This is a genomic window from Paraburkholderia adhaesiva, from assembly GCF_021390575.1.
In the GTDB taxonomy this organism is placed as follows: Bacteria; Pseudomonadota; Gammaproteobacteria; order Burkholderiales; family Burkholderiaceae; genus Paraburkholderia; species Paraburkholderia adhaesiva.
In genome coordinates, this window is sequence record NZ_JAJEJQ010000002.1 from 973168 (window position 1) to 1029910 (window position 56743).

Genomic DNA, 56743 nt, shown 5'->3' on the forward strand with positions numbered 1-56743 from the left:
ACAAATAGGCAGGATGGCGGGGTGAAAAAATGAGTCCGTGGCGAGACATAAGGCGGATTTCGCTTGAGCACGCGCGGCGGCAAAACATTGCCGTGCTGCACTTTGGCGCGTCCTATCCGGTCAGCGTCGGCAAGCAGATGTTCACGCTGCAATTCGAGCCGTGTCGTGCGAGCTATCCACTGCGGCTTCATGGACAAGCGGGGGGAGCGACGCTGACTCTCGACTGCGACGCACAGGCGCTTTTTCCCGAGCTGGCACGGCAATCACTGACTCAGGCCGGAGCCAGTGCTCATCTGTTGATCACGCAAGCCTTCGAGGACTGGCTCGACGCACTCGAAGGCGTGTTCGGATTCACGCTCGACGTGAGCGGCACTTCGTTCGATGTGGCGTCACAGCCCGGGGCATACGGTCTCGTCCTCACGCACGAGAGGAGCCATCGAGCAGCGCACTTCGCGCTGGACAGCGAAGCCATCGATCAATGGCTGGAACGCCAGCCTGCTCCCGTGGATGACATGGCCCGTCTATCGCACCGGCTGCGAGTGCCCGTGCCAGTGTGCAAGGCAGGCCCTGCGCTGACGTTGCCGCGTCTGCGCGCAATCAGGCGCGGTGATGCGCTGCTGCTCAACCGCGCGTCGTTGTATTTGCGCATGCCGCTCAGCCATGGGGCGCGCCGTATTTTGCTCAAACCTTCAGGGGAATACATGTTGATAGACGTTCCGATGATCGACGAAAACACCGAATCTGCCGAGATGACTAGCGAGCTGGTTCCCGCCAACGCCCTCACGTTCCCGTTTGATGCGGTGATTGGCACATTGTCGCTGACGTTCGATGAGCTGACTCGTCTGCGCACAGGTTCGATCGTGTCGTTGCAGTTGCCGGTGCACAGAAATTCGGTCTTGCTGCTATGCCAGGGCGTTCCGTTCGCCCGCGGCGAGCTGATCGACATCGATGACGCGCTGGGCGTACGCATTGTCGATCTGACGCACATGGCGGAGACACGAAGCTCATCATGAGAGATCAAGCCGTCAATCTTCAGCTCATCGTCCTGTTTTTCTTCCTTGGGCTGCTGCCGCTGATCGTCACGATGACCACATCGTTCACCAAGATCAGCATCGTGTTGACATTGCTGCGTTCAGCGGTCGGCGTGCAGCAGGCGCCGGGCAACATGGCGCTCTCGGCGCTGGCGCTCGCGGCGACGCTGGTTGTGATGGCGCCGACAATGGAGAAGATCGGCGCCGATCCGGCGCTCAACGAGAGCATCGAGCGCGGTGCGCTACCCCCAGTCGCGGACCTCTATCGGGCAGTAAGGGGACCGCTCGGCGATTTCATGCTCCAGCATTCACGACCCGCCGAGCGGGCGTTTATGGTGTCGGCCGTAAAGCGCCTGAATCCCGAACACGATGTACAGGAAACCGATTTTTCGGTTTTGATTCCGGCGTTTATGATCAGCGAGATTTCGAGCGGATTCGAAGCCGGCTTTCTGCTTTACATGGCGTTTCTGGTCATCGACCTCGCCGTGGCCAATATCTTGATGGCAATGGGCATGGTGATGCTGTCACCCACGACGGTATCGACACCGTTGAAGCTCTTCGTGCTCGTGTCCGTGTCAGGTATTTCAAAACTGATGCACGGTCTCATAGTCAGCTACGCACGATGAACTGGAGCCCGTCACTTAACTCACTGGCGAGCGATGCTTTGTTGCTCGTGTTCTGGCTTTCGTTGCCCACGCTCGTGGTTGCCACGGTGGTCGGTTTGCTGATTGGTCTTGTGCAATCCATCACGCAAATTCAGGATCAAGCTCTGCCGTATAGCGTAAAGATCATCGCTGTCGCGTTTGCGTTGATGATCGCCGTGCCGTGGGGCAGGAACGAGGTGTCCCATTTTCTCGATCAGGCGTTTTCATACATCGCAACGGGGCGCGTGAAATGATGGCCGACTACATCGGATATATCGAGGGATTGGCGTTCTGTAGCATCCGGCCGATGGTTGCACTTTCGCTGATTCCCTTTGCGGGCAATGATTCGCTCGGCATAGCTTTGCGGCTGCCGTTGACGTTGATGTTCGCCGTGTTGCCGAATCAGGTAGGCTGGCCGGACAATCCGGCTATTGCAGTCGGCGTTGAAGTGTTGATCGGCCTGACGCTTGGCTTCTTGCTGAGCGTGACATTCCACGCGGCGGCCGCTGCCGGTGCTTTGATCGACCAGCAGGGCGGTTACACGGTCGGCGCGTCCTACGATCCGAATTTTCGCACCGAAGCAGCGCATTTCGAGAGGCTCTTCGTCTGGCTCGCCACGTTGACGTTTTTTACCGGAACGGGCCTGAAGGCCGTCTACGGCTTCTTCGCCGATGCATGGGCGCTCTGGCCGCCCGGTGCGCCACGTCCCGATTACATGCGAGTGATGCAGGAACTGGCCGAGACCAGACTGGCGCTGTCGATCGTGGAGGGTATAAAACTGGCGATGCCGCTCATCGGCCTGCTGTTCCTCGTCGATATTTCGCTTGGGTTGATGTCCCGCTACGCGAAGCGGATCAATCCGTTCATGACCGCGCCTGCCGTCAAGGCGATCGTCTTGTCGTTCACGGTTATTTTCTGCGTGCCGATTCTGCTGGAACGACTCCACGCTATTTTTATTGCTGGCGCGATATTGAGATGAGCGACAAAACCGAAGCGCCAACTCCTCACCGGCTGCGACGCGCGCGCAAAGACGGCGATATTGCGAAGAGCGCGCATATGACTGTTGCGGCGAGTGGCATTTTCTGGTGGCTTTTTCTGGTGACCGAAGCGCCGCACATATTTCAGGTCTGCGCTCACGTGGTGGATTCCGCGACGCGAATCGATCAAGCGCTGCCGTTCGATGAGCGCTTCATGCAATTGGCGAGTGCGCTCACCGCGATGCTGCCGGTCGTGCTCGTAACGCTTGGTGTCAGCATGATCGCGATCATCGTGCCCGAAGTGGCGCAAACCCGAGGTCTGATCGCATTCAAGCGTGCGGCGCCAGACATTAAACGCTTGAACCCGATGTCCGGATTGAAGAACCTGTTCGGGATCAAGACGTTGGTGGAGACTGCAATCACGCTGGCGCAGTTTTCAGTGTTGCTATTCATATTCGGCTATGCGTTCGAGGTTTGGTGTGCGCAGCTGCTGCCTTCGTTTGCGCTTTCGTTCGGTGGGCAACTGAGCGTCACTTGCCAGTCGCTTGCGCGTTTGCTGGGCATGATGGGAATTTCGCAACTTGTGCCGGCAGTTGTTGATGTCAAGTTGCAGGATTTCCAGTGGCGCCGCCGTTTGAGAATGGACAAGAACGAAATCAAGCGCGAATACCGCGACGAAGAAGGCGATCCCTTTGTCAAAGGGCGTCGCCTGGCCATGCACAGGGAGCTGAGCCAATAAGATGTTCGACAAAAACCGATTGAACCGTATTGACTTACCTGGGCTGTTGACGCGTTACGCGGATCTTGGCGTGGGGGTGGGCCTGCTCTGCGTGCTGGTGCTGCTGATCGTACCTATACCGCCATTCATCCTCGATCTGTTCATCAGTGTGAGCTTCACGACTAGCTTCGTGATGCTCGCGGCAACAATATACGCGGCGAAGCCGGCGGAGTTGTCGAGTTTTCCGTCGCTGCTCCTCGTGACGACATTGCTGAGACTCTCCCTCGCAATTGCGTCGACGAAAATGATTCTGCTTGATGCGCACGCAGGACAGATCATCAGCGCGTTCGGTCAACTGGTGGTTGGGGGCAATGTCGCGGTTGGCATTGTGGTGTTTGTCGTATTGTCGGTGATCCAGTTCATCGTCGTGGCGAAAGGCGCTGACCGCGTCGCCGAGGTGTCGGCACGCTTTACACTCGACGGCATTCCCGGGCGCCAGATGAGCATCGACGCCGATCTGCGCAGCGGCCAGATTACGCCCACCGACGCCCGACGGTTGCGCGCCGAGCTGGAGCGCGAGACATACTTTTATGGATCGCTCGACGGCGCGATGAAATTCGTCAAGGGCGATAGCATTGCCGGACTCGTCGTCGCGCTTGTCAATATTGTTGGCGGTCTTACCATTGGCATTGGACAACGCGGTATGTCGTTCGGCGATGCGCTGAACACGTACACGATCCTGACGGTTGGCGATGGCCTCGTATCGCAGATTCCATCGCTGGTCGTATCGATATCCGCGGGTTTGCTGGTTACGCGCGTCTCGTCGAACAGTGGAAGCACGAATCTCGGCCGGGATATCTTTCAGCAGTTGTCGCTGCATCCGGCAGCACTGATGATGGCGGGTGTTGCTTGTCTTGCTCTCGCGGTCATTCCGGGTTTTCCTCACATCCAGTTCGTCCTTGCGGGGGGCGTGCAGATCGGCCTGGCAGTTGTGACGAGTCGCCAGCGCGCGGCGGCGACCAGGTTGGAGCGGCCACAAATGCCGGCGATGACGCGCGACGGCGGAACCTACGTACAACGCATTCTCGACGATGTCGAACTGGGCACGAGTTCGCCACTTCGTGCGCGTCTTGGCGTCAAAGCGTGTGATTCGCTGCATCCGGTCGAGCTTAACCGCCGCTTCGCGCTAATGCGCCGCGATTTGATGGTGCGGCTCGGTGTTCCGTTTCCGGGTGTCGGGCTCTTGCGCGATCCGAACCTCGACGAAGATCGCTATATCTTCGATATCGACGACGTGTCGTTCTACGGGGGAACGCTGATTGCCGGACACGTGCTGGTGAGCGGTGACGCATCGCTGGTGACGATGGACGGCGTGCCGGGTTATCACCCGCGGGCGGAGAAGTCGGTGTGGGTGACTGAGCAGGCTGCCACCGCAATCGACGACGCACGCATCATGAAATCGAGCACCGATGCAGCGCTCTGCGATCACCTGATAGACGTGTGTGAGCAGCATGCGTCGTCGTTCATCGGAACCCAGGAAACGCGCTTTCTCCTGGATCAGCTCAGCATCGAGTTCCGTGAACTCGTGAATCAGATTCAGCAGGTGATAACCACGGTGCAGCTTGGTTGCGTGCTGCGCAGTCTGCTCGACCAGCGAATTCCGATTCGGAATCTGCGAGGCATTCTCGAAGCAATCCTTCGCATACCGGACGGGGGACGGTCGCTCGACCGGATGGTGCGGGAGGCACGCATTGCCCTCGGGCAACAAGTGGTGCGCCCCCTTGCCGATCTGAACAACTGGGTAATCAATGCAGCCGTGCTCGACCCGGCGTGGGAAGCCGTACTCGAAGCGCAGATTGAAGTCGGCCCCGATGGCGAACCGCAATGCGTGCTCGACGCCGATCAACTGGAAATCCTGCACGAAGCTTTTGCGACGCAAGGCGACACGGCGCGGCTCGTAGTGACGACGGCTCTTCTGCGTCCTCATCTTGCGCGCATTCTCCGCACGCTCGGTATTCGTACCGATGTGCTCGCGATGGAGGAAATTCCGCTCGACACGTATCGCGTCCACGTGATCGCGACGCTCGAACCGGCTTAATCCGTGCTACCAACGAACAGCAAAAGGAAAACGCTTGTGCCGCAAACGCCGCTACTCTCGACGAAGCCAGTGCTCAACGCAAGGATCATAGAAGCGCGGGGGGTAATCGTGCGTGTGGTTGGCGCCTCGTTGCGCGTCGGCGAAATGGTGCGGCTTACCCGGCCCGATAGCCAGGAGGCGCAGATCGGCGAGGTGGTCGGCTTCGCGCACGACGGGGCACTTGTCGTACCGCTCGACGGGCTCAAGGGATTGTCGAATATTACCCAGGTGGAAGGCTGCGGTCTCAACTGGCGTCGCTTCGAGTCTTCTTCGCTGCTCGGACGAGTGGTGGACGGACTTGGGCGTCCGCTTGATGGCGGCGCCGCTCCGACCACGGCAAACGCGCGGCAGCAGACGGATGCGCTGCCACTTGTCAATCCGCTCGACCGACCGGTGATTTCGACGCCATTCGCGACCGGTGTACGGGCCATCGATGGGCTCTTGTCCTGCGGCGTCGGCCAGCGCGTCGGCATCTTCGCGCCGGCGGGCGGCGGCAAGAGCACGTTGATAGGTATGATTGCAAACGGTGCAGTGGTCGACGCGATTGTGATCGCGCTGATCGGTGAGCGTGGCCGCGAAGTGGCCGAGTTCATTCACGATCATCTTGGCCCGCGACGCTCATCATCGGTCGTGATCACGTCGACGGCCGAGCGGCCGGCGGCTGAGCGCATCAAGGCTGCCGAGCTGGCGTGCAGTGTCGCGAGCGAACTGCGCGCCGAGGGAAAGCAGGTCCTGCTACTGTTCGATTCTCTGACTCGCTACGCGCGCGCGCTGCGCGAGGTTGGTCTGGCGGTGGGCGAGCCTCCGGTGCGCCGCGGATATCCACCGCGAGTGTTCGCCGAGTTGCCGAGACTGACCGAAGCAGCGGGGCTGACGCGGCAGGGCTCGGTCACTGCGTTTTTTACGGTGCTGGCCGAAGACGAAGAAATGACGGACCCTATCGCGGAAGAGGCACGCTCGCTGCTCGACGGACATATTCAGCTTTCGGGACGGCTCGGTGCGGCGGGACACTATCCGGCCATTGATGTGCTGAAGAGCAAGAGTCGCGTGATGACACGCGTAACGTCTCAGCAACATCGTGACGATGCAAATCGCGTGCGTGGATGGATGAGCCGGTATCAGGAAGTCGAGCTGTTGCTGCAGATGGGCGAATATCGGCGTGGCAACGATTCCGAAAGCGATCTCGCGATCGATCATCATAAATTGATTGAACGCTTCCTGCGCCAGCCTCAAGACCAATACTGCGACTGGGACAACACGATTTTATCGTTGCACGCGCTTTGCCGTGGGGCCGAAAAATGAAAGAGGCGGAACAGACGCGCGCATGGACGCTGCTCGCACGTGTGCGGCAGCTAAGAGTCGAGCGAGCGCGCCGCCTGTTGAACGAGGCACGCATTGGCGTTCAGCAAGCGGCAGCGGATATTGTGTCGCAAAGGAATGCCGTCGCGGAGCACGAGGTAAAGCGCCGCGCAATCCTGGATGCATGTTCCTGTGCCGAGAGGGGCGCGGCGTTGTGGCGCCTGGCGTTGCATCGGCACGACGCAGGAAAGTCCGCGCTGGTATCGGCGCTTGCCGTTGCATGCCGTGCCGAGGAGAACGCACAGAAACGGGTCGTTTCGGCGCTGCGCGATCTGCAAAGGGAGATGCGTGGACTGGACTATGCGCGGGAGCAGGTGCGCGGTCTCGTCGCTGCGCAGCAGGAAGATAGCGATCCCGACGATTGATGATCTAACGTCGATCGAAATCCGGAATTTTCATCCGGGCGAGACTTCGGTTATTTTGAACGGCGCACTCCCAGGTCGCCGTATTAGGGCGACCTAGGCTGCTACGGTCAGGCCTTGCTGATGTCTGCCGCAGTCGGTGCTTTGCCCGTCAGCGGATCGATCCAGCCTGTGCCAGCGCTATTGGCGATGAGCGTATAGCCGTCTGCGGTCTGTTGATCGAGTTGGCGGCCGTTGCCGCTGCGTTCCACCGTAAGCGGATTGCCGTCCACCTGACTCAAACCATTAACCACATAGGCCTTGTTACCTTGAGTGATCGTCACCTGGTCAGCATAACTGACTGAGCCCTGCGGCTGCGTTCCGACGGTGACCTTCGTGTTATCGGGCAAATCGAACGTTAGCGAGCCGTTGAACATGGTTGATGTGCCATTGGTATCCAGATGCGGATCGCCCCAGACTTTGGTCGTATTGCCGGTCTGATTGTTCGTCAGAAGGAGCGACGAATCACTCTTCTGCAGAGCGATAGAGTAATCGCCGAGATTTATGCTCGATGCGTTGTTCTGGACTGCAGTATTGCTCCAACTACTATTTTGTCCAGTGCTGTTGCTTTTGTTGTTCAAGGACTGTGAATTGTTCCAGTTGCTTTGCTGACTGCTGGAGCAGCTCTTCTCGTTCTTGACCTGTGAATTGCTCCAGCTGCTTTGCTGACTGCTGGAGTAGCTCTTCTCGTTCTTGACCTGTGAATTGCTCCAGTTGCTTTGCTGACTGCTGGAGTAGCTCTTCTCGTTCTTGACCTGAGTATTGCTCCGGTTGCTTTGCTGGCCGTTGCAATAGCTCTTGTTGTCCTTGACCTGTGTATTGTTCCGGTTGCTTTGCTGGGCGCTGCAACGGCTCTTGTTGTCCTTGACCTGTGTGTTGCTCAGATTGCTTTGCTGACCGCTGCAACGGCTCTTGCTGTCCCTGGCCTGTGTATTGCTACAAACGCTATTTTGGCTGCTGAAATGACTCTTGTTGTTGGTGCCGGTATTGGCGCTGTTCTGTTGAAAGGTGGACGTCCACATCGACGCCGACGCCGACGTATTGTTTGGTGACCGCGAGTACTGCTGAGAATAGCTCGCTCCGGAGAACTGCTGATTCCCCGCGCCATTTCCGCGAAATCCCGTCGCCGACGAATTCGAACTGTATGATTGTGTCGCGCTTCGATACGATGCGCTACTCGTCGAAAATGAAGATTCAGTCTGGCTATACGATGCATAACTGCTGCGATCGATTGTGGCTTGCATTGAATGAGTCCTTGAATGGTTGACTTGTCGATCCTGTTGGTTGGCTCGATCTATCCGGCAAAGTCAGGGTTGCCCCCGTTTTCGCCGGCAGAAAAAGTGTAAGGAATGGGTACGTCTCGCATGCACTACAGGCGTATCGCAGCGATGACGGATATAAGAGTGGCTAAGCAAGTCATTAACGAAGCGTGGGCAGATATGACCTTTCCGCTCTGAGGTATCCCACTGTAGAGTTAGCGGCAAGGCGGCAGCAGAAACCCTGTCATGGAGAAATCAAGGTTCGGCGAATCGTCGTTTTGGATCTCGGCGGATAGATGACTAGAAAAATTGACCTGTAAATCCCGATCTCCGTTGAGATGAGAGATCAGTTTCGATGCGCGCGAACACGCCATGGTCATACACGCGCATGGACAACAAAAAAAAGCGCACCCGATGTACGCCATACGCCACTTCTGATGCAGCAGCAGGACATTCGCGTACAACGGCGTCGATCTGGATGTTCGTCGACATAGTGCGCGTTGCGATGCATGCGGCGCAACTCATTGCAGAACTGACCGTCGAGCATACTCTCGACGCGGTCAACGTTAGCGCATTTACGGTGGATGGTCCTGTACGCAGTTGCATATGGCCTGAGTGCGAGAAGGCGTCGTCAGCATGGCCAAAGCGGCGCGGTAAACCAAGGGGATGAAGAAACGAAGTCGCCTTACGATGGTCATCGCTTCCGGACGGCAATCATCAACTGGGCCGTTTACTGGTAATTTCGCTTCAACCTGAACCTGCACGATGTCGGAATCTGCTGCTTTAGAGCGCCATCGCGGCGACGCGCGAGACAATCCGTTGGTGAAGAACGTCGCAGCCGATATGCCATGGTTACGGCATACGTCCGCGTCCTTCATGGGAGTTTCGACTTCCTTCAGCACGAGGATAGTCTGCTCTTCAGGATGCAAACTTCCCGGCTACGTTCTTCCTTCCGTTCAAGATGGGGCGTTTTGATGAAATCGCCGTTGTTCAAAACAAGTCCGAGCTGAAAGAGCTGATTCAGGCCGCGAAGGACCGGGGTTACAACTTCCCGCTCAATCCGCTCAGGGACAGCGATGTAACGAGTGTGCGGCGGACGGACTTTACAGACGCCCAGAAGAAGGTGTCAGGCGGTGGTGACCAGAAGGCGGCAGGGCAGTGATGGTCGGTAAGCAGTGAAACGGTCAACGGCTGAGCCTCGTGCGGTATCGGGCTCAGCCTTTTGTTTTGCGCGGGCCTGGGCGATTGGCCGCCCGCAGTGTTGTCTAGTCAATGCGGGCGAGGCTTTGTCTGCCGGAAGTCCATCAATTGCGGTAGTTCCCGCGATTTCTCCAGGGTAACTCCCTACCCTGAAATCACCAAAACGAGTTGTATATACAACTTAGCGGCGTTAGACTTGGCGCACATTGCAGCTCGGTGCCGCCGTCCCTGAAGGGCGTGTGTTGGCGCTGACCCCGAACCCACACTTTCCCGACCAGCACGGACGCCATGAACCATCCGAACTTCACCGATCCCCGCCTCGATCCCACCCGCACGATTCGCGCGCCGCGCGGCAGCGAGAAGGTCTGCAAGACCTGGATTGCGGAAGCCGCCTACCGGATGATCCAGAACAATCTGGACCCGGAGGTCGCCGAGCATCCGCACGCGCTCGTCGTGTATGGCGGCATTGGCCGCGCCGCGCGTAACTGGGCGTGCTTCGACCAGATTCTCGCGTCGCTGAAGGACCTGAATGAAGATGAGACGCTGCTGATCCAGTCGGGCAAGCCGGTGGGCGTGTTCCGCACGCATGCCGACGCGCCGCGCGTGCTGCTCGCGAACTCGAACCTCGTGCCGCACTGGGCGACGTGGGACCACTTCCACGAACTCGATCGCAAAGGCCTCATGATGTACGGCCAGATGACGGCCGGCAGCTGGATCTACATCGGCTCGCAGGGCATCGTGCAGGGCACCTACGAAACGTTCTACGCGGTGGCAAACCAGCACTTCAACGGCGACCCCAAGGGCCGCTGGATTCTCACGGGCGGCCTCGGCGGCATGGGTGGCGCGCAGCCGCTCGCGGCGACGATGGCGGGTTTTTCGATGATCGCCGTGGAATGCGACGAGACGCGCATCGACTTTCGTCTGAAGACGCGCTACGTGGACCGCAAGGCGAAGACGATCGACGAGGCGCTGGCCATCGTCGAGGAAGCGAAGCTCACGGGCAAGCCGGTGTCGGTGGGGCTGCTGGGTAACGCTGCGGCTGTGTTCGCCGAACTCGTCCGCCGCGGTGTCACGCCGGACTGCGTGACTGACCAGACGAGCGCGCACGACCCGATCAACGGCTATTTGCCGCTCGGCTGGAGCGTCGAACAATGGCGCGAGGCGCAGAAGGTCGATCCGCAGAGCATCGTGCTGCCCGCGAAGCAGTCGATGGCCAATCAGGTGCGCGCGATGCTCACGCTGCAGGAGCGCGGTGCGGCCACGCTCGACTACGGCAACAACATTCGCCAGATGGCGCTGGAAATGGGCGTCGACAATGCGTTCGATTTCCCGGGTTTTGTGCCGGCCTATATCCGCCCGCTTTTCTGCGAGGGCAAGGGGCCGTTCCGTTGGGTCGCGCTCTCCGGCGATCCCGAGGATATCTACAAGACCGATGCGAAGGTGAAGGAGCTGATTCCGGATGATACGCACCTGCACAACTGGCTCGACATGGCGCGTGAGCGCATCGCGTTCCAGGGGCTGCCGGCGCGGATCTGCTGGGTGGGGGTGAAGGACCGCTATCGCCTCGGCCAGGCCTTCAACGAAATGGTGAAGAACGGCGAGCTGAAGGCGCCGATCGTGATCGGCCGCGATCACCTCGACACGGGTTCGGTTGCGAGCCCGAACCGCGAAACCGAATCGATGAAGGACGGCTCGGACGCCGTGAGCGACTGGCCGCTGCTCAACGCACTGCTCAATACGGCGGGCGGTGCGTCGTGGGTGTCGCTGCATCATGGCGGTGGCGTCGGCATGGGCTTTTCGCAGCATTCGGGCGTGGTGATCGTGGCGGACGGCACGGATGCGGCGCACGCGCGCCTCGGCCGCGTGCTGCACAACGACCCTGCGACGGGCGTGATGCGTCACGCGGACGCCGGCTACGAACTCGCCGAGCAGACGGCGCGCGAAGCGGGCCTGAAGCTGCCGATGCTCGGGCGATGAGCGGCACGCACGTCCCCCGCGTCGCGCTCCTGCGCGGCGCGGATCTGGTGGCGTCGCCTTGGAAGAACGGCGGCGGCGTCACGCGTGAGATCGCGGCGGCTTCTGTCGAAACCCAGGACGCCACGCTCGATTCATTCGCGTGGCGCGTGAGTGTGGCCGACGTCGCACAGCCGGGGCCGTTCTCGCGTTTCGAGGGCGTCGAGCGCACGCTGGTGTTGCTCGAAGGCGCGGGCATGCTGCTCGACGAGGCAGGGCCTGCCTCGACGACGCACGCCCTCGTGCAACCGCTCGACACCGCGCGCTTCGCGGGCGAAACAGCGATCGACGCGCGGCTCGTGGACGGGCCCACGCGCGACTTCAACCTGATGGTGCGTCGCGATGCGGCGCGCGGTACGCTCGACGTGTGGCGTGCGCCGATGGTGCGTGAAATCGCGGCGCAGACCGTGCTCCTCTATTGCGCGAAAGGCGCGTTCGATGTCCGCGTGGACCGTGGTGAGTCTGCGTTTTCGCTCGTCACCGGAGACACGCTGCGGATCGACGCGAGCGAGCCAGTAAACGTAGAGACGCAAGGCGAGGGCGCATTGCTGGCCGTCGCGCTCGATATGCTTCGCCTGAATCCGGACGGGCAATCCAATGGTGCGGCGTCGTTGAACGCCGCAAGGACGTCATGAAGCAAACTGTCTGGCACAACCTCAAACTGTGTGCACAGGGCGATCCCCGGCACACGGTCGATGATGCGGCGATTGCCGTCGAGGACGGCAAGCTCGCGTGGCTCGGCGCGGCCGCGGACCTGCCCGCGCAGTACGCGCCCTGGCCGCGTGAAGACCTTCGCGGCGCGTGGGTGACGCCTGGGCTCGTCGATTGCCACACGCACCTCGTGTACGCCGGTCAGCGCGCCGATGAATTCGCGCAGCGGCTTGCGGGCGTGAGCTATGAAGAGATCGCGCGCCAGGGTGGCGGCATCGTCTCGACGGTTCGCGCTACGCGCGCTGCCAGCGAGGACGCGCTGTTCACCCAATCGGCGGCGCGTCTCGAACCGCTTCTGGCCGAAGGCGTGACGGCCGTCGAGATCAAGTCGGGCTACGGCCTCGAACTCGCCGCAGAGCGCAAGATGTTGCGCGTCGCGCGACGGCTGGGCGAACGCTATCCGGTGACGGTACGCACGACGTTCCTCGGCGCGCACGCATTACCGCCGGAATTCGCGGGGCGTTCGGACGACTACATCCGCGAAGTCTGCGAGCAGATGCTGCCCGCGCTCGCTGACGAAGGGCTGGTCGATGCTGTCGACGTGTTCTGCGAGCGCATCGGCTTCACGCTCGAAGAGAGCGAGCGTGTGTTCGAGGCGGCGGCGCGGCGTAACCTGCCGGTCAAGATGCACGCCGAGCAGCTTTCGAACGGCGGCGGTGCGGCGCTTGCTGCACGCCACGGCGCGTTGTCGGCCGACCACCTGGAATTTCTCGACGAAGCGGGCGTCGCGGCGATGAAAGCTGCGGGCAGCGTCGCGGTCCTGTTGCCGGGCGCGTACTACTTCATCCGCGAAACGCAGTTGCCGCCGCTCGACCTGCTGCGCCGCTACGAAGTGCCGATCGCGATTTCGACGGACAGCAATCCGGGTACTTCACCCGCTACGTCGCTGTTGCTGATGATGAACATGGCGACGACGCTGTTTCGCATGACAGTGCCAGAAGTGCTGCTCGGCGTGACGCAGCACGCGGCCCGCGCGTTCGGCGACGTCGATCGTCACGGCACGCTCGCCACGGGCCGTCCCGCTGATTTCGCGGTATGGCGCGTGCAATCGCTCGCGGAACTCGCGTACTGGATTGGCCGCCCGTTGTGCGAGCGCGTGGTGCGCGGCGGCGAGACCGTTTTCCGGCGCAACCTGGTCGCATGACTCACACCATGAACATGAACACATCGACACGCGCACTCTTTGCAGCGCATGCGTATCTTCCCGGCGGCTGGCGTCGGAATGTGCTGCTCGAATGGGATGAGAAGGGAACGCTGCTGGCGGTCACTCCGGATCTGCCGCGCGCACCCGAAGGGGTCGATCAGGCATCGGGTCCTGTGATGCCTGGCATTCCGAATCTTCATTCACACGCTTTCCAGCGCGCGATGGCGGGCCTCACGGAGTATCGCGCGAATGCCGCCGACAGCTTCTGGAGCTGGCGAGACTTGATGTACCGCTTTGCGGCGCGCATCACCCCTGACGACCTTGGCGCGATCGCGCGCTGGCTCTACGTCGAAATGCTGAAGGCGGGCTATACGTCCGTCTGCGAATTCCACTACGTGCACCACGCGCAGGACGGAAGTCGTTACGGCAATCCGGCGGAGCTGGCGCTGCGCGTGGTCGATGCGGCGGGCGAGACCGGTATTGGCATGACGATGCTGCCGGTGCTCTATCAGTACAGCGGTTTCGGCGCGCTGCCGCCGCGCGACGATCAACGGCGCTTCATCAATACGCCGGACCAGTTGCTCTCGCTCGTGGATACGTTGCGCAGTGCGCGGTCGGAGCACGGTGCGCTGCGTTACGGCGTGGCGCCGCACTCGTTGCGCGCCGTCTCGCACGGGTCGCTGCGCGCGCTGGTCGAAGGGCTCGATGCCATGTTGCCCGGTGCGCCGGTGCATATTCACATCGCGGAGCAAACGGCCGAAGTGGAAGCGTGCATCGCGACGGAAGGCGCGCGGCCTGTGCAATGGTTGCTGGAGCGCTTCGATGTGAACCATCGCTGGTGTCTCGTTCATGCGACTCATATCGATGCGAGCGAGACCGTGGCGCTCGCGAAGAGCGGCGCGGTAGCAGGGCTGTGTCTGACGACGGAAGCGAACCTCGGTGATGGCATTTTCCCGGCGCACGACTATCTCGACGCGCAGGGCGTGTTTGGCGTTGGGTCGGATAGCCACATCGGCGTTGACTGGCGCGCGGAGTTGCGTCTGCTCGAATACGGGCAGCGGCTCGTGCGCCGCCAGCGCAATGTGCTGGCCGCCCCGCACACGGCACACGTCGCCGACCATTTGTTCGACGCAGCGCTTGCGGGCGGCGCGCGTGCAACTGGCCGCGCGACCGGTGCGCTCGAACGAGGCGCGCGGGCGGACTGGATCGTACTCGACGCCGCGCATCCGAATCTCGCCGAGCAGACTCCGCAGACCTGGCTCTCCTCCATGGTGTTTTGCGAGCATGGCGAGACGCCGGTCCTCGATGTCTACACGGGCGGCGAACGCGTGGTGGCCCAACGCCGCCATCGCGACGAAGACCGTCTTTACGCCGACTATCGCCAGGCGCTCAAGCGCCTGCTCGCCGACGCATGAACTCACGCGCACCATCTGGAGCGCCCAACGCCATGACAGACCTCTACACGCTTGAGCGCGGCACCGCGCCGCTGCTGATTTCGATTCCGCACCTCGGCACGCACATTCCAGACGCCTTGCGCGGACAGTACACGGACATCGCGCTAACCGTGGCCGATACCGACTGGCATCTCGACCGGCTTTACGCGTTTGCGAAGGAACTGGGTGCGACGATCCTCGGCGCGCGTATCTCGCGCTATGTGATCGATCTGAACCGGCCGCCGAACGACGAAAGCCTCTACCCGGGACAGACAACGACATCGCTGTGCCCGACCGAAACGTTTCGCGGCGAGCCGATCTATCGCGACGGCCACGCCCCGGACGCGGCCGAGCGTCAGCGCCGTGTGACGGCTTACTGGCAGCCGTATCACGACACGCTGCGCGCCGAGTTGCAGCGCCTGCGCACGCAGCACGCGAACGTCCTGCTTTGGGAGGCGCACTCGATAGCGAGCGTGTTGCCGCGTCTCTTCGACAACAAGCTGCCGGACCTGAACATCGGCACGCAGGAAGGCCGCACAGCCGCCGCCGAAGTACAGGCGCGCGCCGAGCGTGCCGCGGCGGCCAGCGCCTACACGTCGATTGCGAACGGCCGCTTCAAAGGTGGTTACATCACGCGGCATTTCGGTGCGCCGCATGATGGCGTGCACGCGATCCAGCTTGAAATGTGCCAGTCGACCTACATGCACGAGGCGGCGCCGTTCGACTACGACCCTGCGCTCGCTGCGACAGTGGAACCGGTCTTGCGCGAAATGGTGACCGGTGCGCTCGACGCGGTCAAGGCGCTGAACGGCGCAACGTAATCTAAAGCAACCACTCGATGGGGAGCAGCGAGAAGAACCACACGCCGAAGCGCTTGCCCCATGTCGTGTTGGGCTCGGTGTCGTAGCGCTCGGTAACGTCGCCGGTCCGCTTGATCCAGTAGAGCGATCCGTCGTGATCGAGTTTCACCTGGTACGCAAGCTGCTGCACCTGCGTCCAGAACATGGATTCGATGCGCAGCGCCAGCTCGGGGCTGTCGATCACGAGCCCGAGTTCGGTGTTGAGGTTGGCCGAGCGCGGATCGAAATTCAGCGAGCCGACGAAGACGCGATGCTCGTCCAGCGCGAAGGTCTTCGCGTGCAGGCTCGACCCTGAGCTGCCGAATACGACACCCCCCGAGTCCTTGCCCTTGCCCGCGGTTTTGCTGGTTGGCGCGCCCGGCGTCCGGCGCAGCTCGAACAGTTCGACACCGCTTTCCAGCAGCGCCTTGCGCCGCCGCGCGTAGCCTGCGTGAACCGGCACGACGTCGGTGGCTTCGAGCGAGTTCGTGAGCACGTGGATTTTGATGCCTCTCGCTGCGAGATCCGAAAAATAGCGGGTGCCTGAGTCAGCGGGGACGAAGTAAGGCGATACGAGATCAAGTTCGTGGTCCGGGTCGCCCAGGATGGCGTGCAGTTGCGCGAGTATCAGCGAGTCCGGCTCGGCCTTTCCCTTCGCCTTCACAGGATCGTCGCTGACAAGACGTGAGGTCGCCCATTCGAGCGCTAGCGTGCCATTCATGAGCCGGCGCACGTCCGTCGCTTTCTCCAGCGACTGCACGTAAGCCGCGGCGGCCGGGTCGGCCTCAACGGCCTTCGCTGCACGGTCGAGGGCGTCGAGCCCGTCCGGCGCAGGCGCGGGGAGGAGCTTGTCGACGGGCCAGGCCGACGCGCTCGCCCAGTAGCGGTCGAAATCGTGCGCCACGTCGGTCGCTGCGGGGCCGATCGCGAGTATGTCGAGATCGGCGAAGACCACGCCATCGGTGGCGGCGAAATACTCGTCGCCGATGTTGCGGCCGCCGAGGATCGTCGCCGCGCTATCGGCCGTGAGCGACTTGTTGTGCATGCGCCGGTTCAGGCGCGGAAAATCCCAGAGAAAACTGACGAATTTCGGCGAGCGCACCACGAACGGATTGAAAAGCCGCACTTCGACGTTGGGATGCGCGTTGAGCGCCGCGAGCGTCGGGTCGAGCGACGACGCCGTGCCGTTGTCGTCGAGCAGGAGGCGCACGCGCACGCCGCGATCCGCCGCCTCGCGCAGCGCTTCGAGCAACAGTGTGCCGGTGAGGTCGTTGCGCCAGATGTAGTACTGGACGTCGAGCGTGCGTTGCGCTGTCCGTACCAGATCGACGCGCGCCGCGAAAGAGTCGAGCGGATCGGGCAGCGGGTCGATGCCCGTGAGGCCGGGATGCGCGGCCAGCTCGCCGGCAACCGCACGGCCGAGTGGCGTTGCCTGCGCGTCCTGCGCGTTCAGCGCCGACGATTCCGTGCGATGGCCGAGCGGCGGTAACTGGCACCCGGCAAGCGCCGTGGCGCACAGCAGCATCAGCGCGATGGCGCGCTGCTTTGGCGTCGCGCGCAACGCCAGCAACCGGAAAGTGGTTATTCGCATGGATGTTCCACTATACCGCCGCGCGCCACGTGGAGGCGTTCAGGTGGCCGGCATGCAGCATGCTGGTGTGGGTGTCGGCGAGCGGCGTGCATCGTTGTGTTTTCCGGTGAATCCGGCCGACCGAGCGCATGAAGGGGGCGCCCGGCAGCGGAAATCAGCCGCAGATTCGGATCGTTCTGCCAGTTGCCGCTGTGCACCACGGGCAGCACGCTCACGCCGATGCCGCTGCCCACGGGAGAGACGATCGTCTCGATCGAACTACTAATACCTACTTGTTTTAAATTTCAACATAATTGGATCAGCCGCCGGACCACTACCGGCTCGCCTTCAACCGCTGACCGACCTCCCTACATGACTCGTTTCGACTGGCAAAACCCGTATCCGACGCCGCGCGTGCCGGTGTTCGCCCGCAACATCGTGTCGACGTCGCACCCGCTCGCCGCGCAGGCCGGTTTGCGCATGCTCTGGAAGGGCGGCAATGCCGTCGATGCCGCGATTGCCGCAGCAGCGGCCATCACGGTTGTCGAGCCGGTATCGTGCGGACTCGGCGGCGATGCGTTCGCGCTCGTGTGGGACGGCAGCCGTCTGCACGGGCTGAACGCGTCCGGCACCGCGCCGGCTGCCTGGAACGTCGATTATTTCCGCAAGCGCTACGGCGAAGAGAATGGCCTGGCGAACCACCCCGTGCGCGGCTGGGATGCCGCGACCGTGCCTGGCGTGATCGCGGGCTGGGAAGCGCTGCACGCAAAGTTCGGCTCGTTGCCGTTCGCCGATCTGATGGCGCCCGCCATCGAGATCGCCGAACGTGGCCATGCCGTCGCGAGCATCGTCACGCGCAAATGGAAGGCCGCGATTCCCGAACTGCGGAATCAACCAGGCTTCGCCGGGACCTTCATGCCGCACGGCCGTGCGCCCGAGGTCAGCGAGCGCGTGTGCTTTCCAGATCACGCAGCGACGCTGCGCCTCATCGCCGAGCAGGGACCGCGCGCCTTTTACGAAGGCGAGATCGCCGAACGCATCACGGCTTTTTCGCGCGAGTGCGGCGGAGCGATGACCCAGGGCGATCTGCGCGACTATCGCGCGGACTGGGTCGAGCCGATCGGCAAGGCGTATCGCGGCTATACGGTGCACGAGATTCCGCCGAACGGGCAGGGCGTCGCGGCGCTGATCGCGCTCGGCATTCTCGAACAGTTCGACATGGCGTCGCTGCCGCTCGACGGTGCGCTGTCGCAGCACCTGCAGATCGAAGCGATGAAACTCGCGTTCGCGGACGTTTATCGCTACGTCGCCGATCCGCGCTCGATGGATGTGACGCCCGAGCAGATGCTCGACGACGCGTACCTGAAGTCGCGCGCGAAGCTGATCGATCCCAGACGCTCGACGCATTTCAACTTCGGCATGCCGAAGTCGGGCGGCACGATCTACATGTCGGCCGTGGACGAGCGCGGCATGATGGTGAGCTTCATCCAGTCGAACTACATGGGTTTTGGTTCGGGCGTGGTCGTTCCGGGCACCGGCATCGCGCTGCACAACCGCGGCTGCGCCTTTTCGATGGACCCCGCGTCGCCGAACGTGGTGGCGGGCGGCAAGCGTCCGTTCCACACCATCATTCCTGCGTTCCTCACGCAGCAAGTGGACGGTCGCCAGGAAGCGGTGATGAGTTTCGGCGTGATGGGCGGCGACATGCAGCCGCAAGGCCATCTGCAGACCGTCGTCCGCATGCTCGACTACGGCCAGCAGCCGCAGGCCGCATGCGATGCGCCGCGCTGGAAGGTCAATCGCGACTTCACCGTCGACCTCGAATCGACCTTCAATCCGGACACCACTCGCGCGCTGCAGGACCTCGGCCACAAGATCAAGAGCATCGACGATCCGTACATGGATTTCGGCTCGGGCCAGTTCATCTGGAAGCTCGACGGCAACGATCCGGAGCGCGGCTACGTCGCGGCGAGCGACTCGCGGCGCGATGGTCTCGCCGCGGGTTTCTGAAGCTGCGGCGTTTTCATGCGGGAACGGGGTTTCGCCGGCAGGGGTTCAACCGAAGCAGTTCAATCCCACTTCCCTGGTTCCCATCGCCAGAGCCGGTTTTCACTGACCCAGTGCCCCGGCGTCCAGTGATGATCGGGGCGATCCTCCAGCCAGCGGCCGTCCGTCCAGACGTAGCGCCCGCGGACCCAGCTCCAGTGGCCCGGGTCCCACACGTAGCCCGCGCGCGTCGCTGGCACCTCCTCGGCACGCGGTGGCGGAGGTGCCAGCGTGATTCCCCGGGCCAGCACGGCCGAGGTCGCCAGCACCGCGAACGCGGCAACGAGTGCGCGCTGAAGGGGCGGTCGGTTCATATCGTCTCTCCGGTGAGTTCGAGCGAGGCTTGCTGCGCGCCGATGTGCCTGGAATGGCGCTCAGCACGTTGCGTGCGCGACGTTTCGGGTGTCGGGTGACTCCCCGTACAATAGAACAGCTCTTGCACGTCCGCATCGAACAAGTCCGTAACCCGAGACCATGACCCGAGACCCTCGCCTCACCCTCAACGCACGCCAGCAGGAGTTGCTCGAATGGGTGCAGCGCGACGGCTTCGTCACCGTCGACGATCTCGCCGCGCACTTCAACGTGACGCCGCAGACGATCCGCCGCGACGTGAACTGGCTCGCCGACATGAATCTGCTGCGCCGTTACCACGGCGGCGCGAGCCTTCCGACGAGCTCGGAAAACGTCTCCTATAGCGCGCGCCAGCGCATGTTCCATGACGAGAAGCGGCGCATCGGGGCGCTCGCGGCCTCGCATATTCCCGATCAGGCGTCGCTCTTCATCAACCTCGGCACGACGACCGAGGAAGTGGCGCGCGCACTGAACCATCATCACGGCCTGCGCGTCGTCACGAACAATCTGAACGTCGCGAGCATGATGAGCGGCTATCCCGACTGCGAGGTGCTGATCACGGGCGGCATCGTGCGGCCGTGGGACAAGGGCATCGTGGGCGAGGCGACGATCGACTTCATCCGGCAGTTCAAGGTCGATTACGCGATCATCGGGACGTCGGCCATTGAAACCGACGGCACGCTGCGCGACTTCGACACGCGCGAAGTGCGTGTCGCCGAGGCGATCATGCAGCATGCGCGCACCGTTTATCTCGTGATGGATCATTCGAAAGTCGGGCGGCCGGCGCTCGTGCGCCAGGGGCATCTGGAACAGATCCACGCGCTCTTCACCGACAAGCCGCTGCCGCCGGAAATGGGCGAAACGGTGGCCGCGGCTGGTACGCAGGTGTACGTCGCCGACTGAAAACCGCGTGTTCGGTTTGTACGCGATTCATGTTCATTCGAACATTTTTACCGGGGATGGATCGCGCCAGGTGGGGCGCTAGCACGAAGCCGCCGATCCGCGTGTGCCCTGTCATTTTTCGGTCCGGTCGGCTCGCGCAACTCGCCGGCGTGGGGTCCCGGGCGCTCTGCCGTCCAGCGTGACGCAAAGGCGTTGATCGACGGCGTAGTCGCCGCGCTCCTGCTTCCCGTCAGACCTTCTCATCCAGCCGATCCCCAAACCGAACTGTACATTTTCGAATTTGTTCATTAAAGTTCGATTTCGAACATATCGCCTTCTTCCAATTTCCAGGAACAGCCGGTGACTGAACAGAATCGGTACGACTTGCTCGTGGTCGGTGGCGGGATCAACGGTGTCGGTATCGCGCGTGACGCGGCCGGGCGCGGCCTCTCGGTGGCCCTGTGCGAACAGGACGATCTCGCGTCGCACACCTCGTCGGCCAGCACGAAGCTGATTCACGGCGGCCTGCGCTATCTCGAGTACAAGGAATTCGGCCTCGTGCGCAAGGCGCTGCAGGAGCGCGAGACGCTGCTGCGCGCGGCGCCGCACATCATGCGGCCGCTTCGCTTCGTGATGCCGCACATGCCGGATCTGCGTCCGGGGTGGATGATCCGCGCCGGACTCTTCCTCTACGATCACCTCGCGAAGCGCGAACTGCTGCGCGGCTCGCGCGGCATCGACCTGCGTAGCCATCCGGCGGGCGCGCCGCTCGTCGATTCGATCCGGCGCGGCTTCGTCTACTCGGACGGCTGGGTGGACGATGCGCGCCTCGTCGTGCTCAACGCGCTCGACGCAAAGGAACGCGGCGCCCGGATCCTCACGCGCACGAAGCTCGTGGCGGCGCGGCGTGTCGGCGACGAGTGGCACGCGCGGCTCAAGCGCGCGGAGGGCTCGACCTTCGAAATCCGCGCCCGCGCGATCGCAAACGCGGCAGGGCCGTGGGTGGGCGATGTGCTGCACGGCGTGCTTGGCCGCGATGCGCGTCACAGCGTGCGCCTCGTCAAGGGCAGCCATATCGTGACGAAGCGCCTTTTCGATCACGACCACGCGTATATCTTCCAGAATCCGGACAAGCGGATCATCTTCGCGATCCCCTACGAACACGACTTCACGCTGATCGGCACGACCGACGTGGAGTACCGCGACGATCCCGCGAAGGTCGCGATCGACGGCGACGAAACGCGTTATCTCTGCGAGTCGATCAACCGCTACTTCAAGCGCAAGATCACGCCTGCGGACGTGTGCTGGACCTATTCCGGCGTTCGTCCGCTGCTCGAAGAGGAGAACGCCGACAACCCGTCCGCCGTCACGCGCGATTACAAACTGGAGATGGACGATGGCGACGGTGCGCCGCTCATCTCCGTGTTCGGCGGCAAGATCACGACGTTCCGCAAGCTCGCGGAGGAAGCGTCGGACGTGTTGTGCCACGCGCTCGGTTCGAGCGCCGGCGCGTGGACCGCCGGCGTGCCGCTGCCGGGCGGCGACATCGCACACGCGCGTTTCGAGCCATTCGCCGATGCCTTCGCGAAGCGTCACGCGTGGCTGCCCGCGTCACTCGCGCGCCGCTATGCGCGCGCCTACGGCACGCGCGCGAGCCGTGTAGTCGGCAATGCGACGTCGCTGGATGACTTGGGTCAGGCCATTGCGCCGGGCCTCTACGAAGCGGAACTGCGCTATCTGCGCGACGCCGAATGGGCGACGTGCGCGCAGGACGTGCTGTGGCGCCGCTCGAAGCTCGGCTTGCATGTCGAGCCGGGTACGATTGACGCGGTGACGGCCGCGATCGAAGGCTGGTTCGCCGGCTCGCACGCGACGAGCGTGCATACGGCACACTGAGGATTGGCCGGGCATCGCATAAGATGTGGCACGAGGCCAAAGACTCGATGCCACAACGCAGCGCCGATCATAACGACCAACGGATGGAGATCAGAGACATGCAGGATCAGTTCATTCTCGCGCTGGACCAGGGCACGACGAGTTCGCGCGCCTTGCTGTTCGATCGCCAGGGCAACGTCGTTTCGATGGCGCAGAAGGAATTCGGGCAGATCTATCCGCAGCCGGGCTGGGTTGAACACGATCCGCTGGAAATCTGGTCGACGCAGGCTGGTGTCGCGGCCGAAGCCGTCACGCGCGCCGGCATGAGCGGCGCGAATATCGCCGCAATCGGCATCACGAATCAGCGCGAGACGACCATCGTCTGGGATCGGGAGACAGGCCAGCCGATCTACAACGCGATCGTCTGGCAGGACCGACGCACCGCGGATTTCTGCGACCAGTTGAAGGCGCAGGGCCTGGAGTCGATGGTGCGTGCGAAGACGGGGCTGCCCATCGATTCGTACTTTTCGGGCACCAAGATCCGCTGGATTCTCGACAACGTCGAAGGCGCGCGCGAAAAGGCGAGGCGCGGCCTGCTTGCATTCGGCACCGTCGATAGCTGGCTCGTCTGGAACTTCACGAAGCATGAACTGCACGTGACCGATGTGACCAACGCGTCGCGCACGATGCTCTTCAACATCCACACGCGCGAGTGGGACGGCGATCTGCTGGACGCGCTCGATATTCCTCGCAGCATGCTGCCTGAAGTGCGTTCGTCGTCGGAGATTTACGGGCAGACGAGAAACGCGGTGTTTGCTTCGAACATTCCGCTTGCGGGCATCGCCGGCGATCAGCAGGCCGCGCTGTTCGGGCAGATGTGCACCGCCACCGGCATGGTGAAAAACACCTACGGCACCGGCTGCTTCCTCGTCATGAATACCGGCACGAAGCCGATCGAGTCGAAGAACAACCTCGTCACGACGATCGCCTGGCAAATCGGCAATGAGGTGAACTACGCGCTCGAAGGTAGCATCTTCATTGCTGGCGCTGTCGTGCAGTGGCTGCGCGATGGCATGGGCATCATCAGGAGCGCAGGGGAAATCGAAACGCTCGCGGCGAGCGTGCAGCACACCGATGGCGTGTACCTCGTGCCCGCGTTCGCCGGCCTCGGCGCGCCACACTGGAATGCGCACGCGCGCGGCTCGTTGTTCGGCGTGACACGCGGCACGACTTCGGCGCATCTCGCGCGCGCGGCGCTCGATTCGATCGCGTATCAGTCGCTCGACGTGCTCTCGGCGATGGAAGCGGACTCGGGCATGCGCATCGGCGAGCTTCGCGTGGACGGCGGCGCGAGTGCGAACAACCTGCTCATGCAGTTCCAGGCCGATATTCTCGGCGTTGACGTGGTGCGTCCGCAGATCACCGAGACCACGGCGCTCGGCGCCGCGTATCTCGCTGGACTCGCGACCGGTTACTGGAAGAGTGTCGATGAGCTGCGCAGCCAGTGGCAGCTAGATCGACGCTTCGGCCCGTCGATGGATGCGCGCGAGGTCGATACGTGCCGCAAGGGCTGGCAACGCGCGGTGCGTGCTGCGAAGGCGTGGGCAGACGATTCGTGCTGACGTCGAGGTCGTCGACACGTTCCGCGTAGAAACTCGACGCGAGCGCGGCAACCGCTATCGATGAATTCGCGTCCTCGTGTTTATGTCGCGTCTTTTGGGGACTGGATCATCTTCCAGCCATTTCCGGCGGGGTCGCGAAAACTGGCATCGACGCTGCCGTAGCGGTCCATCGGCTCCTGAGTGAATTCCACGCCTTTCGCTTTTAACTCGGCGTAGCTGTCGCGACAGTCGGCCACCGCGAGGATGAGGGGCGGCATGGCCCCCTTGGCGACCATGGCACGCAGGGTTTTCGCGGTCGCCTCGTCGTGGACGGGTGCACCGGGCGTGAACAGGCCGAGCTGGAAAGTGGGCTGATCCGGATGCTGGACCGTGAGCCAGCGGTAGGGACCGTTGCGTACGTCCGTGTGGACGCGAAATCCGAGTTTGTCGACGTAGAAAGCGAGCGCCTCATCCTGGTCGTCGACGTACACGCCCACGACGCTGATTCCCTCGTTCATGGCACCTCCCATCGTTGATGGTCAAACTGTACCTTCGGCCACGCGGCGGCGCTAGAGTCGTCCAGCCTGTTGTCATTCGCCGCTTGGTGCCAGTACAGGCAATCTCGCTGACGCTGAATGACAAATGAAATGCCTCTGAAATAAAGACCGTTATCCTAAGGAATACGCCGACGATTCACATCGGAAACTTGTTCATTCGCCTCGAATACGAGTGCCCGCGGCTGTTTGCTTGCCCGCCGCGCACTTTTCCAGATCATGAGCAAGTGATAATAAAGCCGTGGACTCAACCCAAACCGGTAAGCATAGAGATTCCTGAGCACAAGATTCAGCCCGGTGCGGGCATCATCGTTGCGTGCGTAGAGCGAAACCACGATAGGCACAAGCCGTCGAAACGCAAGCTTGCGCGCGGATTCGAGCTCAGGCGGCAAGGCCAGTCCGTTCAGGAAATGCCACGCGGCAAGTGAAGCTGCGCTCGTCGTTTGCCGCGTAGCCTGCGAAACCGAGACATCGCTTTTCCGATAGTACGAGATATAGGCGTCGACGTAACACACACGTCGAGCGGCAAGACACAACCGGACGCCGAAAACGAAATCGCAGCAAACGCCATAGTGCTCGTCGTAGCCGATCTGCTTGACGAGTGCGGCATCCGCGAGCCAGCCGTTGTTCGGAAACATCTGCACGATGCCAACACGCCCTGGCAACGCCTGCAAACCCGCCGCCCCTGGCGTGCGGTGAAAGGCGATATTCATGCGCCGGCTCGCCACGAGATCGACGGCCCCGTTCTGGTCGGCTTCGTATTGATTGCCGAACGCGACCTGTAGCCCAGGATAGCGGTCCCACTGCGCCAGCAGGTGCTCGATACCGGTCGTGGCCAGATAGTCGTCGTCGTGGATGAGCAGGATCTTGTCACCCGTCGCCCGCGCAAAGAGACTCGCGACGTTGCACGCCTGACCGAGCGCGGGTGCGTTGCGCCGATAAACGATGCGCGCCTCGTCTGGGTAGCACTCCGCGATCAGGAGTTTGGTCTGCTCGTCCGGCGAATCGTCGCCGATCACGATTTCAATGTTCGCATGCGTCTGTGCGAGGCACGATTCGATACATCGGATAAGGAGGTCCGGACGGTTGCACGTAGGCAAACAAATCGAGACTTTGGTTTCTGCCGCCATGCGCCTGCCCCTTTTGCTCACGGAATAGGAAGAGGTCGGAATGGCAACGCCATCCGGTTGCCATGACGGTAGACGATCAAAACGCAGAAAAAATTGAAAATAAATCGAGAGGCGTGGCGATATTCGAAAGCGCTTAGGGCGCGCCGGTTGCGCTATTCGTCGGATGAATGACGAAAAAAAGCCTCAATCGACGTACCCGGTACCTTGACAACGGCGCGTGTGCCTGCGTCAGTGCGCGTTCCGGTGCGAGGCCGCCTCCACCGAGTCGAGCCATGCGGAGACCTTCTGAGGATCGGCGACACCGCGAATCGAAGTCACCGCGCCGTCCGGCGCGATGAGCAGCGTTCTCGGCACGTCGCCGAACCATTTCGCGTCAACGCTCGCACGCAGATATTCATCGGGCTCGGACACGACGCCCCAGCTTTCGACGGCACTCAGGCCCGCTTGTGCGAGCCGCGAAGCGGTCGCGTCGGACGGAGCCTGATCGAATCGCACCAGCACGAGATCGACACCGCGATGCGTGCGCGTGAACTCGCCCCATTTCGGCAATTCGCCTATACAGGGGCCGCAGCTCATCGCCCAGATATGAACGATGAGCGGTTTGTCCGCATGATGCGCACGGATGTCGGTCAGGCTGTGACTCGTGAATGGACGCGGCGATGCTGCAAGAGCGAGAGCAGAAAAACACGCCAATACGAACGCAACGGTGATGCTGAAGAAAGGCCGGAAATGGTTTTTCATGACGCGTCCAATGCGATCAATTGATAGCCGTGCTGCTGAGTGAGCCAGGACAGGTAGACGTGCTGCGAATCGGCGACGAGCATCGGACGGTCGGTCTGGCCTTCTGCCGTTCCGATCGTGCGGTCGGCGGACCACGTCAAACCGCCGTCGCTTGAATGACGTACCCTGGCGAGGATGTGCTCGCCGTCGAACTCCTTCCAGGCAAGCCACACCGATTTCTCCCGCGCAAGCAGCGAAGGCCGTCCCGGCTGGTGCGCTGCATCTCCCACGCTTTGCGGTGCCGAAAAATTCTGCCCCTGGTCGGTGGAGCGCGCGTAGTAGAGGCCCTCGCGCGCTTCACCCGCCGTAAACCAGGCGGCATGCCACGTCCCGTCCGATGACACGGCCAAGGCAGGGCCATGATGAGGACAACCATCTATCGCCCAGTGATCGATGGCAACGCGGTGTGAACTCGTCGGCAGATGTTGGTCGTTGAACGCCAGCACCGCGTGATCCCGTTCGTTCACGCCGTAGAGCTTGCGAAACAGCACGGCGGGGTTCTGCTTCGCGTCGAGCGCGAGATCGACCCGACAGCATTCGCACGTATGATCCTCGGCGATCGCTTCTCCCTTGAAAGTCGCCCCGGCATCGTCCGACCACGCGTAAGCGAGCGCCGCGCCCGCCTGCTGGTTGCCCCGCTCGTGCGCGGCAGCGACCGTACGCTTGTCCAGCCACGCCGCGAAAAGCGTATCGTGCGCACCGAACGCGATGACCGGAAAGCGCTGGCTCGCTGCGTCCGACGTAATCGCGTGCGGTGGCGAGAATGTCTTGCCGTCGTCAGAGCGCGACACCATCACCTCGGCGTTCCAGTTGTCGTCCTTGAACACGCTGTAGGCAATAACGATGCGCCCCTTGCCGTCGATCGCGATCTGGGGATGCGACTCCGCGCCGGTATCAAGCCGCGCACCATAACGCCCGACCACGACGGGTTCGTTGAAGTGCTTGCCTGCATCGTCCGAGGCGGCAACGGACACGGCGCCGTCCGCCGACCAGACGACCCACAGCCTGCCGTGCGCGTCGACGAACGGGGTCGCGACGGTTGCGCATTGCAGCGCGAGGCTCGCACATTGAGCAGGCGGTGAAGCGTCGTGATGATGCATCGCCGGCATCGTGTCGGCGCTATGTGCCACGGTGAGGTTTCCGATCGTCAACACGAGACCGACAAGCATGGCACGCATGGAAAAGTTCGTCATGGTCGGTCTACTCAATGTGAGGAAACGGGATCAGTGACGAAACCCACCTTGGCGACGCCTGCAGCGCTTGCCTGCGAGAGCAGTCTGGCGACCTCGCCGTAGCGCGCCATGTGGTCCGCGATTAGGCGAATTTCGGGCTGCGGGTTCTGTTTCGCAGCCGAAACCAGCGCTGTTTCGAGCGATTGCTCGGTCATGGTCCGGCCATCCCAGCGAATCTGTCCGTTCGCATCGACCGAGATGTCCACATGCGGCACGCGCAAATCCTCGCGCTGGCTGCTCGCATGAGGCAGCGCAATCTTCGCTGCATGATGAACGACGGGCAGCGTCACCATGAACACGACGAGCAAGACGAGCATGACGTCGATGAGTGGCGTCATGTTGATTTCCGCCGCGAGGCCGCTCCCTGAACCGCTGTTCGACTGATCGCCAATCATGCTTGCTTCTCCGCCGTTGAGGTGTGCAGCCGCACGACGGATGCCGAAGCGCCAGTCAGCAGCACCGCAAGCACGTTGTGCCCGAAACTGTTCAGCCTGGCGACGACGCCGTGCATCGTGCGCGTGAGTGCGTTGTAGCCGACTACGGCGGGAATAGCGACGAAAAGGCCGAACGCGGTCATGACGAGCGTTTCGCCGATCGGTCCGGCCACCTGGTCGAGACTTGCGTCGCCGCTCGCGCCAATTGCGATGAGCGCGTGATAGATGCCCCACACGGTGCCGAACAATCCAACGAACGGTGCAATTGCCCCGATCGACGCAAGCAATGCGAGCCCGCGCTGCATCGGCGCCGTAGCATCGGCGGTCGCGGCCTTGAGGCACTGAGTCAGCCAGTCGGTCACGTCGACGAGATTTGCATTGCGATGCCGGCTCGACTCAAGGCGGGCAAGCGCTAGTCGTCCAGCTTCCGCCACGTCGTGAAACGGCGAACCGGGCGCGCCGAACACCGGCGAACCAGACTCCGTCCATTCCGCGTTCCGGATCTGTTGCTCGGCTCGAGTCGCGCGTTGTCCCATGCGACGCAGTTCGATGGACTTCAGCAATATCACCGTCCACGTCGCAATCGACATCGCAGCGAGCAAAAGCGCGGTCGCTCGCGTGACGGGGTCGCCCTGATGCCAGACATGTTGCAGACCATACGTTTGCATTTTCGAACTCCTTTATTCGGAAAGATTGAACACGACCGGTACTTTCGCGGTCGCGGGAACGGGCTTGCCGTTCTCTTTGTAAGGCGTACACGCGCTGGCTTGTACTGCATCTAGCGCAGCCGCGTCGAGTCTTGGATACCCGCTCGAAGCGGCAACGTGTGCTGAATCGATATGACCCGTGACGTCGATACGCAACTCGACGAGTGCCGTGCCCGATTCCCTGCTGCGCCGTGACAGCAGCGGATAAGCCGGTTTGGCGATCGTGCAATCGAGTTGTGCGACGGCGCGCGGATGCTGCTCGCCGTTGCCAGTGACGGCATGTTGTGTCGATGACGCCTGCGGCGCAGCGGGCGAAACGTCCGACTGCGGAGCGGGCGTGACGGTCGGTGCGGGTGCTGCCGCGGGTGTCGCCTGTCGCTGAGGTTCTGCGACTGGCTCGTGCGGCGGGGGTGCCACGGAACGCGCAACCGGATGCGGCGCGCTCGTCGGCCGCTCATGTGCTGGCGGTTGTGGGCGCGGCGGAGCGGCTGGCGGCGGCAGGGCGGAGATCGCAGGTGCGGCTGCGATGAGTTCGGCCGCGACGACATGCAGCGGGGCCGGCTCTCTTCGCGGTTCGGGCCTCGACATCACGAAACCGAGCACGGCGGCGTGCAGCCCGCCAACGAGTAAGGCAGCACCCACGACGTAACGCTTTTGCCTGCGAGACGGCATCGCCGGCCGGTGCGCTGGCAACCGGGGCGATGCAAGTGAGAGTGGCTCGCTCACGGTCATACCCCGACCTTGGCTTCGACGTAGTACGTCCGTCCCGGATACGGGTGATAAACGAAGTACCGCGCATCGAAGATGTTGTCGATTCCGACCGCAAGCTGGGTCGATTTCGTTGGCCTGAACGTGTACTTCGCGTCGGCCACCGTATATGTGCTCGTGCCGCCAAATACGTTCGGGTTCGTATCGGTATTGGTCAGCGTGTTGTATTGGCGGCCCGAATAACGCGCGCCGACCATGACCGTCGAACGCTCATCGATGTGGTAACTCGCCGCGAGGTCGGCGCGCCACAACGGAATCCGGTAGAAATACTTGCCAACGGTCGCGGGGTTCTGCGCATTTTCGAGAATCTTCGACTGCGTGTACGCAACGCTGGCGATCAGATCGAGTCCGTGAATGACGACGTTCTCACCCTGATAGCTCAACTCCGCGCCGCGCGAGCGCACCTTGCCGATGTTCTGGAAACTGGTGACGTTCGGAATCACGGTCGTGTCGGTCTGGCAGAAGATTGCGTTCCTGACGTCGTCCTGGAACACCGACAGGCGCCACAGGCCATTCCAGTGTGCCCATTCAGCCGCCAGTTCCTTCGACACATCGTCTTCCGGCTGAAGGTTCGGATTGTTGTTGATGATCGTCGAGCCGTTGATCTTCCCCTGGAAAAGTTCGCTGACGGTCGGGAAACGGTAAGCGCGCCCGATCGATGCCCGCAGCGTCAGGTCTTCGGTTGCGTCATAGGACAGCGAAGCCTTCGGCGACACATGGTTCTGGCTCGACTCGGGATACGGCAGACGCGTCGCGCCGACCGTCTGCTGGCCGTCATACGCGTTCCACTCCTCGTAGCGCACACCGTAGACGAACTTCCAGCGCGTCAGAAAGTGCCATGCGTCCTGCGCGTACAGCGCCTGGGTCTGGGTTTTGCCGCTGAACGAGTTGGCGAAGGAACTCGCCGCGCCGTCGCGCCAGTACGCCGTGTTGTAGCTCTGGTTGTCGAGGAAATAGTTGTCGTAGTGATAGCCGAACGTCAGCCAGTGGTTCAGCAATCCCGATTCGGGTGACGACGGCGTCCACGTCGCCTTCAGGTCGAGTGTTTTCCAGCCGGTGCCATCGCCGAAGGTCACCACGCCCGGCCCGTTGCCTGGACCACCCGCGTTGGCAGTGCGCGCCACGCTATTCGATATGTCGTAATACGACGCGATTGCTTCCGCATTCCAGCCGGTCGCCTGATGCGTGCGCAACGACACACCGTACAACCAGTTTTCGTTGTAGCCGAGGCTGGGCGCAAGCGCGACGGCCGGAATTGTGTAGTGGAAGCCGCCGATACTGACGGCGCCGCTATACACGGGATTGCCGCTCGCGTCGGTGAGGAACGTCGAGGTCTGGCTGTTGTAAGTCTGGTGCCAGTAGCCGAGCGTGAAGGCGCCCTGGACAGTCGGCGTGAAATCGTATTGCGTTTTCAGCGTGAACTGGTCCTGAACTGTGTGCTCGATGCCTTCGCCGCTCACGCCGATCACAGCGGTCGGCGTATTGGTCTGGTTATTGTAGAAAGACGCGCCGGTGACCGCCACATCGCCGGGCTTCGCGGGTGTCGACGACTTCGCGAGTGTCGCGAAGTTCAACGGCTGGCTGGTGTTCTCGAGGTGGTTGACGCCCAGCCGGAACGAGAAGTTGCCGATCTTGTCGCCAACAGTCGCTGTGGCTTGACTGCCGTTGAAATTCTGGTTGACGCCAAAGAGGCTGAAGTGCTGCGTGAACGCCTTTACGTCTGCGGTTGCTTCGAACTTCGTCGGCATGCGTGTCGAAATGAGCACCGTCGCGCCGAGCGAGTTGCCGGGATAGAGCGCGGAAAACGGACCATAGATCACGTCGACCTGCTGGATCGCATCCGGATAGACCATCGACCAGCGCGGCGGAAATGAGTAGCTGTTGCCCAGCAGATTGCTTAGCAGCAGGCCGTCGGCATAGACGAGACCGCGCGCGCTTTGCGTATTGCTCGTGCCGCGCACCGCGATGATCGAGTTCAAATCGCCAACGAAGCGTTTGCGCACCGCGAGATTCGGCAGGTACTTCAGCGCGTCTTCGCTATTGACGACGTTCCAGTTGTTGAACTGGTCGCGCGTGACCGTTTCGACGGACGCGGGCAGGTTGGGATCGACAGCGGGCTGGACCGTGCTGGTCGAATCACTTTTCGCTTGAACAGTGACGGCCGGCAGGGTCATTTCGCCTTGCGCGTTGTCCGCGTGGGCGTAAGAGGAAAGCAGCGAAAATGGAAGTGCGCCCAGCGTGGCAAACCACGCCGATTTGTTTGGACGAGCAAATACGCTTCGTAATGCGAAGTAAACCATGTCAATTCCTGAAATCGATGGACGAACGACATCGCGTGTGTCAACGACGCACGTTTATCGAGGTCTTTTCAAACGAAAGTAGTCAGGAAAGGACGGGAGGCGCGCGTGGGCGCCCGGCTGGGAACGCGCCTATTGGCGTGAATCGTGTGGAGAGGACGCGCGTGGCGGCGAACATGACCAACATGTCCGCCGATTCTGCGGTGTGCCCGATCGCCGGCATAGCGGCGTGGGTTGCGAGCAGGGTGCAGTAGTCGCATGCCGCCATTGTCGGCTTGGCAGCGTGATGGCCAGCGTCGTTGACCCCAGCGGCCGCCATTTTCATGTGCGCTTTGTGCATGTGCATGCTGCCCATGCGCATATCGCCCATGTTCATTTCCGTGCACACGACTACGGGGTACTCGTGCGAGCGGGCCCGTTCAACGAGTTGACTGACGATCGGCGCGAATACAACGAGCCACATGGCAATCAAGCCAAGCCATGCGGTCAGGTGTTTGCGGAATCGGTAAGTCACGAGCGGGGCCACGAACAGGCGAACTGAATGCAGTTATCGCAAAATTGCTTGAGTATAAATTTGGGATTGGCGTTTTGTAAGGCTTCTGCATATTGCGCGACGCCATGCCACGCAACCCGTTCGATCCTGCTTCTTCGCTTCAGTCCTGCTCGTCGCTCAGCTAAACGTGCGCGATACCGATCATCGCATGCGGTTGGAAAACTATCGGTTAATTCCTCACTATCGAACGCACCGAAATCCCGCATAGACATACGGATAGTGCGGCTGAAACCAGTTTCGGAAAGTCGGACGCAGCATGCATCCGGCTGTCCGGGCGGAGCCGCCCTTGATCGCAAAGTGACGGCCATCGAAGAAGTTCGCCGAATAGCCTTCGTAGAACGGAAAGGCTTTGAAGCCGGGCAGTGGTCCGAATATCGTCGACGTCCATTCCCAGCCGTTGCCGTACAACCCTTCGACGCCCCACGTGCTGGCGCTGCCCGGAGTCGCATCCACGGGTACCGGATTCCAGTTGCGGAAATCGAAGTTGTCGCCCGGGCCGGGCAACGCGCCGTGTGCTGCGCGTTGCCACTGCGCCTCGCTCGGCAGGCGCGCACCGCGCCAGCGGGCGAAGGCGCTCGCCTCGGCATGACTCGTATAAACCGGCCACGCGAGCGGTAGCGGGATCTCGTCGAACATCGTCCGCAGCCGCCAGCCCTGTGCGCCGCGCGTCCAGAACGCGGGATGCACGACACCCTCCGCTTCCTTCCACGCCCAGTTTTCGTCGCTCCACCAGGCCTTATCCACATAGCCGCTATCGTCGATGAATTCGAGATAAGCGCCATTAGTGACCATAAAGCGGTCGATCTCGAACGCCGGGACGTCGATCTGCACTTCGCCGAATTCGTTGTCCCAGCCGAACGCACCGCGCTCGGCGGTCATGCCCAGCGCAGTGCGCCCGGCGGGAACCGGCATCATCGACGGCGTCACCACGTAGCGGGGATCGGGCAGGGCAGGCGTGCTTTCTGGTTCGCATTTCTGCTCGAACGGCAGTTGATGCAGCATGTAGCTGAGCGTTTCGACGTGCATCAGCCGGTGCTCGATCGCGACGTTAAGCAACTGGGCGGCGGCATTGTCATTCGAGGCGTCGGGTGGCACGTCGAGCGCCGCCAGCTGCGTGTCGATCCGTGCGCGCGCATCGCGGCAGTAGTCGCGGATCGTATCGAGGTGCGGCCAGTCAGCGGGAGTGTCGGTCGGTAATGCGCCATCCACCGGATCGATGCCGAAAGCGAATAACTGGTCGAGCCGGGGATCGGAGGACGGTAGGTCGAACAGCCGCTGATCGAAGAGATTGCGGTCGAATGCTTCGAGATGGCCGATGTAGAACACGATCCGGTGTCGCTCGCGGATCGGGCGCTCGTAGAGGAAATCGGGTTTGACGATGTCGAAGAGTGCGTCGCTGGCGGCACGCGCACTGACCAGCCGCTCGGCGAGCGTGGGCGACGGCAAGAGAGTCATTTCGGCGATTCTCCTTGCTTGGGCGGTGAACGAGACTTTACCGCTGCCGCAGGAGGTGTGCCAGCGCGCTGCCAGGCGGCGCAGGACGGGGTCTGCCGCACCAAGGTGCCGCGCGTCGTGCTTCCTGACGCGCGGGCCTTTGAGAATTGCGGGAAATGCGGGAACTGCAGGCGCTACGCTTAGAGGTGGCGCAGGCCTTCGAGGTCGATGATGCGAATGAGCTTGCCCTGCGCGTCGATCAGACCGCGCTTCTGGAACCTCGACAGGGTGCGGCTCACCGTTTCGAGCGTCATGCCGAGATAGCTGCCCATGTCTTCACGCGTCATGCGCAGGTTGAACTCCGCATGCGAGTAGCCGCGCTGGCCGTTGCGGTCGGATACGTCGAGCAGGAAGGCGGCGACGCGCTCGTCGGCGGAAAGCGAACCGAGCACCATCATCTGCGACGATTCACGAATCAGCTGTTCGCTCATCAGGCGGTGCAGGCGGTCCTGCATCGTGCCCGTTTCGCGGCACATGTGTTTAAGCGCGGCGTAAGGGACGATGCACACCGAACTATCTTCAAGCGCGACGGCGGTGCAGGTGTGGCTATCGGTGCTGATGCCGTCGAGCCCGAGCGGATCGCCCGCAAGACGCAGGCCGGTGACCTGTTCGCGCCCATCGCGGTGAGCCATGACGGTCTTGAGCGATCCTGACCGAACGGCATAGAGATTGTCGAACTGATCGCCGGCACGATAGAGCGCTTCGCCGCGGCGCACGCTGCGCGCCGTGCAGATAAGCGCTTCGAGCTTCGGCATGTCGTCCACTGCGAGGCCTTGTGGCATGCACAGATGACGCATTGCACAACTGGAGCAGCGCGCAGAGCTGCGCGGATTGGCCACGGGTGTACGGCTTGCGCGGCGCACGCTGCTATGGGACACGACGGTGGGGGTCAACATCTGCCTGCTCCTTCCTCTGATTTACTTATGCGGGAACATTGTCCACCGGCTTTGAAACTTTGATTGGCGGCAAAACGACGCGCTTTTGAGATGAGGGCCCTTGAGCCTGGTCAGAAGCCGCGTACATCATAGGGAACGAAGACGCGGCCTATTGTCAAGCGTTGCTCATATTTAAGTGTTACACGGCAACAGTCGCGCCAGCCGCGGACGGAATGAGCAGGACAGGCAACGTCGACTGGCGTACGCAGCGTTCAGCCACGCTTCCGAGGATCAGCCGCTGAAAGCCGCGCCGTCCGTGCGTGCCCATCACCACCAGGTCGGCGTTCGCCGTTTTGGCGGCGTTCAGCACGAGCGTCGGGACGTCGTCGAGCGACGACGCTTCGCCGGTCACCATCCCGCCCTCGACGCCGCGTTCCTGCATGGCCTTGTTCATCTGCTCGGCGAGCTCGTTGCCCTGCGCAATCATCTGGTTGCGCAGGATCGACGGATCGTAGCCGGGGGCGTCGAAATACATCGGCGTGTTTTCGACCACGTAGTAGGGCTGGAGCTTCGCGCCCATCGCCTTGGCGAGTTCGAGCGCAGCGTCGAAGGCGCGGCGCGACGTGTCGCTGCCATCGACTGCGACCAGAATGCGTTTGTACATGGAACCTCCGCTTGAGTGGACCCGGTGAGAGCACGGCCTTGCCCCGACACTGCGTCGGGCGAGGCGACGTGCTGTCTGCCATGGTCACGACTTTAACTGATCGGGGACAAATATTGCGCCGCATATAGATGAAAGATGGAAGGCGCAAGGAGAAACGTCAAGTTTTTGACTGCCTGCCGTGCCGCCGGCGGGGCGGTAGAGGGGGCGAGACGTCCGGTCATCTGCACCCGGCGGGCCAGCGACACCCCCGCCAGACGTTCCCTCAGTTTCCGGATATCGACCGCCGATGTCGCGGGCCTCGCTGCTGGCGCCAGGCATCAGACAGGGGCGCAAGCCGCGCTGCACCGCGCGAACCTGAACCGCCCCATGCAGCGTCAAACCGTGGCCGATAAAGGCCCGAACATGGCCGCGCGGGTTTGCGGACTCATGGCGATATCCAGCGCTACCGCGTTCTCGACTCCGATTCGCTGCGGCTGCCCAATCCGCGAGACCTCCATCCCGGTGTGGCGGAGCATGCGTTCCATCGACGTGGTGGTCACCGTGACGTAGCGCGATATGCCCATCCGGTCCGCGAAGGAGATTGCCGTGCGGATTGCCTGGGTTGTGAGATCGGCGAAACCGAACGCCTGATCGTTATTCGACTCGATCGCGAACCGGCTCAATTCCCAGATGTGGTGGCCGGCGGGTGCGCTCCTGTCCTCGAGCAAATGGCCGAAGGTGTCGCGCAGCATATTCGGCCCGTCGGTGGGCATCGTGCGCCAGCAACCGAGCACGCGGCCCGATGGGTCCTGGATCAGCATGTAGTGGGGGCCGAGCGCGTCGTAGCCGTCGATCTCCATCCCGTCGATCGTCGGTATGTCCCACCCCATACGGTCGCAAAACACACGGGCCCTGAGGCGGTACATCTCGTGAATCTCGTTCTTGTCGAAGTCCTGGCTGAGTCCGGTACGGATTGTCGTTTGCATGGAAACTCTCCCTTATCCGCGTGAAACGGCGGCAATGTGGATCGAAACCTATGCGCCATGAATATAAAAAGACACCTATCCACATAGGTAGGTGCGCAAGGAATGGCAGTTCTGGAGAATGACACGGGCGGCAGTCACTCATCCGGCATAACTGACAGCGAGGTACACCATGGAACTTCTGGGCAATCAATGGTCGGCGGGAGCGCAAATGCATTCGCTTCCGTCAGGGGATCTGTCGTCGGCAGTCGACCGATTCTCGATCGTCGAGTATCGCAAAAAGAAGAAGGAAAGCCAGCGCCGTTTCTGGGCCCGCTTCGGTGTCACCCAGTCGCGCGGTAGCCGGTTCGAGTCAGGCGCGGAGATTCCGCCGCCGGTGTCGATCCTGCTGGGGTTGTACTTCAACAAGACGGTTTCGGATGGCGACCTCGGCCGCGCCGAGCGTGTCCTGCGCCACCCACACGCGCCGATGCAGCTTAACCCGGGTCAATAAGCCCCATCTGGGTGGCGATCACGGCTGCCGCGCGCCGCGAGTTGACGCCGAACTTCGCACGAATGTTTTTCATGTGAAAGTTCACCACCGCCTCAGAGCAATTCAGGATATGCGAGATTTCCCAGGTGGACTTGCCGAAGGCGGTCCACTTGAGGCATTCCTTTTCACGCGGTGTGAGTTTGGGGATCAGCGACTGGGCGTGACCGTTCAAATGCCGCTGGCTTGTGTCCAGCACGAGATCGCGCAGCAAGACCAGATTCGGCAGCGCACGGTTGAGGTCGTCCGTGAAGTCTCCGGCCGGGTCTGAGTCGTTGACGAAGCACAGCAGACCGACTTCCTGGCGTGGGCCGTGGATTGGCAGGGTGATGCCCGCCCGCAGACCGTAGGAACGGGCTTCCTCGTACATCGATTGCTGCTGTTCCGTTGCGAACAGTTCGGGCGACCAGACAAGCGGCGCCGACCGCGTCATGGAGTGTGCGACCGTCGGGTCGAAATACGCCATGTTCTGATCGTTGTACTTTTCCCTCCAGGCAGACGAATAGTTCGTCCGGATGAACGCATCTTCGAGCCGCATTCCCGGGCGCGGCAGGAATGCCATCATGACCTGACTGAATCCCCACGAACTCGAGAGCTGAGTCACCGCGTCGAACCACGCCCCATCTTCGGGCGCGTCAAGCACGGACGACATCTGCTCAATGAAATGTAGAGGCACTTCAACACTCTCCGTCGGCGGCGCCCCAGGTCGCGGGTAAAGTCCCGACGATGGGCTGGCTTCTTTTGGTGTAGCAATTTATCACTATTTTTCATTCCGTTTATTTTTCTGTCCCTATGCTCTGTCAGTAAATAGGGATTTCGACGTCATTTCGGGTTTATTCCGGGAAGCACGAGTCGCCTTCCGAAAAGAAAAATACAGCGTCCACGGGCGCTGTAAGGCGGACGTGGGTGACGGGCTTGCGTTCTGCGTAACCGGGTTATATCCGCCGCGTCAGGCAATTTGAGGCTCGTAATTCGCACAAGCGTGGCGAATCATCAGCGCTCTTCAATTCGAGCGTAATTCGGGTTTTGCTTTTCCTTCAGGTATCAGGCGAATAAGACCGGATTGCGCTTTGGGCTGCATTGCCACGCGAGCACCCATTGCCGCTCTGCTCGAAATTTCGGCACGAGATTCGCGCAATCTGTCAAATGTGGCCTGCCGGGCGTGCACGCGGCGCTGGCGAGGGCGATCCCGCCCGCGCCAAAACCTTCCATCGACCACCCATCGGAGTGCCCGTTTTCGCGAGCGGACTTCAGCTCTTGCGCTGCAGTTCGACGATGCGTGTAGGTCGCAGGTGATTGAGCGAGTAGTGGAGCCTTCCTGGGCTGCGGCGCTGTCCGGGCAAGCGCGGATCGCGGAACTGCCAGTCGAAGTCATAGGGCGTCTGCGGTTCGGCCATGCCCTTGTCCACCACCTCGTAGCCGGGTTGCAGCGCAAAGAGGAGACGAGGTCCGCCCTTGCGGCTGTCGAATCCGGCCAGCCCGTCATTGGCTTCAGGGACGCTCGTATCGAGCGATGCGTCGCTCGTCGTGTCTTCGTCAGGGCTCATGTTCGCGTCGGCGGCGTGAGCCCGGATCTCACGCGCAAGTTCAACGCTTTCGTTGCTTTCGTCGCTGGGGTTCATGGTGATTCCTCCAGGGAGTTTCCGGATACGCTCCGGTCGCTGTAAGTCTTGTCCCGCGGTGTGTCCCGCAGGGCTCGGGCCGGGTTCCAATGCAGGGCGGTTCGCCAGGAGAACGACTCCGACGATTTTGCTTTTTTTCTTTGGATCGCCGTTTTTCCTCGGAGTATGATCCTCTTTCATCGAGTTGGCGCGCTGTCAATCAACGGCCTGAGCGAAAGGCCGTGCTGTGGCTTTGCGGCACGAACCTGGACGCGCCCACCGAAAACGGACATGGCAGTCAGGGGCGGATGACTCACATGCACTTCGACGCTGCATTCACGCATCGCGGCTACCTGCTCAATTGCGCACCGGCGCGAGCCGGCGACGGTAGCTGGCAACCTTATGTCGTGATCTCCCGTTCCAGCGACGGTGAACTGGTTGCCAACCGTTTTTTCCCTGCCGACCTGCGGTTCGGTGATGAAGCCGCCGCCATTGCGCACGCGCGCGACTGGGCCGTGCGCTGGATCGACGCGAGCAGCGTCACCCTTTAGAGCGGCGCGCGCCGTGGGTTTCGCACCGTTTCCAGTGGGGCACCGCGTCATGGGTGCCCGGGCGAACTTGTGCAAAACGCGGTAATCTCCGGGGTCTGTACACTCCCGCGCGGCTCTTGTCGCTGCTGCTTCATCATGTCAAACCCCGCTTCCCCCGACTGGGGTCTTGCGCAGATCGTCGCCGATCTGCGCGCGTCGCGCGAAGAGCTGCATCGCACGCGCCATCCGCTCGGCATCCGCGAGTTGCCCTCGCGTGACGCCGTGGTCAACATCGTTGCGGGACTACGTGCCGCGCTGTTCCCCACGCACTACGGTGCTCCGGATCTGACTGACGAGAGCGTCGACTACTACGTCGGTCATACGCTCGAAAGCACGTTACGTTTGCTGGCGGAACAGATCCGGCGCGCGCTCCGCTTCCTGCCGGAAAATGCCGAAGCGACCGAAGAAGCCCTGCGCACACGCGCGTTTTCGATTGCGCGCGAATTCGGCAAGCAGTTACCGGACATTCGCGCGCTGCTCGTGAGCGATATCCAGGCCGCCTTCACCGGCGATCCCGCTGCGCAGCACACCACCGAGATCCTGCTGTGCTATCCGGGGGTTCTGGCGATGACGCATCATCGGCTCGCACATGCGCTGCACCGGCTCGGCGTGCCCTTGCTCGCACGCTTCATCAACGAGATTGCGCATTCGGCCACCGGCATCGACATCCATCCGGGGGCGCAGATCGCTTCGAGTTTCTTCATCGATCACGGCACGGGCGTCGTGATCGGCGAGACGGCGATCATCGGCGAGCGCGTGCGTCTGTATCAGGCCGTGACGCTCGGTGCGAAGAGCTTTGCCGCGGAACCCGACGGCACGCTAGTGAAAGGCAGCGCGCGCCATCCGATCGTCGAGGACGACGTCGTCATTTACGCGGGCGCGACCATTCTCGGTCGCGTGACGATCGGGCGCGGATCGGTGATCGGCGGCAACGTGTGGCTCACGCATAGCGTGCCGCCGGGCAGCAGCGTGCGCCAAGGCAAGATTCGTGAGATCGAACGCGGTGACGAAGGCCAGTTGACGTAGCGGAGGGCGCCCGCACGGGGCGCCTCCTGTTTCCTTCGCTGGCGGCCGGCTCAGCTGTTGGGAACGGACATCACCGCGGAATTTCCGACGATGGCGAGAAATTCTCGACGCGTCGATGGGTCGGTCCGGAAGGTGCCAAGCATGCGCGATGTCACCATCTCCACACCGGCCTTGTGCACGCCGCGCGTGGACATGCATTGATGGGCTGCCTCGAGGATCACGCCCACGCCCTTGGGCTGGAGCACTTCGTTGAGCGTGTCGGCGATCTGCGCCGTCATCTTCTCCTGGATCTGCAGACGCTTCGCAAAGGCGTCGACGAGCCGCGCCAGCTTCGAGATGCCCACCACCCGATGCTCGGGCAGATAAGCGACATGCGCGCGCCCGATGATCGGCACCATGTGGTGTTCGCAATAGCTCTCGAAACGGATGTCCTTCAGCACAATCATCTCGTCGTAACCATCCACTTCCGAAAACGTCCGCGACAGGATCTCGCGCGGGTCCACCGCGTAACCGGCGAAGAACTCCTCGTAGGCGCGCGTCACTCGGGCAGGCGTATCGATCAGGCCTTCGCGCGACGGGTCGTCGCCCGCCCAGCGCAGCAGCACGCGCACGGCGTCTTCGGCTTCGGCGCGCGAGGGACGCTCCACGGCCACCGGGGCCGACTGCGATTTCCGTTTTTTTGACTTTCCTGCGTTTTTCTCGTCGGGCATGCCTCGGCTCCTTTCTTGTGGTCGGCGCGTTTGCGCAGCACGCACCACGAACGCGCATTGTTTCACGTTTTGTGCGGGTTCGTCGGGCGCCGGTTAATTTACGTTGGTCGTGCTGCGAGAGCGTCGTTGAGCCGTTCCGCCGCTGCAGTCCGGTTGGACGGCGCAAGAACAGGCCTGAGCCGGTACCCCATGAAATCGACTGTAACTGCCCGGGGGCACGCCTTGGCAAGCGCGCGAGTAAGCAACCGATGATCCGCGTCAGCCGGCGTCAAATAACGAAAGTATTCATATATTTAGGGTCCCTTACGTGGACGCTTCCAGGATTGCCTTTCGCCTCAGGGTGATGCCACCTTGACAGCCCGCGGGGACGACTCCGATAATTCGCGAAAAGTTCTTTAAACGAATACGTGTTCGTACATAGAACTTTCCGCCATCGAACGGCAGACCTCTGCTGTCGAGTTCGTCGCTTTCGGGAAGAGGCATGATCAACAAGATTTTCGAGTCGCTTCAAGCGGCCGTCGCCGATGTGCGCGACGGCGCCACGGTGATGATTGGCGGTTTCGGCACGGCCGGTATGCCGTCCGAACTGATCGACGCGCTTATCGAGCAGGGTGCGCGCGATCTCACCATCGTCAACAACAACGCCGGCAACGGCGACATCGGACTGGCCGCGCTGCTCAAGGCGAAACGCGTCCGCAAGATTGTTTGTTCGTTTCCTCGCCAGGCCGATTCCCACGTATTCGATGCGCTTTACCGTGCGGGCGAAATCGAACTCGAACTCGTGCCACAGGGCAATCTGGCCGAACGCATTCGTGCTGCGGGCGCGGGCATCGGGGGCTTTTTCACCCCCACGGGTTACGGCACGAAGCTGGCTGAGGGCAAAGAGACGCGCCTGATCGACGGCCGCCAGTACGTGCTCGAGTCGCCGCTCCATGCCGATTTCGCGCTCATCAAAGCGTACAAGGGCGATCGCTGGGGCAACCTCGTCTATCGCAAGACGGCGCGCAACTTCGGCCCGATCATGGCGAGTGCGGCAAGGGTCGCGATTGCCCAGGTGTCGGAAGTCGTGCCGCTCGGCGAATTCGATCCCGAAGTGATCGTGACGCCGGGAATTTTCGTGCAGCGCGTGATCGAGGTGCCGCAGGCGGCGCATCAGGTGCAGCAAAACATTCAGGCAGCCTGCGGGGACAAGCAATGACCCGGTTGAATCGCGACGAGATGGCCCAGCGCGTGGCCCAGGATATCCCCGAGGGCGCGTATGTGAATCTCGGCATCGGCGTGCCGACGCTGGTGGCCAACCATCTCGATCCCGCCAGGGAAATTTTCCTTCACAGCGAAAACGGCGTGCTCGGCATGGGCCCCGCACCTGCGCCCGGCGAGGAGGACGACGAACTGATCAACGCTGGCAAACAGCACGTCACACTGCTCACGGGTGGTGCTTTTTTCCATCACGCGGATTCGTTTGCGATGATGCGCGGCGGTCATCTCGACTATTGCGTGCTTGGCGCGTTCCAGGTTTCGGCGAACGGCGATCTCGCGAACTGGCATACTGGCGCACCGGATGCCATTCCCGCCGTGGGCGGCGCGATGGATCTCGCGATCGGCGCCAAGCAGGTATTCGTCATGATGGAACTGCTCACGAAGCAGGGCGAAAGCAAGCTTGTCGCTGAGTGTTCGTATCCAGTGACCGGCGTGAATTGCGTGGATCGCGTATATACCGACGTCGCTGTGTTCGATGTGACGCCCGACGGACTTGCCGTGCGCGAGATCTATTCGGATATCGGCTTCGACGAACTTCAGAAGCTGGCTGGCGTGCCGCTCATCGATGCCACGCAGGCCGCGTGTGCGGCGTGAACGCCCGCACGGCACGATATCGAACGGCTCGCGTCGCGAGCGCCGCACCGCGCACGTTTCTACGCATGACCTTTTCCTCCTTGCTCTAGCACCATGACCGAACGCCTGACGAGCCTGATCTGCGCAACCGAGCCGATGAACGCCGTCTGGTCGTCGCGTGCCACGCTGCAGCGCATGCTCGATGTGGAAGCGGCGCTCGCGTGCGCGTCGGCGGCGCACGGCGTGATTCCGCAAGCCGCGGTGCCTGCCATCGTTGCCGCGTGTGACGCGGAGCAGCTCGACGCCGAAGCGCTCGCGCGCGATGCGGCACTGGGCGGCAATCTGGCGATTCCACTCGTCAAGCAGTTAACCGCGCGCGTCAAAGCCGCCGATCCCGTAGCATCGAAATACGTGCATTGGGGCGCAACGAGCCAGGACATCATCGATACCGCGACGGTGCTGCAATTGCGCGACGCCCTCGACTTGATCGAGGGCGGACTCGATGCGCTGTGCACCACGCTCGCGGCGCTCGCACGCACACATCGTGCGACGCCCGCCGTGGGCCGCACCTGGCTTCAGCAGGCGTTGCCGATCACGCTGGGCCTGAAGTTCGCGCAATGGCTCGACGCCATGCTGCGCCACCGCGAGCGTCTCGCGGCGCTGCGCGAACGCGCGCTTGTGCTGCAATTCGGCGGGGCGGCGGGCACGCTCGCCAGCCTGCGCGATGCGGGGCCGGACGTCAGTGCGTCGCTGGCGAAGGCGCTGGCGCTCGCCCAGCCCACGCTGCCGTGGCACACGCAGCGCGATCGCATCGCCGAAGCCGCTTCGTTCTTCGGCATGCTGATCGGCACGCTTGGCAAGATCGCGCGCGATATCTCGCTGCAGATGCAGACCGAAATCGGCGAACTGGCCGAACCCGCGGCGGCGGGCAAGGGCGGTTCTTCGACGATGCCGCACAAGCGCAATCCCGTCGGCTGCGCCGCCGTGCTCACTGCGGCGACGCGTGCGCCAGGGCTCGTCGCAACCGTTTTCGCGGGCATGGTGCAGGAGCACGAACGCGCGCTCGGCGGCTGGCAGGCCGAGTGGGACGCGTTGCCCGATCTCGCGCGTCTCGCGGGCGGTGCGCTCGCGCATATCGAACAGATTACTGCGGGGCTCGAGGTAAATCCCGAGCGGCTCGCAGCGAATCTCGACGCTACGCACGGCCTGATTCTCGGCGAGGCCGTCATGCTCGCGCTCGGCGACAGCATTGGCCGGCTCGACGCGCATCATCTCGTCGAACAAGCGTCGAAGAAAGCCGTGCAGACTGGCCGCACGCTTCACGAGGTGCTGGCGGACGAACCTGCTGTCACGAAGCACATCGACGCCGCGCGTCTCGCGGCGCTGCTCGATCCTGCGCACTACACGGGTGAGGCGCAAGCGTTCGTTGACGCGGTGCTCGCGTCGTACGCGCAATCCGTGGCAACTTCTTCATTACAGACTCACGAGGAGTAATTCGCATGCCCTATGCCGCCGTCAACGGCACGAAGCTGTTCTACCGCGTCGACGGAGCGGCGAACGTCAAGGCGCCGTGGCTGGTCCTGTCGAATTCGCTCGGCAGCGACGTGTCGATGTGGACGCCGCAGCTCGCCGCGTTTTCGAAGCACTTTCGCGTACTGCGCTACGACACGCGCGGCCACGGCCATTCGGATGTGCCGCCGGGCTCGTACACGATCGAGCAGTTGACGCTCGATGTAATCGGCCTCTTCGATCATCTCGGCATCGAGCGCGCGCACTTCGCGGGTCTGTCGATGGGCGGCCTGACCGGCGTGGGTCTCGGCGCGCGCTTTGCGAGCCGAATCGACCGCCTCGTGCTGTGCAACACGGCTGCGAAGATCGGCTCGCCCGAGGTGTGGGGGCCGCGTGCGGCACGCGCGCGCAACGAAGGCATGCTTGCGCTCGCCGATTCGGTGTTGGCGCGTTGGTATACGACACAGTTCGTCGAGCGCAATCCGCTTGTGCTCGCGCAGGTGCGCGACGTGTTCGTGCATACCGACGCCGAGGGCTACGCGTCGAACTGTGACGCCCTCAACGCCGCCGACCTGCGCGGCGAGACTGGCTCGATCACGGCACCGACGCTCGTAATCTCCGGCACGCATGATCTCGCCGCAACGCCCGCGCAAGGACGCGAACTCGCGGCGTCCGTACCGGGCGCGCGCTACGTCGAGCTCGATGCGGCGCACATCTCGAACGTCGAACTGGCCGGCGCATTCACGCAGACCGTGGTCGATTTCCTGCTGGAGGCACGATGACCGAAGACGAACGTTACGAGGCGGGCCTCGGCGTGCGGCGCGCGGTGCTGGGCGATGCGCACGTCGATCGTTCCATCGCGAACCGCACTGAACTCACCGGGGAATTCCAGCAACTCATCACGCGATACGCGTGGGGCGAGATCTGGACGCGCGAAGGTTTGCCGCGTCACACGCGCAGTTTGCTCACGATCGCGATGATGGTCGCGCTCAACCGCAGCGAAGAACTCGCGCTGCATCTGCGCGCCGCGAAGAACAACGGCGTCTCGCGCGAAGAAATCAAGGAAGTGCTGCTGCAGACGGCGATCTATTGCGGCGTGCCGGCGGCGAACTCGGCGTTCCACCTCGCCGAGCGCGTCTTCGCGGAAGAGGATGGTGCGCAGGCCTGAGCGCTTGCGGGGTACGTACGATTCGATGCCCGGCGTTCGATTCAGGTACGTCGGACGCGCGACCCGCGTTCGACAGGCGCCGGGTCTGCGACCCGCGTCCGTTGTCGTTCACTCTTCCGGCTCGCCCTCAGCCACATAGCGACGCAGCGTGGCGAGCAGGGCGGCTTCTTCGGCGCGGCTGGCGGCGTCGCTGGCCGAGCCCGCTTCGCGTTCTTCGCCGAACATTGAAGCCGGCGCGTCGAACGTCTCGATTTCCTGGCCATCGCGAAACACGCGGATTGCGCCCGTGCTCTGTAAATACTCGGCTACCCAATGGACGCCTTCGATGTGCGTCCCTACGCGGATCGGCGATTTCATTCGACTTCCTCCACGAGCCGCATCAGGGCGGCATTGCATCGTTAGTGGTCTAACGATACGCCGTTGGCGCGCGTTGCGCTTCTCCCTTGAATAAGAATTCGGGCGGGAACCGTAGCCGCGAACCCAGCGATGCAGCGAAAACGGCCCGTTTCCGGGCCGTTTTGGGATCGGCGTGACGTCTGCGCGTCGTCGCCGTTTGCGCGCTGCACCGCGTTACTGCACGGCGGCGAGCGCGTTGCGCACGGTGTCGAAGATACGCTCGATCTGCTCTTCGCTCACGATCAGCGGGGGTGAGAACGCGAGGATATCGCCGGTGAAGCGGATCAGCACGCCCGCCTCGAAGCACTTGAGGAACGCTTCGTAAGCTCGCGCGCCCGGCGCGCCGCTGCGCGATTCGAGCTCGATGCCGCAGACGAGGCCGAGGTTGCGAATGTCTTTCACATACTTCGCGTCGCGCAGCGCATGCGCGGCCGCTTCGAATTTCGGCGCAAGGGCGTGAGCGCGCTCGAACAGGCCTTCGCGGCGGTACAGGTCGAGCGTTGCCACGCAGGCCGCCGCGGCGAGCGGGTGCGCCGAGTACGTGTAGCCGTGAAAGAGTTCGATCGCGCCGGGTGCGCCGCTGTTCACGATCGTGTCGTGGACCGTGCGGCTTGCAGCGACGCCGCCCATCGGCACGGCGGCATTGTTGATTGCCTTTGCCATCGTGAGAATGTCGGGCGTCACGCCGAAATACTCGCTGGCCGTCGCTTTGCCGAGGCGCCCGAAGCCCGTGATGACCTCGTCGAAAATCAGCAGGATGCCGTGCTTCGTGCAGATCTCGCGCAGGCGCTGCAGGTAGCCTTGCGGCGGCACCAGCACACCGGTCGAGCCCGCTACGGGTTCGACGATGACGGCGGCAATCGTCGACGCGTCGTGCAGGGTGACGAGCCGTTCGAGATCGTCGGCGAGATGCGCGCCGAAGGCCGGCTGGCCCTTCGAGAACGCGTTGTGTTCGAGGTCGTGCGTGTGCGGCAGGTGATCGACCGCGTGCAGCAACTGCCCCGAGAACGCCTTGCGGTTGGACACGATGCCGCCGACCGAAATGCCGCCAAAACCCACGCCGTGATAGCCGCGCTCGCGGCCGATCAGCTTGGTGCGTTGGCCTTCGCCGCGCGCGCGGTGGTAGGCGAGTGCAATCTTGAGCGCCGTGTCCACCGACTCGGAACCCGAGTTCGTGAAGAAAATGCGGTCGAGTCCGGCGGGCATCAGCTCCGTGACTCGGGCCGCCGCTTCGAATGCGAGCGGATGGCCCATCTGGAACGGCGGGGCGTAGTCGAGCGTCCCGGCTTGCTGGGCGATCGCGGCGACGATTTCCTCGCGCGCGTGGCCCGCATTCACGCACCACAGACCCGCGCTGCCGTCGAGCAGTTCACGGCCGTCGGTGGTGCGGTAATACATGCCCTTGGCCGAGGCGAGCAGGCGCGGCGCTGCCTTGAACTGGCGGTTGGCCGTGAACGGCATCCAGAACGACGACAGATCGTCGATGACGGGGCGCGAAGTCATGCGGTCTCCTCCTGAGGTTGGTACCTGAAACTGTAGCGTCCCGGCTTGAACGGCGGCATAGACAGTCTCTATACTGCGCTGATAACCGTGCTGGACCTTTTCCGTCAACTGTATTGGTTGCTGCGCGCCGCTGGCGCGGCCATCCCTAATGATCGAATTCGAACTGGAACGCGGCCGCCACGCGGCTTCCACCCTCGTCGAGCAAGTCGTGAGCGCTTTTGCCCGGGCGATCGAGGGCCATTCGCTGCGCGCGGGCGCGCTGCTGCCATCGGTGCGCCAACTCGCGCGAACGCATGACCTCTCGACCTATACAGTTACCGAGGCCTATAACCGTCTGGTTTCGATGGGATTTGTGACCGCGCGGCGTGGTTCGGGTTATCGCGTAGCCGCGCGTACGCAGGTCGCGCACGCGAGTCCGGCGCTCTGGCAGCCGCCCGCGCTCACGGCGACCTGGCTGCTCTCGGACGTCTACGCGGATCACTCTGTGCCGATCAAGGCCGGTTGCGGCTGGATGCCGGGTGAGTGGATCAACGAAACCGGCCTTCACCACGCCTTGCGCGCGATGAGCCGGGTGCCGGCCGCGCGTCTAGGCGATTACGGCCATCCGTATGGTTTTGCGCCGCTGCGCGAACGCATCGCCGCGCAGCTCGACCGCCACGGCCTGCCGGTGGAGGTGAGCAACGTACTGCTGACCCAGGGCGCCACGCAGGGCCTCGACCTCATCGTGCGCACGCTGCTGCGTCCCGGCGATGCGGTGCTCGTGGAAGACCCGGGGTACTGCAATCTCCTGCAGATTCTCAAGCTCGCCGGTCTCTCGGTCCACGGTGTGCCGCGCACGCCTGCCGGGCTCGACATCGAGGCGCTGGAGCGCCAGGCCGCTGCCCATCAGCCCAAGGCGATCTTCGTGAACACGACGCTGCAAAACCCCACGGGCACGACGTTCACGATGGCGAACGCGTTTCGCCTGTTGCAGATCGCCGAACGCCAGCGGATGTGGGTGGTCGAGGACGACGTGAGCCGCGAACTCGCGGGCGCGGGCGCGCCGCTCTTCGCCGCGATGGAAGGGTTGCAGCGCGTGCTCTATGTCGGCGGGTTCTCGAAGACGGTGACGCCTTCGCTGCGCTGCGGCTACGTGGTCGCCGAGCGCGACGTGCTGCGCGAACTGGCGCGCGCGAAGATGGCGGTGGGGCTCACGTCGTCGGAGACGATCGAGCGCATTGTCGACAAGGTGCTGCTGGAAGGGCGCTATGCGCGCCATGTCGAGCTCGTGAACGAGCGTCTCAAGGACGCGCATCAAACCGTGGAGGCGCGGCTCGATGCGCTCGGTCTCGAGATCTTCCACCGGCCGCGCGCCGGGCTTTTCGTCTGGGCGCGTCTTCCGGTCGAAGAGGCGCGTGCCGGCGCGATCGCGACGGCAGCGTTACGCGACGGCATCTGGCTTGCGCCAGGCTCGTATTTCCGGCCCGACGACGAAGCCAGCGCGTGGTTCCGGTTCAACGCGCCTTATTCGACGGACGAAGCGTTATGGCGGTTTATCGCGCGTGTGCGTTGAACGGCATCACAGACCGGTCACATGCGCGAAAAGCGGATACATCGACACGACGAGCGTCACGGCCATTGCGATGTTGAATGCGCGCAGCCGCAGCGGATTCGAGAGAAAGCCCCGCACGCCGGTGCCGAAGGCGGCCCATATACAGATGCACGGCAGGCCGAGCACGTAGAACAACGTGGCCATGAGGACCGTGTTGACGCCGAAATCGGCGGACAGCCGGATCGTCGTGGCGGCGGTGAGCACCATCATCCATGCTTTTGGATTGACCCACTGGAACGCGATCGCTTCGTGAAAACGCATCGGTCGACGCTCGCCGTCGCGCATCTTCAGTTCTCCAGATGATCCGATCTTCCACGCCAGATAAAGCAGATACGCCACGCTTGCGACTTCCAGCACGTTATAGAGCACCGGAACGCGCTTGAGAGCTTCACCGAGGCCGAAGCCAACCGACAACATCAGCACGACGACACCGGCACTGATGCCAAGCATGTGCGGTATGGTGCGGCGAAAGCCGAAATTGACACCGGACGCGAGCAGCATGGTGTTATTCGGACCGGGCGTGATCGACGTCGCGACGACGTAAAGCATGCCGGCGGGCAGGGCGCTGAGCAATATGGGCGACATGACACAAGACTCCGGGGTAACGATGCCGGGTCAGTGTATCTTCCGGATGCTGTACAGTACCGGTACGGTTTTAAGTGTATGTAGCGGTACGGATCGGGGGCGGATGCGCGTGAAGTGTCCGGCGCAAAGCGCTGCAGCTCTGGATTTGCGCGTGGGCCGCGATCCGCCAGCGGATGACGCGTCCAGTCGGGATTCAGCCGCCCGCGTTCTGGTCTACAGTCTGGTTCAATGCGCCGCCTGGCGTCCTTGCACCCGCGCGATTCGTCCGACCCCGTGCCGTGCACACGCCGGCCTGCATGAAGGAGCTTCGCCATGACCGGTCATGCGCCACATCCCTCATCTGTCTTGACGCTCATGAGCGCCTACGACCTCGACACAACCATCGCGAAGCTCAAGACGGCGCTGGCGACCGCAGGTGCCACTGTTTTCGCCGACGTGGACCAGCGCGAGGCGGCGACACAGGTCGGGCTCGAACTGCGCCGCACGCGGCTCATCCTGTTCGGCAATCCGAAGGCGGGCACGCCGGTGATGGTCGCGAATCCGCATTCAGCACTCGAATTACCGCTGCGCCTCGTGGTCTGGGAGGATGACGAAGGGCGCACGCACGTGGACTATGCCGATGTCACGCAGACGCTCGGTCCGAACTACGGACTCGACGCCGCGCTGCTCGCGCCGCTACAGCGCGTGCCAGCTTTGCTGCAGGGCGCCTTGCAGTCATAGACTGCGCCGGTACGTTCGTTACGACGTCCGGCCCGGCGGCTGCGCGTCTTTTCGTTGTTTATCGTTGCAGCCGCCGGGTCCATAGACTCGCGAATCATTGGCCGGCAGGTACTTCGCAGGTCGAGTGTGGCCAGCACATCTTGCCTGTGCGCATGTGGCCGGTCGACACGCGGGTGCCGGTCATGCCATGTGTGTCGGCTGCACCGCCGTACGACATGTCGGTGGTGGCCTGGGCCGACATGTCTGCATTCTGGGTCATGGCCTGACGGGCTTGTTCTTCCGCTACCGGTTCGGTCTTCGACCTGGAATGCGCGGTGCCGGGCGCCCCACCGGCCACGGCCGCGAGGCTCAAGGCGATCAGCGCCAAACGGATCTTCATTTCCACACTCCTTCTTCGACGCGCCGTGCGCGACTACGCGCATCGCTCACCTGCGGCGATACCGGACGGCGCGCGAGAGGTACGCGAGAGGCACGCGCTCTCGTGTCTCGCGAATTCGAAAGAAAGTCGGGATGCCGGCTCGATGGCCCGGCTGCCGAACGTGTTAACTGACTACTCCACGGGCATGCGCCCACGCAACTGGGGGCGGCACAGCGCGGCGCGTCGCAAGATGGGGGGAGCTGAGGGCGCAGAGATTATCCGCACTGCCCTTCAGTTATAGCTTGCGCGTGTGAGACTGCAACACGCGCGAGCCGCGGCGGCGATGTTCGAGGCGGCGCTCGAGCGCGTGGCATGGGTGGATCCGGTGACCGGCCGTGACATCGAGGCCGGCTACCGCAGCGCGTCTAAGCCGTAGCGGGAACGAATTCGCGTTCGCGGATCCACTTGACCGCGATCCATTTCTCGCCAGCAAGCACCCTGGCGCCGGAATGCAGCGACATCGGATCGGTGCGCCCTTGCGCGTTGCGGTATTCGAAGAAAAGCGCCTGGCCCTGGCGCGGCAGCACCGAGAAACCTACGTGCGGAAAGCCCGTCTCGCCGCCCGAGTCCACTTCGTTCAAGTACATAATGATGGTGGCCACCCGCTGTCCGCTGCGGGCGATCGAGGCCTTGTTGGCCTCGTTGGCGGGCAACAGGAAGTCGAAGTGCGGGGCGCATTCCGTGCCTTGGGGGTAGTGCAGGATCTGCAGGCCCTCGGCGTTCTCGACAGGATGGCCGGTCAGCTCGGCAACGCGCTGCTCGATCCGTGTTATGAGGGGTGTCTCGCCCCGCCGGAAAAACATGCCCGAGCTGTTGCGATGGTCTGCCGTGCGGTCGAGTCCGGTAATGGGATCGGTGATGGTGGAGGCCTCGAGTCTCGGGCGGGCCGAATCGATCAGCTGTCGGCATTCACCGGCATCGATGACGTTGCCGAGCAGCGCCACGAGAGGCCGCTTCAGGCGCGCCAGCACCGGCACCTTGCGTCCGTTCACCTCCAGCACCGATGCATCGCCTATCGAACTCGGAGCGCTCACGTACTGAGGCGGCGGTGCACCGAGGGTGAGCTTGCCTTCCGGCATGGGATCGCCATAAAGCAGCGCGTTGGACACCGCCTGCACCATGGCGACAGCCAGATCGGGCTCGACCTTGCTATCGATCAGCGAACGCGCGACGGCGTCGGGCTGGACGCCGCGCATCAGGTTTTGCGCGATCCAGTCGCGCACTTCGTTGGCGAAATCGACGATCATCGAACGAAATATTCTTCCGCCACCCAGCCATCTTTGGTCAACCGCACACCCTCGCGCAGTTGCATCGTGCCGGCGCCTTCGATCACGCGCGCGACCATCGGGAACACGCGCTGGAACTGAGGATCCCTCGCAAAAGGCGCCGGGTCGATCTTGTAGGTGAAGAGCACCGAGGTCCTGGTCTGGCCGTCGTGGGTCTGGGGCGGCTCCCAGCCCACCACTTTATCGAGCGTCAGCGTGGCCACACAGAAGTCGGCGTCGTGCGTGACCGTCTTCCCGGGCATCGCCACCACCATCGTCTTGTGCACGTAGAACTTCTGGCCTGCGTCGGTCAGCGCGTACTCGCGTCCGGGCGCCCTGATCTTGATGCCGTCCTCGCCGGTACGTTCGACCATCATGGCGTTGCTCTTGACGAGGCCCAGCTTTTCCATCACCGGCAATTGGACCGCATCGCGGGAATGCGTGAGTACTGCGTCCTGATCGGCCACATGGATGGGCCAGTCGTATTTCGCCACGCACAGGTGACCGCGGTCGGCCAGGTAGGTGTTGATGGTCTTCGTGAAGTTCGCCGCGTTCGGCTCTGCCGGATTGCCGTGGCAGCCGGCGAGCATGACGAGCGCAGACAAGGTAACGCCAACGCCCGCGCCGCGGACGGTATTCGAAAATGGCTTCATCAGAAAAGAGTCAGTCGAAAATAAATAAGGGCAACCTAGTTCACGCAGGTACCGGTGGTGGGCTGCGTCGCGGGCGGCTGGTAACCGTCGCTCAAGGTATTCAGGTAACACACCAGGTCCTGCACTTCCTGGTCGGAGAGTTGCGGCGCCGCATGGACGGCACGCGGCATCGCGCCGTTGATCGCCGTGGTGCCGCCCACAGCGGTCTGGCCCTGGCCCATCGGCAGTTCCTCGTCGATGTTGCCTTGGTAGGTTGAGGGCAGGTCGTTGAACTTGTTCACTACCGCGCCGGCCGCGTAGGTCGGTTGCAGGGCATACGTCGGGTTGTGCGTGACCTGGGTCGAATCGCCGCCCGTGGACGGATACCAGTACTCGGGGTTCGTGTCGCGCGTGTTGTAGAAGCGGATCACCTGCTCCAGCGAATGAAACACGCCGTTGTGGAAGAAGGCGTTGCGTGATGCGATATTGCGCAGCGTCGGAACCTTGAAGCGGCCGCAGAACGGATCGGGATTGATCGTGCCCGTGAAGGGATCCGGTCCCGCGCCGCTCAATGCCGTGCCGGGCGTGTGGTCGGTATACGTGCCGGCGTTGATCGGGCCGCACAGACCCATGTCGTAATAGCTGGCGTCCTGGTTGGCCGGGATGGGATCCGGGTTGCCTGGGATCGACGTATCGTTGCGCGGCGCACCGATCGCCTGGTACGTGAAGTCGGTGCCCAACCGGATCGAGCCGTTGAAATTGGCGCCCATGTAATGGCAGGCCACGCAACCGGCGCCGGAATCCGTATTGTTGAAGAGATTCATGCCGCGAATTTCAGCCGCCGTCAGCGTGCCGCCGATCTTGTTGTTCGAATACAGATCGAACTTGCTGCTATAGGGCGCGAAGTCGGGATCTTCCTGCTGGTAGGCCTGAAGTGCGAGCCCAATGTCCGCGAATGCCGTATCGGTATTGCCAAAAACGGCCGGACCGTACACCTGCTTAAAGAGCGCGGCATACGAGGAGTTCTGCACCGCCTGCACCACGACGGCCTTCGAAGCGTTGTTCATTTCGAGCGGGTTCAGCAGCGGCATGGCCGCCTGATCGGCCAGCGAGGCAGCACGGCCGTCCCACATCAGGCCGCCGCCCGGTGCGTTGGCCGTGATGCCGTCAGGGTTCGATGCGGTGTCGCTGTAGTCGGGCGTGACCTGCTTGTAGCGCAGCGAAGGCACCGCGCGCTGGCCCTGTGCCAGCCCGTCCGAGCCGAGCTGCACCGAGAGACTGTTGGGCGGGCCGTAGGCAAACGCGGGATCGTGGCAACTGGCGCAGGCCATGTTCTTGTTGCCGGACAGCGTCTTGTCGAAGAACACCTGCTCACCGATCTGCGCAGCAGGGCTCAGTGTGCTCGCGGGCGTCGCGCCCCCCGTGCCGCCGCCCGACGAAGACGACTGTGACGAGCCGCCTCCACCGCCGCAAGCGGCCAGTGTTAACAGAATGGCGCCCAACGCCGCCGCATAAAGCTTGCGCATCGCTTTTCCTTCCCGCTTTCTTCTTTTTCGGTAAAACGGCTGGCGGGGGAGCGGTTGAACCGTTCCCCCGCGCCGGCTACAGCCAGGTGAGTCGCACGCCTGCGCGTGCCTGGTGCTTGACGCTGGTTGTTACTTGATCGCCCACAGGTTCTTCTGGGTCGTGTCCGGACCGACTTGCGCCGCGTCGGTCACGTCACCCGTCTGGAACTTCTGCGTGTAACCGGCCGGAATCGCGTAGGCGTGGTTCATCGGACGAACCGAGTCGTAGTGCGTGTCGGCGCTGCCAACGTACTCAGGCAGATTGGCGATGTTCTGCGCGATATACGATTCCGTGTACTTCGAACGGTTGGCGTACGAAGCCGGAACACCCGGGTCGGCCAGCTGGAACATGTCCTGCAGCGTGCGAACGAACGAGAAGTGGCTGTACGTATCGCTGTCCGCGATGCCCTTCGGTGCCGTGCCTACGTCTTGCTGGTTGGTCAGCAGAACGAAGATCGAGTTGCCGTGGCCCTTGTTGCCGAGCCCGTAGTTCGACTGCACAGCCGACCAGGAACCATCGGCGTTCTGCATCTGCGTGGCCTTGCCGCCCACGTCCCAGCCGCAGCACGAGCTGCCAGCCCCGTTCGACGTACCGTTGCCTTCGTCGAACATGACCACGATGGCGACGTTGCGCTGCTTGTTCTGCCACAGCGGCGAGGCCTTGATCTTCTGCACCACGGCGTTGGTGTAGTAGTCGGCGCGGGTCAAGAGCGAATGGATCGGAACGCTACCGCTTGCACTGGCCGTGTCCGAACAGGTGGTATCGCTGCCGGTGCCGTGCAGGTCGTCACACTGGTCAGGCATGATGAAGTTCAGGGTGCCGACGTCGCCATTGGCCAGGTCGGTGCTGAACTGGTCGACGTTGTAGCCGGTCGGAACCGTGTAGAGCGTGTTGGCGGTCAGGTCGGCTGCCTTCGTGTAGTACTGGGTGCCGAAAATCGTGCGGTTGTTAGCGAAGAACTCCGGCTGATTGCGCACGTTCTGGTAGGCCATGCCCGGGTGGTGCTTGGTCTTGTAGAGCGACTTGACCATGGCGATGGCCGTGCCCGTCGTAGAGATCGACCCATCGGTCGCGGTGTACGCCGACACTTCAGCGGTGTCACCGAGGCTGTCGGCGCGCGGATCCTGACCCGGGTTCATGGATTCGCTGTACGTACGCCACGTCATGCCCGCGTTCGAAATCTGCGTGAACAGGTTCGGGGCGCTCATGATGTTGTGGTTGGCGTGGTTAGCGGTGCCGTCCGTCGCGCATTCCGCGCCCGTAGTCGTCTTGTTGCTGTTGGACAGCAGGTCCGTGACGGGCACGGTGACGCCGCCAGCGGTGGTGCCGATGATCGGGTCGGCAGACGTCACGGCGACGTGAGACGGCAGGGGCTGGCCGTCGGACGCGGTGCCGCCGGCGAAAGCCTTGTCCGTCGGGGTGTTGGCGCCGATGGCGGCGCAACCCCACCAGTCGTCGTCGCTGATACCGAAGTCGTCCGCGCCGCCGAGCGCGGTGTAGTTCGGCTCGGACGGGCTACCCGTCGCGAAGTAGGTCGAGAAGTAGTTGCCGTTCGTGATCATATTGTTCACTTGCGGCATGGACGTCGAACCCTTGACGCGGTTCGTGCTGCTGTTTTCCAGCATGATCACGAAAATGTTGTCGTAGCGCGGAACGGCTTCGACGTTGAACGCAGCCTGCTGGGCCTGCGCGAAGTTGATCGTCGTGCGCGTGTCGGCCGGGATGGTTTCGCCAGCGGTGATGCCGGCAACGCCGGTCAGCGTGGGGTCTCCTCCGGCCACGGCCAGCGCGTCGGGGTACTTGTCGCCGCGATCGAGTTTCGTCGTGGCGTAGGTGTAGCGGTTGGTCAGCGCGTTTTCTTCGAACAGCACGCTGTATTGCTCGGCACCGGTCAGTGTGTTCGGGTCGGCCAGGACGTCGGCGGCGGGCACCGTGACGGAGGCGGTGTTGAATGCCGGGCCGGACAGGCGCGTCGACAGATTGGCCTTCTCGGCCGCGTACGTGGTGCTGTTGGCTTCGACAAGGCGCTGCACTTCGCTCGACATCGGGCTGATCACGACGTTGGCGGCGCCCTGGTCGGCGATCTGGGCGGTCGAGGCGCGCAGGATGAGGTGGCCGGCGACCTTCGCACCCGAGGCCGTGTTCGTGGCCGCGGTGGTGATATTGGCGACGAGCTGGCCCGAGGCGCTCGAGGTCAGCGAGAAATGCCCGCTGTTGTCGGTCGTCGTGGACGGTTCCCCGCTGTCGAGCACACCGTTGCCGTTGGTATCGACGAACACGGTGGCGCCGGCGTAGTAACCGGCCTTCATGGTCGGGTTGCCGGTCGCGCTCGCGACGAAAGAACTTGCCGCCACCACGCCCGAATAGTTCGTGCTCGTTGCGGTATTCGAATTATTCGAACCACTGGAGCCGCCGCAAGCTGCGAGTACGCACGCAGCGGCAACGGACGTTAGACAGAGC

General features: G+C 62.7%; 57 protein-coding genes (2 of these 57 running past the window's edge). 29 read left to right on the top strand and 28 right to left on the bottom strand.

From position 1 onward, the window contains the following. The 9 genes from L0U80_RS19965 to L0U80_RS20005 form a co-directional block, all read left to right on the top strand. Positions 1-33 carry the 3' end of a FliH/SctL family protein gene (locus tag L0U80_RS19965; RefSeq protein ID WP_233868898.1) on the top strand. Its footprint begins 609 nt before the window's first position, so the window shows 33 of its 642 coding nt (coding positions 610-642); its start codon lies beyond the left edge, outside the window; it ends in the stop codon at positions 31-33. Continuing rightward, positions 30-1013 carry a FliM/FliN family flagellar motor switch protein gene (locus L0U80_RS19970; protein ID WP_233868900.1) on the top strand — a complete coding sequence of 328 codons (984 nt, stop codon included), beginning with the start codon at positions 30-32 and terminating at the stop codon, positions 1011-1013. Before L0U80_RS19965 ends, L0U80_RS19970 begins: the two co-directional genes overlap by 4 nt. Next, a complete protein-coding gene (locus L0U80_RS19975; protein WP_233868902.1) occupies positions 1010-1657 on the top strand; it encodes an EscR/YscR/HrcR family type III secretion system export apparatus protein in 648 nt (215 codons plus the stop codon). Before L0U80_RS19970 ends, L0U80_RS19975 begins: the two co-directional genes overlap by 4 nt. Continuing rightward, positions 1654-1929, top strand: a complete 276-nt coding sequence (sctS, locus tag L0U80_RS19980) for a type III secretion system export apparatus subunit SctS (RefSeq protein ID WP_233868904.1) — start codon at positions 1654-1656, stop codon at positions 1927-1929. The genes L0U80_RS19975 and sctS overlap by 4 nt, the downstream gene beginning before the upstream one ends. Then, positions 1926-2654: an EscT/YscT/HrcT family type III secretion system export apparatus protein gene (locus L0U80_RS19985; protein WP_233868905.1), complete on the top strand. Its 729-nt coding sequence runs from the start codon at positions 1926-1928 to the stop codon at positions 2652-2654. The genes sctS and L0U80_RS19985 overlap by 4 nt, the downstream gene beginning before the upstream one ends. Then, positions 2651-3391, top strand: a complete 741-nt coding sequence (locus tag L0U80_RS19990) for an EscU/YscU/HrcU family type III secretion system export apparatus switch protein (RefSeq protein ID WP_233868906.1) — start codon at positions 2651-2653, stop codon at positions 3389-3391. Before L0U80_RS19985 ends, L0U80_RS19990 begins: the two co-directional genes overlap by 4 nt. Before the next feature lie 19 nt (positions 3392-3410). Then, positions 3411-5468, top strand: a complete 2058-nt coding sequence (locus L0U80_RS19995; RefSeq protein ID WP_233868908.1) for a flagellar biosynthesis protein FlhA — start codon at positions 3411-3413, stop codon at positions 5466-5468. A gap of 114 nt (positions 5469-5582) precedes the next feature. Beyond that, positions 5583-6809, top strand: a complete 1227-nt coding sequence (locus L0U80_RS20000; RefSeq protein ID WP_233871468.1) for a FliI/YscN family ATPase — start codon at positions 5583-5585, stop codon at positions 6807-6809. Between the two features lie 77 nt (positions 6810-6886). Beyond that, complete coding sequence (locus L0U80_RS20005) at positions 6887-7231, top strand: hypothetical protein (RefSeq protein WP_233868909.1); 345 nt, start codon at positions 6887-6889, stop codon at positions 7229-7231. Positions 7232-7338: 107 nt separating this feature from the next. On the opposite strand, the gene L0U80_RS20010 is transcribed toward L0U80_RS20005, so the two are convergent. Both L0U80_RS20010 and L0U80_RS31545 read right to left on the bottom strand, forming a co-directional pair. Further along, entirely contained in the window at positions 7339-8511 is a 1173-nt protein-coding gene (locus L0U80_RS20010) for a DUF1521 domain-containing protein (protein ID WP_233868910.1), read from the bottom strand. 590 nt (positions 8512-9101) lie between these two features. Continuing rightward, positions 9102-9428, bottom strand: coding sequence for a hypothetical protein (locus tag L0U80_RS31545; RefSeq protein WP_267954948.1), 327 nt, complete (start codon positions 9426-9428; stop codon positions 9102-9104). 59 nt (positions 9429-9487) lie between these two features. Here L0U80_RS31545 and L0U80_RS20020 point away from each other — a divergent pair, with 59 nt between their 5' ends. The 6 genes from L0U80_RS20020 to hutG all read left to right on the top strand — a co-directional run bounded on the left by L0U80_RS20020 (position 9488) and on the right by hutG (position 15848). After that, positions 9488-9688 (top strand): hypothetical protein, encoded by a 201-nt coding sequence (locus L0U80_RS20020; protein WP_233868912.1) that lies wholly within the window; start codon positions 9488-9490, stop codon positions 9686-9688. Positions 9689-10014: 326 nt separating this feature from the next. Further along, complete coding sequence (hutU, locus tag L0U80_RS20025; RefSeq protein WP_233868914.1) at positions 10015-11703, top strand: urocanate hydratase; 1689 nt, start codon at positions 10015-10017, stop codon at positions 11701-11703. Further along, a complete protein-coding gene (locus tag L0U80_RS20030) occupies positions 11700-12374 on the top strand; it encodes a HutD/Ves family protein (RefSeq protein ID WP_233868916.1) in 675 nt (224 codons plus the stop codon). The genes hutU and L0U80_RS20030 overlap by 4 nt, the downstream gene beginning before the upstream one ends. After that, complete coding sequence (gene hutI / locus L0U80_RS20035; RefSeq protein WP_233868918.1) at positions 12371-13594, top strand: imidazolonepropionase; 1224 nt, start codon at positions 12371-12373, stop codon at positions 13592-13594. Before L0U80_RS20030 ends, hutI begins: the two co-directional genes overlap by 4 nt. A gap of 14 nt (positions 13595-13608) precedes the next feature. Further along, a complete protein-coding gene (locus tag L0U80_RS20040; RefSeq protein ID WP_233871471.1) occupies positions 13609-15009 on the top strand; it encodes a formimidoylglutamate deiminase in 1401 nt (466 codons plus the stop codon). Positions 15010-15041: 32 nt separating this feature from the next. After that, positions 15042-15848 carry an N-formylglutamate deformylase gene (hutG, locus tag L0U80_RS20045; RefSeq protein ID WP_233868920.1) on the top strand — a complete coding sequence of 269 codons (807 nt, stop codon included), beginning with the start codon at positions 15042-15044 and terminating at the stop codon, positions 15846-15848. Between the two features lies 1 nt (position 15849). On the opposite strand, the gene L0U80_RS20050 is transcribed toward hutG, so the two are convergent. Beyond that, on the bottom strand, positions 15850-17457 hold the full coding sequence (locus tag L0U80_RS20050; protein WP_233868923.1) for a phospholipase D family protein: 1608 nt from the start codon (positions 17455-17457) through the stop codon (positions 15850-15852). Positions 17458-17808: 351 nt separating this feature from the next. Here L0U80_RS20050 and L0U80_RS20055 point away from each other — a divergent pair, with 351 nt between their 5' ends. Further along, positions 17809-19446: a gamma-glutamyltransferase family protein gene (locus L0U80_RS20055; RefSeq protein ID WP_233868926.1), complete on the top strand. Its 1638-nt coding sequence runs from the start codon at positions 17809-17811 to the stop codon at positions 19444-19446. A gap of 59 nt (positions 19447-19505) precedes the next feature. Here the strand turns inward: L0U80_RS20055 and L0U80_RS20060 are convergent, their stop codons facing one another. Then, positions 19506-19796, bottom strand: a complete 291-nt coding sequence (locus L0U80_RS20060; RefSeq protein WP_233868929.1) for a YXWGXW repeat-containing protein — start codon at positions 19794-19796, stop codon at positions 19506-19508. 160 nt (positions 19797-19956) lie between these two features. Here L0U80_RS20060 and L0U80_RS20065 point away from each other — a divergent pair, with 160 nt between their 5' ends. The 3 genes from L0U80_RS20065 (at position 19957) to glpK (ending at position 24212) form a co-directional block, all read left to right on the top strand. Continuing rightward, entirely contained in the window at positions 19957-20736 is a 780-nt protein-coding gene (locus L0U80_RS20065) for a DeoR/GlpR family DNA-binding transcription regulator (RefSeq protein ID WP_233868932.1), read from the top strand. Between the two features lie 339 nt (positions 20737-21075). Beyond that, on the top strand, positions 21076-22611 hold the full coding sequence (gene glpD, locus L0U80_RS20070) for a glycerol-3-phosphate dehydrogenase (RefSeq protein ID WP_233868946.1): 1536 nt from the start codon (positions 21076-21078) through the stop codon (positions 22609-22611). A gap of 98 nt (positions 22612-22709) precedes the next feature. Next, entirely contained in the window at positions 22710-24212 is a 1503-nt protein-coding gene (gene glpK / locus L0U80_RS20075) for a glycerol kinase GlpK (protein WP_233868948.1), read from the top strand. Positions 24213-24292: 80 nt separating this feature from the next. Here the strand turns inward: glpK and L0U80_RS20080 are convergent, their stop codons facing one another. From L0U80_RS20080 to L0U80_RS20140, 13 genes are all read right to left on the bottom strand, one after another. After that, positions 24293-24709, bottom strand: a complete 417-nt coding sequence (locus L0U80_RS20080; protein ID WP_233868950.1) for a VOC family protein — start codon at positions 24707-24709, stop codon at positions 24293-24295. Positions 24710-24864: 155 nt separating this feature from the next. Next, positions 24865-25875, bottom strand: a complete 1011-nt coding sequence (locus tag L0U80_RS20085; protein WP_233868952.1) for a glycosyltransferase family 2 protein — start codon at positions 25873-25875, stop codon at positions 24865-24867. A gap of 228 nt (positions 25876-26103) precedes the next feature. After that, positions 26104-26616 (bottom strand): TlpA family protein disulfide reductase, encoded by a 513-nt coding sequence (locus L0U80_RS20090; RefSeq protein WP_233868954.1) that lies wholly within the window; start codon positions 26614-26616, stop codon positions 26104-26106. Further along, positions 26613-27848 (bottom strand): sialidase family protein, encoded by a 1236-nt coding sequence (locus L0U80_RS20095; RefSeq protein WP_233868956.1) that lies wholly within the window; start codon positions 27846-27848, stop codon positions 26613-26615. The genes L0U80_RS20090 and L0U80_RS20095 overlap by 4 nt, the downstream gene beginning before the upstream one ends. Positions 27849-27859: 11 nt before the next feature. Continuing rightward, the gene (locus L0U80_RS20100) at positions 27860-28282 is read right to left on the bottom strand and encodes an ExbD/TolR family protein (protein ID WP_233868958.1); all 423 of its coding nucleotides are present in this window, start codon (positions 28280-28282) and stop codon (positions 27860-27862) included. Next, a complete protein-coding gene (locus L0U80_RS20105; RefSeq protein WP_233868960.1) occupies positions 28279-28989 on the bottom strand; it encodes a MotA/TolQ/ExbB proton channel family protein in 711 nt (236 codons plus the stop codon). Before L0U80_RS20105 ends, L0U80_RS20100 begins: the two co-directional genes overlap by 4 nt. Before the next feature lie 12 nt (positions 28990-29001). Further along, the gene (locus L0U80_RS20110; protein WP_233868962.1) at positions 29002-29670 is read right to left on the bottom strand and encodes an energy transducer TonB; all 669 of its coding nucleotides are present in this window, start codon (positions 29668-29670) and stop codon (positions 29002-29004) included. Positions 29671-29756: 86 nt separating this feature from the next. Next, positions 29757-32096, bottom strand: coding sequence for a TonB-dependent receptor (locus L0U80_RS20115; protein ID WP_233868964.1), 2340 nt, complete (start codon positions 32094-32096; stop codon positions 29757-29759). Positions 32097-32178: 82 nt separating this feature from the next. Beyond that, entirely contained in the window at positions 32179-32619 is a 441-nt protein-coding gene (locus L0U80_RS20120) for a DUF2946 domain-containing protein (RefSeq protein ID WP_233868966.1), read from the bottom strand. A gap of 207 nt (positions 32620-32826) precedes the next feature. Further along, positions 32827-34101 (bottom strand): SUMF1/EgtB/PvdO family nonheme iron enzyme, encoded by a 1275-nt coding sequence (locus L0U80_RS20125; protein WP_233868982.1) that lies wholly within the window; start codon positions 34099-34101, stop codon positions 32827-32829. Between the two features lie 179 nt (positions 34102-34280). Beyond that, positions 34281-35036 (bottom strand): helix-turn-helix domain-containing protein, encoded by a 756-nt coding sequence (locus tag L0U80_RS20130; protein WP_373322235.1) that lies wholly within the window; start codon positions 35034-35036, stop codon positions 34281-34283. A 178-nt stretch (positions 35037-35214) separates the two neighbouring features. Beyond that, a complete protein-coding gene (locus L0U80_RS20135; protein ID WP_233868985.1) occupies positions 35215-35679 on the bottom strand; it encodes a universal stress protein in 465 nt (154 codons plus the stop codon). Between the two features lie 374 nt (positions 35680-36053). Then, positions 36054-36644, bottom strand: coding sequence for an acyl-homoserine-lactone synthase (locus tag L0U80_RS20140; RefSeq protein ID WP_233868989.1), 591 nt, complete (start codon positions 36642-36644; stop codon positions 36054-36056). Positions 36645-36813: 169 nt separating this feature from the next. On the opposite strand from L0U80_RS20140, the gene L0U80_RS20145 reads away from it, so the two are divergent. Next, positions 36814-37134 carry a helix-turn-helix domain-containing protein gene (locus L0U80_RS20145; protein WP_233868992.1) on the top strand — a complete coding sequence of 107 codons (321 nt, stop codon included), beginning with the start codon at positions 36814-36816 and terminating at the stop codon, positions 37132-37134. Here L0U80_RS20145 and L0U80_RS20150 read toward each other — a convergent pair. After that, on the bottom strand, positions 37118-37822 hold the full coding sequence (locus L0U80_RS20150; RefSeq protein ID WP_233871476.1) for a helix-turn-helix transcriptional regulator: 705 nt from the start codon (positions 37820-37822) through the stop codon (positions 37118-37120). The two genes, L0U80_RS20145 and L0U80_RS20150, sit on opposite strands and share 17 nt — an antisense overlap. 598 nt (positions 37823-38420) lie before the next feature. Continuing rightward, the gene (locus tag L0U80_RS20155) at positions 38421-38792 is read right to left on the bottom strand and encodes a DUF3005 domain-containing protein (protein ID WP_233868995.1); all 372 of its coding nucleotides are present in this window, start codon (positions 38790-38792) and stop codon (positions 38421-38423) included. A 296-nt stretch (positions 38793-39088) separates the two neighbouring features. Here L0U80_RS20155 and L0U80_RS20160 point away from each other — a divergent pair, with 296 nt between their 5' ends. Further along, positions 39089-39322, top strand: a complete 234-nt coding sequence (locus L0U80_RS20160) for a hypothetical protein (protein ID WP_233868998.1) — start codon at positions 39089-39091, stop codon at positions 39320-39322. Between the two features lie 135 nt (positions 39323-39457). After that, the gene (gene epsC, locus L0U80_RS20165) at positions 39458-40387 is read left to right on the top strand and encodes a serine O-acetyltransferase EpsC (RefSeq protein WP_233869001.1); all 930 of its coding nucleotides are present in this window, start codon (positions 39458-39460) and stop codon (positions 40385-40387) included. A 50-nt stretch (positions 40388-40437) separates the two neighbouring features. Here epsC and folE read toward each other — a convergent pair whose 3' ends face one another. Next, complete coding sequence (gene folE, locus L0U80_RS20170; RefSeq protein ID WP_233869003.1) at positions 40438-41097, bottom strand: GTP cyclohydrolase I FolE; 660 nt, start codon at positions 41095-41097, stop codon at positions 40438-40440. A gap of 481 nt (positions 41098-41578) precedes the next feature. On the opposite strand from folE, the gene L0U80_RS20175 reads away from it, so the two are divergent. From L0U80_RS20175 to pcaC, 5 genes are all read left to right on the top strand, one after another. After that, positions 41579-42295 carry a 3-oxoacid CoA-transferase subunit A gene (locus L0U80_RS20175; protein ID WP_233869006.1) on the top strand — a complete coding sequence of 239 codons (717 nt, stop codon included), beginning with the start codon at positions 41579-41581 and terminating at the stop codon, positions 42293-42295. Continuing rightward, positions 42292-42951, top strand: coding sequence for a 3-oxoacid CoA-transferase subunit B (locus L0U80_RS20180; protein ID WP_233869009.1), 660 nt, complete (start codon positions 42292-42294; stop codon positions 42949-42951). Before L0U80_RS20175 ends, L0U80_RS20180 begins: the two co-directional genes overlap by 4 nt. Positions 42952-43044: 93 nt before the next feature. Further along, positions 43045-44424: a 3-carboxy-cis,cis-muconate cycloisomerase gene (locus tag L0U80_RS20185; RefSeq protein ID WP_233869012.1), complete on the top strand. Its 1380-nt coding sequence runs from the start codon at positions 43045-43047 to the stop codon at positions 44422-44424. Between the two features lie 5 nt (positions 44425-44429). Then, complete coding sequence (pcaD, locus tag L0U80_RS20190; RefSeq protein ID WP_233869015.1) at positions 44430-45221, top strand: 3-oxoadipate enol-lactonase; 792 nt, start codon at positions 44430-44432, stop codon at positions 45219-45221. Beyond that, entirely contained in the window at positions 45218-45607 is a 390-nt protein-coding gene (pcaC, locus tag L0U80_RS20195; RefSeq protein ID WP_233869018.1) for a 4-carboxymuconolactone decarboxylase, read from the top strand. The genes pcaD and pcaC overlap by 4 nt, the downstream gene beginning before the upstream one ends. Positions 45608-45715: 108 nt before the next feature. On the opposite strand, the gene L0U80_RS20200 is transcribed toward pcaC, so the two are convergent. Continuing rightward, a complete protein-coding gene (locus L0U80_RS20200) occupies positions 45716-45964 on the bottom strand; it encodes a hypothetical protein (RefSeq protein WP_233869021.1) in 249 nt (82 codons plus the stop codon). A 213-nt stretch (positions 45965-46177) separates the two neighbouring features. Then, the gene (gene aptA / locus L0U80_RS20205; protein WP_233869024.1) at positions 46178-47506 is read right to left on the bottom strand and encodes an omega-aminotransferase AptA; all 1329 of its coding nucleotides are present in this window, start codon (positions 47504-47506) and stop codon (positions 46178-46180) included. A 148-nt stretch (positions 47507-47654) separates the two neighbouring features. Between aptA and L0U80_RS20210 the strand changes: the two genes are divergently transcribed. Further along, positions 47655-49058, top strand: coding sequence for an aminotransferase-like domain-containing protein (locus L0U80_RS20210; RefSeq protein WP_233869027.1), 1404 nt, complete (start codon positions 47655-47657; stop codon positions 49056-49058). A 6-nt stretch (positions 49059-49064) separates the two neighbouring features. Here the strand turns inward: L0U80_RS20210 and L0U80_RS20215 are convergent, their stop codons facing one another. After that, positions 49065-49682: a LysE family translocator gene (locus L0U80_RS20215; protein ID WP_233869030.1), complete on the bottom strand. Its 618-nt coding sequence runs from the start codon at positions 49680-49682 to the stop codon at positions 49065-49067. A 312-nt stretch (positions 49683-49994) separates the two neighbouring features. On the opposite strand from L0U80_RS20215, the gene L0U80_RS20220 reads away from it, so the two are divergent. Further along, on the top strand, positions 49995-50402 hold the full coding sequence (locus L0U80_RS20220) for a DUF302 domain-containing protein (RefSeq protein ID WP_233869033.1): 408 nt from the start codon (positions 49995-49997) through the stop codon (positions 50400-50402). 94 nt (positions 50403-50496) lie between these two features. Here L0U80_RS20220 and L0U80_RS20225 read toward each other — a convergent pair whose 3' ends face one another. From L0U80_RS20225 to L0U80_RS20245, 5 genes are all read right to left on the bottom strand, one after another. Continuing rightward, positions 50497-50781, bottom strand: a complete 285-nt coding sequence (locus L0U80_RS20225; RefSeq protein WP_233869036.1) for a hypothetical protein — start codon at positions 50779-50781, stop codon at positions 50497-50499. Between the two features lie 404 nt (positions 50782-51185). Next, positions 51186-52067, bottom strand: a complete 882-nt coding sequence (locus L0U80_RS20230; RefSeq protein WP_233869052.1) for a 2OG-Fe(II) oxygenase — start codon at positions 52065-52067, stop codon at positions 51186-51188. Beyond that, complete coding sequence (locus tag L0U80_RS20235) at positions 52064-52738, bottom strand: SEN1982 family lipoprotein (RefSeq protein WP_233869055.1); 675 nt, start codon at positions 52736-52738, stop codon at positions 52064-52066. Before L0U80_RS20235 ends, L0U80_RS20230 begins: the two co-directional genes overlap by 4 nt. Before the next feature lie 35 nt (positions 52739-52773). Beyond that, positions 52774-54243 (bottom strand): cytochrome-c peroxidase, encoded by a 1470-nt coding sequence (locus L0U80_RS20240; RefSeq protein WP_233869058.1) that lies wholly within the window; start codon positions 54241-54243, stop codon positions 52774-52776. Positions 54244-54372: 129 nt separating this feature from the next. After that, positions 54373-56743 carry the 3' portion of an alkaline phosphatase family protein gene (locus L0U80_RS20245; RefSeq protein ID WP_233869061.1) on the bottom strand. It continues 29 nt past the right edge of the window, so only the last 2371 of its 2400 coding nucleotides appear in the window; its start codon lies off the right edge, out of view — the gene reads right to left on this strand; the stop codon is at positions 54373-54375.

Coding starts and splice junctions, on each gene's coding strand:
- L0U80_RS20180 (WP_233869009.1), top strand. CDS start 42,292: ATGACCCGGTTGAATCGCGACGAGATGGCCCAGCGCGTGGCCCAGGAT.
- L0U80_RS20020 (WP_233868912.1), top strand. CDS start 9,488: ATGGGGCGTTTTGATGAAATCGCCGTTGTTCAAAACAAGTCCGAGCTG.
- L0U80_RS20085 (WP_233868952.1), bottom strand. CDS start 25,875: ATGGCGGCAGAAACCAAAGTCTCGATTTGTTTGCCTACGTGCAACCGT.
- sctS (WP_233868904.1), top strand. CDS start 1,654: ATGAACTGGAGCCCGTCACTTAACTCACTGGCGAGCGATGCTTTGTTG.
- L0U80_RS20215 (WP_233869030.1), bottom strand. CDS start 49,682: ATGTCGCCCATATTGCTCAGCGCCCTGCCCGCCGGCATGCTTTACGTC.
- L0U80_RS20050 (WP_233868923.1), bottom strand. CDS start 17,457: ATGCGAATAACCACTTTCCGGTTGCTGGCGTTGCGCGCGACGCCAAAG.
- L0U80_RS19970 (WP_233868900.1), top strand. CDS start 30: ATGAGTCCGTGGCGAGACATAAGGCGGATTTCGCTTGAGCACGCGCGG.
- L0U80_RS20065 (WP_233868932.1), top strand. CDS start 19,957: ATGACCCGAGACCCTCGCCTCACCCTCAACGCACGCCAGCAGGAGTTG.
- L0U80_RS20155 (WP_233868995.1), bottom strand. CDS start 38,792: ATGAACCCCAGCGACGAAAGCAACGAAAGCGTTGAACTTGCGCGTGAG.
- L0U80_RS20090 (WP_233868954.1), bottom strand. CDS start 26,616: ATGAAAAACCATTTCCGGCCTTTCTTCAGCATCACCGTTGCGTTCGTA.
- glpK (WP_233868948.1), top strand. CDS start 22,710: ATGCAGGATCAGTTCATTCTCGCGCTGGACCAGGGCACGACGAGTTCG.
- L0U80_RS20095 (WP_233868956.1), bottom strand. CDS start 27,848: ATGACGAACTTTTCCATGCGTGCCATGCTTGTCGGTCTCGTGTTGACG.
- L0U80_RS20225 (WP_233869036.1), bottom strand. CDS start 50,781: ATGAAGATCCGTTTGGCGCTGATCGCCTTGAGCCTCGCGGCCGTGGCC.
- L0U80_RS19990 (WP_233868906.1), top strand. CDS start 2,651: ATGAGCGACAAAACCGAAGCGCCAACTCCTCACCGGCTGCGACGCGCG.
- L0U80_RS20175 (WP_233869006.1), top strand. CDS start 41,579: ATGATCAACAAGATTTTCGAGTCGCTTCAAGCGGCCGTCGCCGATGTG.
- pcaD (WP_233869015.1), top strand. CDS start 44,430: ATGCCCTATGCCGCCGTCAACGGCACGAAGCTGTTCTACCGCGTCGAC.
- L0U80_RS20235 (WP_233869055.1), bottom strand. CDS start 52,738: ATGAAGCCATTTTCGAATACCGTCCGCGGCGCGGGCGTTGGCGTTACC.
- aptA (WP_233869024.1), bottom strand. CDS start 47,506: ATGACTTCGCGCCCCGTCATCGACGATCTGTCGTCGTTCTGGATGCCG.
- L0U80_RS20200 (WP_233869021.1), bottom strand. CDS start 45,964: ATGAAATCGCCGATCCGCGTAGGGACGCACATCGAAGGCGTCCATTGG.
- L0U80_RS20105 (WP_233868960.1), bottom strand. CDS start 28,989: ATGCAAACGTATGGTCTGCAACATGTCTGGCATCAGGGCGACCCCGTC.
- hutG (WP_233868920.1), top strand. CDS start 15,042: ATGACAGACCTCTACACGCTTGAGCGCGGCACCGCGCCGCTGCTGATT.
- L0U80_RS20220 (WP_233869033.1), top strand. CDS start 49,995: ATGACCGGTCATGCGCCACATCCCTCATCTGTCTTGACGCTCATGAGC.
- L0U80_RS20240 (WP_233869058.1), bottom strand. CDS start 54,243: ATGCGCAAGCTTTATGCGGCGGCGTTGGGCGCCATTCTGTTAACACTG.
- L0U80_RS20060 (WP_233868929.1), bottom strand. CDS start 19,796: ATGAACCGACCGCCCCTTCAGCGCGCACTCGTTGCCGCGTTCGCGGTG.
- L0U80_RS20010 (WP_233868910.1), bottom strand. CDS start 8,511: ATGCAAGCCACAATCGATCGCAGCAGTTATGCATCGTATAGCCAGACT.
- L0U80_RS20040 (WP_233871471.1), top strand. CDS start 13,609: ATGAACACATCGACACGCGCACTCTTTGCAGCGCATGCGTATCTTCCC.
- L0U80_RS20115 (WP_233868964.1), bottom strand. CDS start 32,096: ATGGTTTACTTCGCATTACGAAGCGTATTTGCTCGTCCAAACAAATCG.
- L0U80_RS20080 (WP_233868950.1), bottom strand. CDS start 24,709: ATGAACGAGGGAATCAGCGTCGTGGGCGTGTACGTCGACGACCAGGAT.
- epsC (WP_233869001.1), top strand. CDS start 39,458: ATGTCAAACCCCGCTTCCCCCGACTGGGGTCTTGCGCAGATCGTCGCC.
- L0U80_RS20150 (WP_233871476.1), bottom strand. CDS start 37,822: ATGTCGTCCGTGCTTGACGCGCCCGAAGATGGGGCGTGGTTCGACGCG.
- L0U80_RS20055 (WP_233868926.1), top strand. CDS start 17,809: ATGACTCGTTTCGACTGGCAAAACCCGTATCCGACGCCGCGCGTGCCG.
- L0U80_RS20160 (WP_233868998.1), top strand. CDS start 39,089: ATGCACTTCGACGCTGCATTCACGCATCGCGGCTACCTGCTCAATTGC.
- pcaC (WP_233869018.1), top strand. CDS start 45,218: ATGACCGAAGACGAACGTTACGAGGCGGGCCTCGGCGTGCGGCGCGCG.
- L0U80_RS20145 (WP_233868992.1), top strand. CDS start 36,814: ATGGAACTTCTGGGCAATCAATGGTCGGCGGGAGCGCAAATGCATTCG.
- L0U80_RS20135 (WP_233868985.1), bottom strand. CDS start 35,679: ATGTACAAACGCATTCTGGTCGCAGTCGATGGCAGCGACACGTCGCGC.
- hutI (WP_233868918.1), top strand. CDS start 12,371: ATGAAGCAAACTGTCTGGCACAACCTCAAACTGTGTGCACAGGGCGAT.
- L0U80_RS20210 (WP_233869027.1), top strand. CDS start 47,655: ATGATCGAATTCGAACTGGAACGCGGCCGCCACGCGGCTTCCACCCTC.
- hutU (WP_233868914.1), top strand. CDS start 10,015: ATGAACCATCCGAACTTCACCGATCCCCGCCTCGATCCCACCCGCACG.
- L0U80_RS20125 (WP_233868982.1), bottom strand. CDS start 34,101: ATGACTCTCTTGCCGTCGCCCACGCTCGCCGAGCGGCTGGTCAGTGCG.
- L0U80_RS19985 (WP_233868905.1), top strand. CDS start 1,926: ATGATGGCCGACTACATCGGATATATCGAGGGATTGGCGTTCTGTAGC.
- L0U80_RS20140 (WP_233868989.1), bottom strand. CDS start 36,644: ATGCAAACGACAATCCGTACCGGACTCAGCCAGGACTTCGACAAGAAC.
- folE (WP_233869003.1), bottom strand. CDS start 41,097: ATGCCCGACGAGAAAAACGCAGGAAAGTCAAAAAAACGGAAATCGCAG.
- L0U80_RS20030 (WP_233868916.1), top strand. CDS start 11,700: ATGAGCGGCACGCACGTCCCCCGCGTCGCGCTCCTGCGCGGCGCGGAT.
- L0U80_RS19975 (WP_233868902.1), top strand. CDS start 1,010: ATGAGAGATCAAGCCGTCAATCTTCAGCTCATCGTCCTGTTTTTCTTC.
- L0U80_RS20185 (WP_233869012.1), top strand. CDS start 43,045: ATGACCGAACGCCTGACGAGCCTGATCTGCGCAACCGAGCCGATGAAC.
- L0U80_RS20130 (WP_373322235.1), bottom strand. CDS start 35,036: ATGTTGACCCCCACCGTCGTGTCCCATAGCAGCGTGCGCCGCGCAAGC.
- L0U80_RS20230 (WP_233869052.1), bottom strand. CDS start 52,067: ATGATCGTCGATTTCGCCAACGAAGTGCGCGACTGGATCGCGCAAAAC.
- L0U80_RS20100 (WP_233868958.1), bottom strand. CDS start 28,282: ATGATTGGCGATCAGTCGAACAGCGGTTCAGGGAGCGGCCTCGCGGCG.